The 57,671-nt window shown below is 61.6% G+C and carries 42 protein-coding genes and 1 pseudogene (1 of these 43 running past the window's edge); 18 read left to right on the top strand and 25 right to left on the bottom strand.

Going from position 1 to position 57,671, the window contains the following annotated elements; genetic code table 11:
• Positions 1-482 precede the first annotated feature (482 nt).
• Positions 483-1,058, top strand: a complete 576-nt coding sequence (locus ACO1XS_RS23535) for a hypothetical protein (RefSeq protein WP_486391831.1) — start codon at positions 483-485, stop codon at positions 1,056-1,058.
• Positions 1,059-1,636: 578 nt separating this feature from the next.
• Here ACO1XS_RS23535 and ACO1XS_RS23540 read toward each other — a convergent pair.
• Entirely contained in the window at positions 1,637-2,050 is a 414-nt protein-coding gene (locus ACO1XS_RS23540; protein WP_486391832.1) for a hypothetical protein, read from the bottom strand.
• 990 nt (positions 2,051-3,040) lie between these two features.
• Here ACO1XS_RS23540 and ACO1XS_RS23545 point away from each other — a divergent pair.
• On the top strand, positions 3,041-4,222 hold the full coding sequence (locus ACO1XS_RS23545) for a PDDEXK nuclease domain-containing protein (RefSeq protein ID WP_486391833.1): 1,182 nt from the start codon (positions 3,041-3,043) through the stop codon (positions 4,220-4,222).
• Between the two features lie 264 nt (positions 4,223-4,486).
• Here the strand turns inward: ACO1XS_RS23545 and ACO1XS_RS23550 are convergent, their stop codons facing one another.
• Both ACO1XS_RS23550 and ACO1XS_RS23555 read right to left on the bottom strand, forming a co-directional pair.
• Entirely contained in the window at positions 4,487-5,134 is a 648-nt protein-coding gene (locus ACO1XS_RS23550) for a Rossmann-fold NAD(P)-binding domain-containing protein (RefSeq protein ID WP_486391834.1), read from the bottom strand.
• 187 nt (positions 5,135-5,321) lie between these two features.
• Entirely contained in the window at positions 5,322-6,767 is a 1,446-nt protein-coding gene (locus ACO1XS_RS23555; protein WP_486391835.1) for a DEAD/DEAH box helicase, read from the bottom strand.
• 145 nt (positions 6,768-6,912) lie between these two features.
• On the opposite strand from ACO1XS_RS23555, the gene ACO1XS_RS23560 reads away from it, so the two are divergent.
• Positions 6,913-7,425, top strand: a complete 513-nt coding sequence (locus ACO1XS_RS23560; RefSeq protein WP_486391873.1) for a lipocalin-like domain-containing protein — start codon at positions 6,913-6,915, stop codon at positions 7,423-7,425.
• A gap of 48 nt (positions 7,426-7,473) precedes the next feature.
• Here the strand turns inward: ACO1XS_RS23560 and ACO1XS_RS23565 are convergent, their stop codons facing one another.
• On the bottom strand, positions 7,474-9,009 hold the full coding sequence (locus ACO1XS_RS23565) for an ATP-binding protein (RefSeq protein WP_486391836.1): 1,536 nt from the start codon (positions 9,007-9,009) through the stop codon (positions 7,474-7,476).
• 147 nt (positions 9,010-9,156) lie between these two features.
• Here ACO1XS_RS23565 and ACO1XS_RS23570 point away from each other — a divergent pair, with 147 nt between their 5' ends.
• On the top strand, positions 9,157-9,861 hold the full coding sequence (locus ACO1XS_RS23570) for a YceH family protein (protein WP_486391874.1): 705 nt from the start codon (positions 9,157-9,159) through the stop codon (positions 9,859-9,861).
• Positions 9,862-9,882: 21 nt separating this feature from the next.
• Here ACO1XS_RS23570 and ACO1XS_RS23575 read toward each other — a convergent pair whose 3' ends face one another.
• Entirely contained in the window at positions 9,883-11,142 is a 1,260-nt protein-coding gene (locus tag ACO1XS_RS23575; protein WP_331571170.1) for an MFS transporter, read from the bottom strand.
• A gap of 187 nt (positions 11,143-11,329) precedes the next feature.
• Here ACO1XS_RS23575 and ACO1XS_RS23580 point away from each other — a divergent pair, with 187 nt between their 5' ends.
• The gene (locus ACO1XS_RS23580; protein WP_486391837.1) at positions 11,330-12,265 is read left to right on the top strand and encodes a CHAD domain-containing protein; all 936 of its coding nucleotides are present in this window, start codon (positions 11,330-11,332) and stop codon (positions 12,263-12,265) included.
• 40 nt (positions 12,266-12,305) lie between these two features.
• Here ACO1XS_RS23580 and ACO1XS_RS23585 read toward each other — a convergent pair whose 3' ends face one another.
• Positions 12,306-14,855 (bottom strand): penicillin acylase family protein, encoded by a 2,550-nt coding sequence (locus tag ACO1XS_RS23585; protein ID WP_486391838.1) that lies wholly within the window; start codon positions 14,853-14,855, stop codon positions 12,306-12,308.
• 254 nt (positions 14,856-15,109) lie between these two features.
• Here ACO1XS_RS23585 and ACO1XS_RS23590 point away from each other — a divergent pair, with 254 nt between their 5' ends.
• The 4 genes from ACO1XS_RS23590 to ACO1XS_RS23605 all read left to right on the top strand — a co-directional run bounded on the left by ACO1XS_RS23590 (position 15,110) and on the right by ACO1XS_RS23605 (position 20,886).
• Positions 15,110-16,405, top strand: a complete 1,296-nt coding sequence (locus ACO1XS_RS23590) for an ABC transporter substrate-binding protein (protein ID WP_486391839.1) — start codon at positions 15,110-15,112, stop codon at positions 16,403-16,405.
• Complete coding sequence (locus ACO1XS_RS23595; protein WP_486391840.1) at positions 16,402-19,359, top strand: bifunctional diguanylate cyclase/phosphodiesterase; 2,958 nt, start codon at positions 16,402-16,404, stop codon at positions 19,357-19,359. The genes ACO1XS_RS23590 and ACO1XS_RS23595 overlap by 4 nt, the downstream gene beginning before the upstream one ends.
• A gap of 94 nt (positions 19,360-19,453) precedes the next feature.
• Complete coding sequence (locus ACO1XS_RS23600; RefSeq protein WP_331571161.1) at positions 19,454-20,098, top strand: DUF1326 domain-containing protein; 645 nt, start codon at positions 19,454-19,456, stop codon at positions 20,096-20,098.
• A complete protein-coding gene (locus ACO1XS_RS23605) occupies positions 20,095-20,886 on the top strand; it encodes a DUF2182 domain-containing protein (protein WP_486391841.1) in 792 nt (263 codons plus the stop codon). The genes ACO1XS_RS23600 and ACO1XS_RS23605 overlap by 4 nt, the downstream gene beginning before the upstream one ends.
• 32 nt (positions 20,887-20,918) lie before the next feature.
• On the opposite strand, the gene ACO1XS_RS23610 is transcribed toward ACO1XS_RS23605, so the two are convergent.
• The 14 genes and pseudogenes from ACO1XS_RS23610 to ACO1XS_RS23675 form a co-directional block, all read right to left on the bottom strand.
• On the bottom strand, positions 20,919-22,271 hold the full coding sequence (locus ACO1XS_RS23610) for a leucine-rich repeat-containing protein kinase family protein (protein ID WP_486391842.1): 1,353 nt from the start codon (positions 22,269-22,271) through the stop codon (positions 20,919-20,921).
• Positions 22,272-22,373: 102 nt separating this feature from the next.
• Positions 22,374-23,831 (bottom strand): cysteate racemase, encoded by a 1,458-nt coding sequence (gene cuyB, locus ACO1XS_RS23615; RefSeq protein ID WP_486391843.1) that lies wholly within the window; start codon positions 23,829-23,831, stop codon positions 22,374-22,376.
• Positions 23,828-25,105, bottom strand: coding sequence for a dicarboxylate/amino acid:cation symporter (locus ACO1XS_RS23620; RefSeq protein ID WP_486391844.1), 1,278 nt, complete (start codon positions 25,103-25,105; stop codon positions 23,828-23,830). Before ACO1XS_RS23620 ends, cuyB begins: the two co-directional genes overlap by 4 nt.
• 180 nt (positions 25,106-25,285) lie before the next feature.
• A complete protein-coding gene (locus tag ACO1XS_RS23625; RefSeq protein ID WP_331570629.1) occupies positions 25,286-26,200 on the bottom strand; it encodes a LysR substrate-binding domain-containing protein in 915 nt (304 codons plus the stop codon).
• A 112-nt stretch (positions 26,201-26,312) separates the two neighbouring features.
• Positions 26,313-27,323 (bottom strand): prenyltransferase/squalene oxidase repeat-containing protein, encoded by a 1,011-nt coding sequence (locus ACO1XS_RS23630; RefSeq protein ID WP_486391845.1) that lies wholly within the window; start codon positions 27,321-27,323, stop codon positions 26,313-26,315.
• 58 nt (positions 27,324-27,381) lie between these two features.
• Entirely contained in the window at positions 27,382-28,614 is a 1,233-nt protein-coding gene (locus ACO1XS_RS23635; RefSeq protein WP_486391846.1) for a S53 family peptidase, read from the bottom strand.
• A gap of 87 nt (positions 28,615-28,701) precedes the next feature.
• On the bottom strand, positions 28,702-30,846 hold the full coding sequence (locus tag ACO1XS_RS23640) for a polysaccharide deacetylase family protein (protein ID WP_486391875.1): 2,145 nt from the start codon (positions 30,844-30,846) through the stop codon (positions 28,702-28,704).
• 74 nt (positions 30,847-30,920) lie between these two features.
• Entirely contained in the window at positions 30,921-31,700 is a 780-nt protein-coding gene (locus tag ACO1XS_RS23645; RefSeq protein ID WP_486391847.1) for a hypothetical protein, read from the bottom strand.
• 8 nt (positions 31,701-31,708) lie between these two features.
• Positions 31,709-32,515: pseudogene (locus ACO1XS_RS23650) on the bottom strand (YaiO family outer membrane beta-barrel protein); the annotation flags it as partial.
• A gap of 161 nt (positions 32,516-32,676) precedes the next feature.
• On the bottom strand, positions 32,677-33,486 hold the full coding sequence (locus ACO1XS_RS23655) for a polymer-forming cytoskeletal protein (protein ID WP_486391848.1): 810 nt from the start codon (positions 33,484-33,486) through the stop codon (positions 32,677-32,679).
• Between the two features lie 3 nt (positions 33,487-33,489).
• Entirely contained in the window at positions 33,490-34,881 is a 1,392-nt protein-coding gene (locus ACO1XS_RS23660) for a glycosyltransferase family 2 protein (protein WP_486391849.1), read from the bottom strand.
• Positions 34,882-35,171: 290 nt separating this feature from the next.
• Complete coding sequence (gene wecB, locus ACO1XS_RS23665) at positions 35,172-36,386, bottom strand: non-hydrolyzing UDP-N-acetylglucosamine 2-epimerase (RefSeq protein WP_440559639.1); 1,215 nt, start codon at positions 36,384-36,386, stop codon at positions 35,172-35,174.
• Between the two features lie 581 nt (positions 36,387-36,967).
• Complete coding sequence (locus ACO1XS_RS23670) at positions 36,968-38,779, bottom strand: chloride channel protein (protein WP_486391850.1); 1,812 nt, start codon at positions 38,777-38,779, stop codon at positions 36,968-36,970.
• A gap of 96 nt (positions 38,780-38,875) precedes the next feature.
• Entirely contained in the window at positions 38,876-39,772 is an 897-nt protein-coding gene (locus ACO1XS_RS23675) for a LysR family transcriptional regulator (protein ID WP_331566774.1), read from the bottom strand.
• A gap of 140 nt (positions 39,773-39,912) precedes the next feature.
• On the opposite strand from ACO1XS_RS23675, the gene ACO1XS_RS23680 reads away from it, so the two are divergent.
• Positions 39,913-41,364, top strand: a complete 1,452-nt coding sequence (locus ACO1XS_RS23680; protein WP_486391851.1) for a M20 family metallopeptidase — start codon at positions 39,913-39,915, stop codon at positions 41,362-41,364.
• Complete coding sequence (locus tag ACO1XS_RS23685) at positions 41,361-42,659, top strand: MFS transporter (protein ID WP_486391852.1); 1,299 nt, start codon at positions 41,361-41,363, stop codon at positions 42,657-42,659. The genes ACO1XS_RS23680 and ACO1XS_RS23685 overlap by 4 nt, the downstream gene beginning before the upstream one ends.
• Before the next feature lie 54 nt (positions 42,660-42,713).
• Here the strand turns inward: ACO1XS_RS23685 and ACO1XS_RS23690 are convergent, their stop codons facing one another.
• Positions 42,714-43,439, bottom strand: coding sequence for an ABC transporter substrate-binding protein (locus tag ACO1XS_RS23690; RefSeq protein WP_486391853.1), 726 nt, complete (start codon positions 43,437-43,439; stop codon positions 42,714-42,716).
• A 137-nt stretch (positions 43,440-43,576) separates the two neighbouring features.
• Between ACO1XS_RS23690 and ACO1XS_RS23695 the strand changes: the two genes are divergently transcribed.
• Positions 43,577-45,382 carry a methyl-accepting chemotaxis protein gene (locus ACO1XS_RS23695; protein WP_486391854.1) on the top strand — a complete coding sequence of 602 codons (1,806 nt, stop codon included), beginning with the start codon at positions 43,577-43,579 and terminating at the stop codon, positions 45,380-45,382.
• 249 nt (positions 45,383-45,631) lie between these two features.
• On the opposite strand, the gene ACO1XS_RS23700 is transcribed toward ACO1XS_RS23695, so the two are convergent.
• From ACO1XS_RS23700 to ACO1XS_RS23710, 3 genes are all read right to left on the bottom strand, one after another.
• On the bottom strand, positions 45,632-47,740 hold the full coding sequence (locus ACO1XS_RS23700; protein ID WP_486391855.1) for a tetratricopeptide repeat-containing sulfotransferase family protein: 2,109 nt from the start codon (positions 47,738-47,740) through the stop codon (positions 45,632-45,634).
• Positions 47,741-47,788: 48 nt separating this feature from the next.
• Positions 47,789-50,290, bottom strand: a complete 2,502-nt coding sequence (locus ACO1XS_RS23705) for an autotransporter outer membrane beta-barrel domain-containing protein (protein ID WP_486391856.1) — start codon at positions 50,288-50,290, stop codon at positions 47,789-47,791.
• 451 nt (positions 50,291-50,741) lie between these two features.
• Complete coding sequence (locus ACO1XS_RS23710; RefSeq protein ID WP_486391857.1) at positions 50,742-51,029, bottom strand: HigA family addiction module antitoxin; 288 nt, start codon at positions 51,027-51,029, stop codon at positions 50,742-50,744.
• 186 nt (positions 51,030-51,215) lie between these two features.
• On the opposite strand from ACO1XS_RS23710, the gene ACO1XS_RS23715 reads away from it, so the two are divergent.
• Entirely contained in the window at positions 51,216-51,620 is a 405-nt protein-coding gene (locus ACO1XS_RS23715; protein ID WP_486391858.1) for a lipocalin family protein, read from the top strand.
• Between the two features lie 75 nt (positions 51,621-51,695).
• Complete coding sequence (locus ACO1XS_RS23720; protein ID WP_486391859.1) at positions 51,696-52,250, top strand: hypothetical protein; 555 nt, start codon at positions 51,696-51,698, stop codon at positions 52,248-52,250.
• 284 nt (positions 52,251-52,534) lie between these two features.
• Here the strand turns inward: ACO1XS_RS23720 and ACO1XS_RS23725 are convergent, their stop codons facing one another.
• Entirely contained in the window at positions 52,535-52,885 is a 351-nt protein-coding gene (locus ACO1XS_RS23725) for a hypothetical protein (RefSeq protein ID WP_486391860.1), read from the bottom strand.
• Positions 52,886-52,922: 37 nt separating this feature from the next.
• On the opposite strand from ACO1XS_RS23725, the gene ACO1XS_RS23730 reads away from it, so the two are divergent.
• The 4 genes from ACO1XS_RS23730 to ACO1XS_RS23745 all read left to right on the top strand — a co-directional run.
• The gene (locus tag ACO1XS_RS23730; protein WP_486391861.1) at positions 52,923-53,798 is read left to right on the top strand and encodes an AraC family transcriptional regulator; all 876 of its coding nucleotides are present in this window, start codon (positions 52,923-52,925) and stop codon (positions 53,796-53,798) included.
• Positions 53,799-53,800: 2 nt separating this feature from the next.
• The gene (locus ACO1XS_RS23735) at positions 53,801-54,904 is read left to right on the top strand and encodes an alpha/beta hydrolase family protein (protein WP_486391862.1); all 1,104 of its coding nucleotides are present in this window, start codon (positions 53,801-53,803) and stop codon (positions 54,902-54,904) included.
• Positions 54,905-55,879: 975 nt separating this feature from the next.
• On the top strand, positions 55,880-56,434 hold the full coding sequence (locus tag ACO1XS_RS23740; protein WP_486391863.1) for a YrhB domain-containing protein: 555 nt from the start codon (positions 55,880-55,882) through the stop codon (positions 56,432-56,434).
• A gap of 937 nt (positions 56,435-57,371) precedes the next feature.
• Positions 57,372-57,671: the 5' end (the start) of an alpha/beta fold hydrolase gene (locus ACO1XS_RS23745; RefSeq protein WP_486391864.1), read on the top strand. 429 nt of this gene lie beyond the right edge of the window; the window shows 300 of its 729 coding nt (coding positions 1-300); the start codon lies at positions 57,372-57,374; its stop codon lies off the right edge, out of view.

Consider the following 57,671-nt stretch of genomic DNA (forward strand, 5'->3'; position numbering starts at 1 on the left):
CTGCCCCTGGCGAAGACCGTTGACGATTACGACGCGCTGCTGCCCTGGAAGATGCCTGCCGAGCTCCGCTGACCCGCAGCGTTACCCACCTCACACACTCCGACACCTTCTCTGAAGGGCGTCGTTCGTGGACCGCATACGGTTCACCTTCATATCGCAGTGTGACCTCATAGCTGCGATCAGGCGGGGTCAGCACATAGTCGCCCATGCCTGCCCAATGGCAAAGGTTATCCACGGTAAATTGGATCTGGCAAGGTTCCATCCGCCTGACTTCCGTCGCAAATGAAGGTGTTTCAGCCGATTGTCGGCGATTCACGCCGTTATGTCGAACGACCGGTTGTGGCCGACTGCTGCCCGATACGGCCGGCGGCAGTCGACCCATAAGGGACCTTCGCGCTTGCCCAAAGCGGACATTCGCGTGCTAGACCGACATACGATTCCGTATGACACAATTGCAGTAACTTGGCTGATGGCAACAGCGTATGGCTCACATCCAGGCGGCGTCCAGCGCCATCCAAACCAGTCCCTTGGCAGCGGCTTTCCCGGCGAAGCTTCGATCCGAAGTATGCGCAGTCGCGAACTCGATTCAAACCAGTATCGCGACTCATCCCGGGTTTTCTGTCGTGGTGCAAGGGGAATCGCTCAACATCCCGTATCGAATTCACCACGACGGCGATGACACGCTCTTCTCGCAGTTCACCGAGATTCAAGGGGCTATCTACGCGTGTGTGCTGACGAGGCACCATGACGGATATGTGCGCCAGCGCTATGTCGGGAGCCTAGTCGCCTTATCCGATCCTTGGATTGCTCCATTCGTCGCGCAACTTTGCGGCGAATATGTGGTTGAGATTCTCACCCAGATCGAAGCGAGCTTGTCGTCAATGGACTCACACGTTTACGGGGCGTTCTTCCGGGACAACCCGGTATTCCTGGAACGGACACATGACCGCATGATCAGTTATTGGGATTGCTACTACCGCTGGCTATACAAGCGAAAGCGCGACTACGTTGGATTTCGGGTGTTTGAGCGGTTCCGCGAGTGGGAGGCTTCCATCTAACGGCGGGCCGTTGGGTAGCGCGCGGCAATTGAGCGAGCGCGTTCCACCTCAGATGGCCGAACTGCCTTGACCGCCCTGCCAAGCGGCGTACCCAGTGGCACCCATCGCGTCGACGTTTGGCATTTCACCAACCCGAATGTGTTGAAAGAAGCCCAAACAATGGCCCCAAGGCGATCTTTCGGGATTTGGCTCAATCCAACACGCATATCCCAAGCGCTTCCAATCCAACGAACTGTCGCCGTTGCAGCGCCGGAGAACATGTTGTGCGATTACCTCGCACCAAGTCAAAGCGGCTTCTGCCGACTCTGCTTTGATGAAAACTCCAGTCGTCGACTCGTAGTCTTCGGTCACTCCGCGCTTGAACAGCTCTAGCGGATCAGGCTCGTGGTACTGAAAAATGACGAGGTACTCGTGTGACATTTTATGGTCGAGTGGTTGGTGACTTCACGTACATTCGTTGTTAGGGATTGTCGCCGATCTCGGCGCAACTCTCGACTCTTCGCTCGTGGCCGCACTGCGCCCTGCAATGCCGCCAACCCGCTACGAACGCGGCGACAGTCGGGCAGCAGGCGTCGAGATCACTCTTTCTCGTCACGGGACACCTTTTGTGCCTCCTTCAGGCATGCGACGTACGCGGTTCTGGTGGCGAGTTGGTCCGCCACTCGTGAATTCGGACCGAACAGTGTTTGCAAAAATGGAGCGTAGGTGCGCGCATAGCATGCGTCGACACCCGCCGGAAGGGCTGTGAGAATCTTTGCGACGCAGGCAACGTGCGTTTTTCGAATCTCGTCGGGAATCTCGTCTTCTCTAAGGTTATAAAAGTTGGTGACGAATCGATCGAAATCACGATTGCTTGCTACCTGACCGGCCAATTGCTCACGCACTTGGTTCAGGGTCACGCCATTCGCCCGCTGCATCGCCAGGCTCTGCTCAATCGTTGACCTCGCCAGACACGGGGTGATGCGCACCCAGAGCGGATCGACGCCGGTCATTCGGCTCAATTCTTCTTCCGTCGTATCGGCGTTTTGCGCGAATGCCTGAACAGTGGCCACGCAACTGAGACAAGTGGACAAAGCGAAGAGCGCAAAAAAGTGACGCATGTATGTAACAGAGAATGATATTCGGCGGTGGCGAGGGAGCGTTTCGCCAATAGAGGAATCGCTATCGACGCATGGGACATTGGCTGCCGCGGCTTTGTTAATCGACGTCTGATGCGCGGCTCGTTCTACGACGCAGAAGCGACCTCGACGCAAAGCGTTATCTGGGACTAACGGCCGTTGCTGCGGAAACTTGAGCCAAGGGTGCGCCGCGCGGCGGGTAATCCGATTGCCGGTTTTGGGGCATCTCCAATGCCGGACGGACTTTATTTCGCGGCAGGATCGCCGAACCGCGGTTCCCGCGCGTCATGGCGAACTGTTCCACATGCTGAGGGACGGTTATCTGGCGGCTAGCCTTTAGATGATTTTCACGAAGGAGCCAAACCGGGATGGACGTATTGGCGCCATCTCGGGACCGGCGTAAAAGCGCTACCAGCGCCGCAGTCGTGACGCCTTCAAACTTCCATCAACCGTTACGTTTCGAGCTTTTTGCTTGGCGGGCGCCGTGGATAGCAGAGGGTTCGCCATCTTTACGTATCGCCAACACCTCCCGCGCATGCGCACTTCGTCGGTCTGACGCCACATTCGATCTTCAGCTGCAGCAGCAAGCGTCACATCGCCGATAGACGCTCGAAATCGAGGTCAGCGAACCCTATGTCGCAAGTAGGCGTGCGAGTCCCCACGGCTGAATCGCTCGCGCTGATTTGTAAAGGCGGCGCCATCGCGGGTAATTGCGTCTGAAAAAGGAATCATGGGCGGAAATTGTCGTCGGTCTGCGGAGACAATTTGCGGCGACTACGCTGACCGGTGAGAGAAGTTTCCCGGTGGATCCTTTTCGAGCAAAGCGTCTGTCTGCCCAATCACCAGAACCAGGACGCTAACCACGTGACCAAAAGCGACATTGCGCCGGCTGCTTATGGGCGCCTGCATCGTGAAATTGCCGGGGTCGTTGCCTCGACCCGCGCAACCGTCGCCCGAAGTGTCAACGCGTTCATGACCGTAAGCTACTGGGAGATCGGCCGGCGGATCGTGGAGTTCGAGCAGGGCGGCGAGGGGCGCGCTGCTTATGGTGAAACGCTGATCCGGCGGCTAGGCGCCGACTTGTCACAGCGTTTCGGGCGCGGCTTCGGCTGGCGCAATCTTGCTCAGATGCGAGCGTTCTACCTTGCGTGGCCCTCTGCGCAGATTTTGCAGACGGTGTCTGCAAAATCAATGTCGCCCCCGATTGGGCAGCCCTTGGCTGCAATTTCGAGTAGACGATCGGGTATGGGTGGCGATGACAACTGGCTACTCGAACCTGACGTCGTCGCGCAGGCGTTTCCCTTGCCGTGGTCCGCGTATGTGCGGCTGCTTTCAGTTAGATCGGCGGCGGCTCGTGCATTCTACGAAGCCGAGGCTCTTCGCGAAGGCTGGTCGGTTCGCCAACTCGACCGCCAAATCAGCAGCCAACTCTATGAGCGGCTGGCGCTCTCGCGCAATAAGGCAGCGCTGCTCGACAAGGCCGTCGATGCTCAGTCGGTTGATGCTGTGACGCCGGAGGAAGCGATTCGTGATCCCTTCGTCCTCGAATTTCTCGACATCCGCGATGAATACTCGGAGTCCGACCTCGAGGCGGCGTTGATCCGACACCTTGCGGACTTCCTCTTGGAACTGGGCGATGACTTCGCCTTTGTCGGACGGCAACGGCGTCTGAGGATTGACGACTCCTGGTTTCGCGTCGATCTAGTGTTTTTTCACCGGCGATTGAAGTGCCTCGTCATCATCGATCTAAAGGTCGGTCGCTTTAGCTACGCAGACGCGGGGCAGATGCATCTTTATGTGAACTACGCACGCGAGCACTGGATGAAGCCGGGCGAAAATCCGCCGGTGGGGCTGATTCTGTGTGCGGAGAAAGGTGCCGCCGAGGCTCACTACGCACTCGATAATCTGCCTAATAAGATCGTTGCGGCTGAGTATAGGACTGTGTTGCCGGACGAGGCCCTGATCGCGGAGGAACTCGAACGAACCCGTGTTGTCCTGGAATCGCGCGCACAGTCCAGCGATCCTGGCGAAGCCACATCGAAATAACAATTCAGACACCGGAGGGCTGCATCCGGCGCGCTCTGGACATGCGAATGCCGCAAGACGAACTCTATTCCCTTATAGGTTCGGTGACCGCGATTCCTGAACGTCGTGACGGACTTTCCGCCGGAGCACGCCCGCAAGCCGAGAGCCCTCCGATTCAAGGGCTAGCGAACGGTCGCGTTGACGGACTTTATTGTCACGGACCACGCCGTTGATCCGAAGGATCATCATGCGGGCGAGGGTGATGCCGGGGCTTGGCGTGGCGGCCTACCGCTGCTGCATCGAGCCGGAGAGCAAGACCTTGCGGCCCTTAGCCGACGGGACTGCAGAAAGCAGCGCCCTAGCGACGGCCGCCGCTTCGATGGGCCTGAAATTCGCGGGAATCAGGAAGCCGAGCACCTTTCCGAACGCAGACGCCCACTCTTCCCCACGCCGGGTGCGTTGCCCGATGGCTGCCCGGTTCCCCACCAACATCGACGGGCGCGCGATGACCAACCCCTCGAACTGCAACTGTAACAACGCGTCCTCCAGTTCCCCCTTTACGCGGCTATAGAAGATCGTCGAGTTGGTGTCGGCGCCCATGGCGCTCACCAAGCCCGCCTTCTTGGCGCCGGCAGCTACTGCCGCCTTGGCGACAGCAAGGTTGGCGTCGTAGTCGACGGCACGGAATGCAGCCTGGCTGCCGGCGACCTTGATCGTGGTCCCCAGCGCCAGGTACACCTCGTCGGCGGGCGGCAACTCAGGCAATGCGGCGAAGTCGACGACGTGGGCCGTTATCTTGGGATGCTCGATAGCCGGCGGCCTGCGTCCAAAGCTGTGCACCATCACCACGGTTCGGTCGCCCAGCAGACCCTCGAGAATTTCTCTGCCCACCAGGCCAGTAGCGCCTGCGATGATGACGGTACGGCCAGTCATGAGCGGTCTTTTGTTGATATGCCTTCAGGTCCGGTGGCAGCGAGACCGATACCGGACGAGGCGCCGGTGATGAGGACAACTGGCGCGGCGGATTCAATGGAAGTCATGGCCCAGGTGCCTTTCAAATGTTGAGGCGAACACAACGAGCTCAGCTGCGGATGCCGTCTCAGCAGAGCTGGGACGCTGATCAGGGTTGGCGTTTGCCTCGGCCACCAGCGGGTTTGCCAGCCGTCAAACGCGAACTCGCAGATGGCTTGCTGGCCGGCTTGCTGCGTGCCTTTTGCACGCTGAATGGATTACCGCTGGACGAGTTTGCACCTTTACCCGCGGTCAGAGCACGCGGCGTCGCGGGCTTGCGTTTGTTTTCGCCACTTTGCGGATGCGGTTTCTTGCTGAGTACCGGCACGGCGCCGGGCGCAGCGTGCGACGCCTTAGGCTTCTTAGGCTTTTTGGGTTTTTTGACGATCTGGCCCGTCGTGCTCGTTTGCGGCACGCGGTGGTCGGCCTCGAAACCCGGCTCTTCTTTGCGGGGCAGCGTTTGCCGGATCAGCGCTTCGATCGCAGCGAGTTGCGGTGCTTCATCGGCACACACGAGGGACACCGCCACGCCGCTGGCGCCCGCGCGGGCAGTACGGCCAATACGGTGCACATAGTCTTGCGCCACGATCGGCAGGTCAACGTTGATCACCAGCGGCAGGTCGTCGATATCCAGCCCGCGCGCGGCAACATCGGTGGCTACCAGCATATTGACTTCGCCGCTCTTGAAGCGCTCCAGCGCGCGCAGGCGCGCGGGTTGCGGCTTGTCACCGTGAATGGTGTCGACCGAATAGCCGGCCTCATCCAGCAAGGCTGCCAGATAATCCACGCCATTGCGGGTTTTGACGAACACGAGAGCGTGCTCCCAGTGGTTCTCGGCGACAAGGTGCATGAAGAGGTCAGGCTTGTTCTTTTTGTCCACCGGCACCACCCACTGCTTGATGTTGCTGGCGGTGGCATTGGGCGGGCTGACGCTGATGTTGACCGGGCCGCGAAGAATGCTCGCCGCCATGGCTCGGATGTCATCGGTAAATGTGGCGGAAAACAGCAGGGTCTGGCGCCGAGCGGGCAAGCCAGCAAAGACGGCGTTGAGTTCGCGCGCAAAGCCTAGATCCAGCATGCGGTCGGCTTCGTCCAGCACCAGCGTTTGTATTTGATCAAACTGCACCGCGTTCTGGCGATTGAGATCCAACAAACGGCCCGGCGTGGCAACGAGCACATCGACGCCTTTGCGCAACTTCATCATCTGCGGGTTGATGCTGACACCGCCGTAGGCGGCCAGAAATCGTAAGTCGAGGCCTTTGCCGTAATCGATAAAGCTTTGCAGCACTTGTTCAGCCAGTTCACGCGTGGGCACCAGCACCAGAACACGCACGCGGTTGCTGGAGACCGCCGGGCCGTGTTGCACTAGCCGCTGTAACAGCGGGAGCGCAAAACCCGCCGTTTTGCCGGTGCCGGTCTGCGCCGCAGCCATGACGTCCTTGCCAGTCAGCACGGCGGGAATCGCCTTGGCCTGCACCGGCGTAGGGGTCCGGTAGTTGAGGTCCTGCACATTACGCAGCAGGGGATCGATCAGGCCAAGCGAAGCAAAAGACATTGGCGTATTCCGGCTAAAGCTGCAATTCTAGCGGTTACCGCCTGTGTTGAAAGCCCGACGGTCAAGACTCCGTCCCTGGCTCCCCTCGCAAGCGGTCATTCGAAGCAGCCGAGACAAGACGAACATACTCTCGAGGAGAAGCGTGATGAGTCATAAGACCCCTTTCGCCCGTCATACTTTGGCGCTGTTGATGGGTATGACGATTTCATGCGCAGGCATCGCCGCCCGAGCTGAGACGCTGAGTGAACAGGTCGTCGGAACGTGGGCCTACGTATCGGTCGATACCGTGCGCCCGGACGGCAGCCGGCAACCCATGTTCGGCACCAATCCGCAAGGACTCGCGATCTTCGACGGGAGTGGGCACTATGTTCTGATGACATCTCGCGCCGACATCGCAAAGTTCGAGTCCCCCAACCGGATGAAGGGCACGCCGGAGGAAAACAGATCCGTCGTGCAAGGATCGATCGCTCACTTCGGTACATACACCGTGGACGAAGCTGACCAGACAATCACTTTCCATGTCGTCGCCAGCACCTTTCCGAACTGGAATGGAGTCGAGCAAAAGCGGCCATTCGTCATCAGTGGAGACAAGCTCAAGTGGACGACGTCGGCTTCCAGCGGGGGCACGGCCGAGGTGGTCCTGCGGCGCCTCAAATGATGCTTCGCGTTCGAGCCTCGCTCCTCGCGCGAACCCCGTTGTCCGACCTCACTGCCTGGCCCGCAGCGCTTTCGCGAGATCCGCCAGTCGATAGGGCTTCGGCACAAACGCCACATCGCTCAGTTGGCCACCATCGTCGTGAAGCGGAGCGGGCAAGTACCCCGATGTCAGCACCATCCTGATCATCGGATACTGCGAGCGGACCAGACGTGCAAGGTCGAGCCCGCTAATGCCGTGGGGCATCGAAATATCGCTGACGACAACGCCGATGTCTATCCGATCCCTGAGGATTTCCACTGCCTCCGATGCGCTGCTCGCCGGCACCACCTCGTACCCGATGCTCACCAGCAGTTCCGACGCCAAGCCCAACACGTCGGGCTCATCCTCGACCAGCAGAACGGTCTCGGCCTTCGGTGCGGAAGGCACCTTCACCGGTGCCGCCGGCTCCGCGGCCGGAAGATACAGTTCAACTCGCGTGCCTTTGTCCAATTCGCTCGACAGTTGGACGTCGCCACCCGATTGCGCGATGAATCCGTACACCTGGCTGAGCCCGAGCCCCGTCCCCTTGCCGGCCTGCTTCGTCGTAAAAAACGGCTCGAACGCTTGTGCCAGCACATCGCTGTCCATGCCTGTCCCCGTATCGGTGACCGAGACGCGGATGTAACGACCGGCAGGCAATGCCGGGGTGACCGCCGTGCCCGAGTCGACTATCTGCGTGCGAATCGTGATGGTGCCGCCGTCAGGCATGGCGTCGACCGCGTTGACAACGAGATTGAGCAACGCCGCCTCGAAACGCGCGGCATCGACAATTGCCAGGGCTGACTGGGCGTCAAGAGAATATTCCAGACGAATGCTGCGATTGCCAGCGCGTGAAAGCATCGGCGCGAAGTCGCGAATCAGTGCGTTCAGCTCGTGTAACTGGGCCTGCAGCGGCTGTTGCCGCGCGAACGAAAGCAACTGTTGGGTGAGCGATGCGCCGCGGTCGATCGCCCGTCGCATCCCCTCGATCATTTTTCTGTCGATCGACGTGCGCGACTGGATCGCCAGTACTTCGAGACCGTTGGAAAGCACCGCCAGAAGGTTGTTGAAATCGTGCGCGACGCCGCCCGTCAAGCGCCCGATCGCCTCCATCTTCTGCGACTGGAACAGCGCCGCGTTCGCTTTCTCGAGCGCCAGCGCCGCTTCCTTGCGCTCGGTGATGTCGCGCGTCACTTTTGCGAATCCGACGAGAGAACCGTCATCGTCCCGGATGGCATCTACCACGACGTGCGCCCAAAAGCGGCTGCCGTCTTTGCGAATCCGCCATCCTTCGCGTTCGGCACGGCCGTCGCGCGCCGCGGTGGCCAGAATCTGCGCGGGCACGCCGGCCGCCTTGTCCTCGTCGGTGTAGAAACGCGAGAAATGCTCGCCGAGGATCTCCGACTGCTTGTACCCTTTGATCCGCTCCGCGCCGACATTCCAACTTGTCACGACGCCCGCGGGCGAAAGCATGAAGATCGCGTAGTCCGTGACGCCTTGCACCAGAATCCGGAACTGCTCCTCCGTTTCCCGCGTCGCGTCCTGCCTGCTGTCTGTCTGGCTCATGGTGGCAAATCCAGTCTGGGTGAAGGCATCGCTCTCGAGCAGATTCTACCGCTCGCATCCGCAAAGCTGCCCTCGGCAAACAATCTACAATTGGGTCCCTCGGGCCGCTCGCGAAGCGTGCGCGCGCAGAGCGTCCCGGCTCTATCCATGTTTACTACCCCCACTTGTCCTATGACACAAACCCTGCGCGACCTCACTACCCTCGAAGCCCGTGTTCTCGGCGTCCTGGTCGAAAAGCAGCACACCGTCCCGGACACCTACCCACTGTCGCTGAATGCCTTGACGGCAGGATGCAACCAAAAGACTGCGCGTTTGCCCGTCATGAACGTCACCGAATCCGAAGTCCAGACCGCGATCGATGGTCTGAAGCGTCTGAGCCTCGTCATGGAAGCGAGCAGTAGCCGGGTCACGCGTTACGAACACAATATGAATCGCGTCCTCGGGATACCGAGCCAAGCTGCGGCGCTGCTGACCATTCTGCTACTGCGCGGCCCGCAGACGGCTGCCGAATTGCGACTGAACGCGGCACGTCTGCACGGTTTCGCGGACAACTCGTCGGTCGAGGCGTTCCTCGACGAACTCGCCGCACGCACGCCAGCGCTCGCCATCAAGCTGCCCTGTGCCCCCGGCGAACGTGGAAACCGCTGGATGCATCTGCTGTGCGGCGAGGTGAACATCGATGAAATGGTGGGCGCGCGCGAATTCACCGAAGCCTCGATCCCCTCCTCCGAGTTCGAGGCGTTGAGAGCCGAACAAAAGCGCCTGGCCAACGAAGTCAGCCAACTGCGGGCACTCGTACAGCGCATGGCAGCCGAGTTGGGCATGCCGATCGACGACCCGGCACACGATTGAACTTCCATCGCCGAGGCTTGCTCATCGCTGAAACAACGCAGATACGTCGATGTCCGGGATTCGCTCGAGTTCGTCGCGGCGGCTGTCGCACGCTCGACGGATCGTCGCGCCGGGTAAGACCCACACCATCACGGAAACGGCGGCGAGGCTTCCCAGTATCACGAACGCCGTCGGAAACCCGAGGCGGCTGGCAAGCCATCCGCCCAGCAACGGACTCAGGCAGCCGCCGATGGCCTCGACGGTGAACAGCGCACCCTGGCCCAGATTGACTCGACCGCTGCCGTGCAACAAATGGACGACCAGCGCCGGTATCGCGACGCTTTGCAGCCCGGAGCCCACGCCATCCAGAATCTGGACCGGCGCAATGCCCCAGGGTGTCGTCAGCCATGCGGCGATCAATCCTCTGACCGGCAGCGTGACGAGTGTGGCGAGAATGACCCACCAGAATCCCCAGCGTCGGATGGCGCGATACGCATAGGCAGCGGCGATCAACATCACGACTTGTGAAATGACGAGGTTGGCCGCGGTGAGCTGGCTTGCGAGGCTGTGGTGATCGGCCGCAACCGCAAGGCTGTATAGCGGCAGCATCGCGGAGTTGCCGAGGCTGAACGCGGCCAGCGCGATGGCAAGTAGCCGCAGCGGCCGGTTCTGCAACAGCACGCGCACGCTCTGCGCACGCGCTTGCGAGCGATCTTTATCGTCGTCGTGCGCAAGGCCGCGTGCGTAGTGCCGATGGACCGCGCGCGAGGGAATGAGCAGCACCGATGCAATGCAAGCAACGCCGAAGACGGCGCTGAGCACGAACACATACGAGATGCCGAACCGCCATCCGGCCGCCCCGGAGAACAGGGCTGCCGCGATGTTGCCGGCATGATTCGCTACTTGATTGCGGCTGTATTGCAGGTCGAAGTTCTTTCGGCCGACCATCCCGAGTGTCAAGCCGGTCAACGTTGGACCCATGAGCGAACCCGCAACGGCGGTCGCGATCTGCGCCGACGCAATCGGCCAGTACCCGCGTGAAAGCCAGATCACGATCGCGGCGACAATCGTCAGTGCGCTGGCACCCACGACGAGGGAACGCCGATGGGAGATGGCATCGACAAGTGCACCCGCGGGTGTCGTGACGAGCATCGCGACGATCGCGCCCATCGTCAAGACGGAGCCGATCGTATCGGTGCGCCACCCGTGTTCCTGCAGATAAATGCCGAGGAAGGGGCCGGCACCCGCCTGGACATCGGCTGCAAAGAAACTGACCGCGAGTAGTGGGATGGTCGGCTTCACTCAAACGATTGGGTTGTGGCGTTACCCCGGTAGAGCATCTATCGTGCCCGCTCGATGACGCGCCGGCCGGTACGTGGCGGTTGCCCCACTGGCCGCGTGCTGGCTCAATTGCTTCCGGACTAAACTACCGGCAAGCAACGGCAAGAATCGCTACCCGACGCCGGTGCGCGCGGTGCGAGGGAAAGTCATGGAACGGGAGCTTCGCGTGAAGGAACAGAGCCAAGCCGTACATGCGCTTCCTGTCAAGCTCAAGAAAAACGATACGATCGAGAGTGCGTTTCGGCGCATTGCCCGGAACTGCCTCGCACAGGTGCACGGTAACGAACGCGGCGTCGGGTCGGGTCACGATGCTTCGTGCGTTCATCAAATGCGCGTGGGCCTGCGACGTTTGCGTTCCGCATTCGATCTTTTCGAGGGTGTCGTTTCGACGCCAACTTTCTTGCAGGAAGAACTGCGATGGATCGCGGGCGAACTCGGTGCCGCTCGCGACTGGGATGTCATGCTCAATTCGACGCTGCGCACGGCGTTCGATGGTGCCCCTGGCGATACCGACACAGGTGCGGTGACGCAAGCGGCCGCGGACATCGGTAAGCGCAATCGCGCGGCCGCCGCAGCGGCGGTCGGCTCTGCGCGCTATACGCGGCTCGCCATGGAGTTGACGCGTTGGGTCGATGAGGCGGGGTGGCGCGAGGAGATGAACGGCGACCAGCTCGCCGCACTCGATCGATCGATCGAGGCATTCGCCGGCGAGACGCTGCGCAAGCGGCACCGAAAGCTGATCAAGCGTGGCCGGCACCTGCCGGACCTCGATGCGCAGCGGCGTCACCGCGCGCGCATTGCCGCGAAGAAACTGCGCTATGCCACGGAGTTCTTCGGTTCGCTCTATCCGAACGAGGTCGTGCGCCATTACCTGCAGGCGCTCGGCAAGCTTCAGGACGACCTCGGCTGGCGCAACGATGTGGCGGTGGGAGAGGGCCTCCTCAAAGGATTGGCCTCGGACCACGAGCAGACCGCGGCCGGTGTGGCGTATGCGAGAGGCTATCTCGCGTCGCGCGTTGCGGCGGATCACGATTCGCTGAAGAAGTTGTGGAAGCGCTTTCGTCGCTTGTCGCCCCCGCACTGAAGTCTGCCGGGCGCTTCGGTTGCGTCTCCGAATCGAATGGTTATCGAGTCTGTGCAGTCGTCAGCAGGAGCCGATGCTCGGCCGGACCGGGCAGCAATGCCGCCGATTCGCCGCGGACCCATGCGCGGTGGCCGGCAAGAAAGTACGGCGACATCGGGCTGCCCGATTGGCCGCCGGGCATCTCGAAGAGCGCATCGCGCTCATGTCCGGGCGATATCACGAACCGTTCCGACGCGCCGAACGACGGCGCCTGTACACGCGGCATGTTCGCGTCGCCGGGCAGCGGCTCGCGCGGAGCCATCAGCAGGCCGCGCAGCATCGGCAGCCACGTGGGTATCATCCGCGCGAACGGATGCGCAATCGCCGCGCGGTTGCGCTCGCCCCAGCGCGCATCGGCAAGGCGTGTGCCGTCGCGCGTGACGACCTCGATACTCCGATCGATCCGGTCGAGCACGAATGCGTGCCAGTCGGCAACGCCCGGCGGAAGCCACGCATGATGCTGCGCGAGCGCTTCCATCACCGCGAGCGAGCGCGAGGTCGCGAGCCGATAGCGAAAATTCGGATCGCGTTTGGCGAGCGTCTCGTCGAGGCGGCCGAACCATGCGTCGTACATCGCCGCATGGAGCGTGCGAAGCAGCGTGTAGCCCACCGCGTCGGCATCGGCACGGCCATTCCATTGCTCGAGCAGGCGTCGATACTCGGCGCGCTGCGGGTGGCCGGCGAGCGCGTTCCCATCGAGTGCGTCGAGTGCGATGCGTCGCCATCGCTCGATCCAGAGCGCGCGATCGTCGATCTGCAGAGCGAGCATATCGCGCTCGGCGAAGTGCTCGTGCGCAAAAAGCGCGTCGCGGATTTGCGTTGCACGAGCGCCGACGTCGCTGCCTGCGTCGCCGATCGGTGATTGCGCGGCGCCGCTCAACTGTCGGCTGTTCGCGGTCCATAGGCGCGCTGCAGGCGGGTCGATGCGGCGCGGATAGTCGGTCGGATCGAGGTAGCCGTCCCACCCGCGGTACACGTTCGCGCGCACCGGTAAATCCGTCAGAGCGGGCGCCGCGGATGGCGCGGATGCCGGTGATGCAACGGCCCGGCGCGGCAACGGCCCGGCGAGCGTCCAGCCGATATGCCCGGCAGCGTCCGCAACGACGATGTTCTGCGTAGGGATTCCGCACGCCGCCGCGGCAGCCAGCGCCGACGGCACGTCGTCCGCATCGGCGAGCCGGCCGAGCCCGAGATTCACCGCGCGCGCGTCGTGCGCGGCCCAGCGGATCGCATAGCTGTGCCCGCCTGCCTGCAACATCGGTCCCCAGCGCGTATCGGCGACATCGAGTTCGGCGGCCGGCGCGCCGCGCACGTCGATCCGTTCGCGATGTACCCGCGCGCGCTCCCAATCGCCGTTCGGTGTGCGGTAGCGCAACGGGTCGTGCGGATCGACATCGAGTTCGACGACGTCGATGAAGTTGCCGTAGCTGTTCGTGAAGCCCCATGCGATACGGCCGTTGCTGCCGGCAACGATGCCGGGCGTGCCGGGCAGGCTGACGCCGGTCAATTGACGAACTACGCCGTTTCGATCGGGCGCGCGCAGCACGACGCGGTACCAGATATTCGGCAGCGACAGGCCGAGATGCATATCGTTGGCGACGATCGCGCGGCCGTCGACGCTTGCATTCCGATTGATCGCCCAGCTGTTGCTGCCGATCATGGAGGTGTCCAAGCCCGACGCACCGGGATCGAGCTCAGCAGTGCGCAGTGGCGCCGCAGGCAGCCAGTCAGGTGCGGGCGGTGGTGTCGGCGCGGCGGTACTCGTCGACGCGGCATCGGGCGCCGGCATCGAGTCGAGCGGCGCGTCCCAGTGGCTCGAGGTTGGCAGCAGAAATCGCAGCAGATCGGGCGACACGCGCTCGCTCAGTGCCGCGCGGGCCAGCGTGCGACGCAGTTCGCCGTACTGCAGATCGAAGTACATCGCGTAGACGACCAGCAGCGTGTCTTCGGCACGCCAGGATTGCGGCTGGCTTCTGAGCATCCAGTACTCGAATGGCCGGCTGCGCAGCGATGCGAGCCCGTCGTTGACGCCTGCCGCGTAGCGTTCGAGCAGCGCGCGCGAGTTGGAGTCGAGCGCTGCGGCAATCTGATGCGCACGGGCGCGGAACCGGTGCAACCGGTGAGTGCGGTCGAGTTCCACCGCGGCCGGCCCGATCAGAGCGGCGAGTTCGCCGGCCGCAACGCGGCGCAGCAGGTCCATTTGAAAGAAGCGATCTTGCGCATGGGCGAAGCCGGTGGCGTACGCGAGATCGGCGGAGCTGCCCGCGCTGATGGTCGGCACGCCGAGCGCGTCGCGCTCGATCGTGGCCTCGTGACTGAGCGCGGGCGCCGGGTACGTGCCGTCGAGCGAGGGCAGGCCCGCGCGCAAGAGCGCGCGTCCGCCGACGCCGGCCAGCGCGAGCAGCGCCGAACCCAACAACACAGCGACGATAGCGGCGCGAAGTATTCGGGAGGGCCTGCGCGGCCGTGCGACGCCAGGTGGCATGCCTTCAAGGCCCGGCTCGCTGACGCGCTTCACGACGTCGTCCGTCGTATAGCCCCTCTCTTTCATGAAGATGTTTCCTCTTTACGCACTCACGGCGCGGCGACCCGCATGAACGTATCATGATTCGTCGAAAGCGCGTGAGGAAGGGAAGCAACCGGAATGCTGCGCAGCGATCGTCGAGCAGACCCATACCTAAAGGTTCACCGATTGTTGCCGATATGCGGTTAACGCCTCGTTTGGCTCGTCGGCCGCCATGAACTTACTCACGCAGTCCAACCGTTGCCAGCACTCAGCGCTTGCAGACCGAAAGGCGATCTGAAGTGCGACGAATCGGTATCGCCCTCGGCGTGGCCGCCATGGCCGCACTGCTTCTGGTAGCGCTGTGCGGCTACCGGCAGCGGACGTCTGTGCCGGCGAGCGCGCCGAGACCGGCCGCCACGACCCTCACCGCATTGATCTGGGCTCCTGACTGGCCCCAGCAGATGCTTCAGATCGCGGCCGAGTTCATGCGGCTGAACCCGGATATCCGCGTGAACGTACAGTTCATGATTGGCGACACGGTCGAGGACAATATCAAGCCGCGAATCGCATCGGGCAATCTGCCCGATCTCGTTAGTGTCAACCCTAATGCCTATGCAGCCGAGCTGGCCGACGAGGGGGTGCTTGCCGATGTCGGCTCGACAGCGGCGTGGGCCAACATGCTCGGTCCGTTGAAGGAGGACTGGACCAGTCGCCACGGCAAGGATTTCGGCATATCCGGCGGCGTGGCGACGACGCCGATCTATTACAACAAGGCCATATTCGCAAAAGCCGGCATCAAGAATCTGCCGACGGATTTCCGAGCGTTCCTGCTGGTCTGCGAGCAGCTCAAGCGCGCGGGGTTCGTACCGATCATGCTCAACGGCGGGTTTCCGAACATGCTCGGGAACGGCCCGTTCGCTTCGGGCTTCGCCAACGATGTCGCGGCACGCGAGATCGGCTGGAAGCGGAAGATGGGCGACGGCTCGCTCGATCTGAATACTCCAGAGGTGGCCGACATCTTTGCCAAGATGCTGCTGTTGGTCGACCGCGGATACGTGCAGAAAGGTTTCATGGCCACCGATTACGATGGCGGCATCCAGCTTTTCAAGCAGGGCAAGGTCGCGATGGTCTTGCATGGCAGCTGGGCAGCCGGTCTGCTCCTGCACGGGAACCCATTCCAAGTCGGTGTTTTCATCCCGCCCTGGAACGCGCCCGGCAAGCTCGTCGTGCCCGTAATGGGCAGCGAAACCGGGTTTGCGGTCTGCGAGACGCCGCGCAAGGCGGCCGCCATGCGTTTTCTCGAATTCATCGCCGGAAAAGGTTTTTCCATTCTCCAACGAAAGCGCCACAACATTCCGCCGTTCGAGCATGTGACGGGACCGATCGTGACCGACCAGATCATGATCGACTACACCAACAGGGTCGGCCGCTTTCCCGTCACTTCGAGCCCGTACTATTCGGTGCTCCCTTCGAACTCGATCGAGGAGTTGCATCGGCTGATGCAGGATGTGCTACTCGGAAAGACGACGGCCACGGAAGCGGCGACGCTCCTCGACCAGTCGGTCAAGAATCAGGCAACGATGCACTATAAATGAACCCAATCATCGTTCCGCTGCGACGCATGTTCGCCTACCTTTCGCTGGATGTACTGCGCCGCGTCGAGATCCGCTACCGGCTGATGACGGCATTCGTCCTGCTTTCACTGCTGCCTTTGCTGATTTCGGGCTACATCTCCTATGCCGAATCCACGGCCGCAATCAAGGAGAAGGCGGAGATCTTTTCGAAGGAGGCGGTCAGGCAGGTATCGAAGAATATCGAATTGGAGATGGCGCAGATCGAGACCGAAAGCACTCATCTCATGCTGTCGGACAAGGTCCAGGATAGCCTCGTAAAAGCCGTCAGCGGTTCGGCGAAAGAACAAAGCGAGGCGCGGGAGCGGGTCACGAAGCTGTTGCTGGAACGCTATGGCTCGATGGATTTCATCAACCAGAAGTATCTGCTCGACAATCGCGATCGCATCATGGACACGCAGGCATTCGCGCTGCTGACCCACGACGTGATGCACTTGGTGGAGCGCGCCCGCAGCCTCAACGGGCGTCCCTACTGGGGCAGCTACGACATCGGCAGCGGGCGGCGGGATCTCGCCATGGCGCGAGCCATTATCGGTAAAAGCGGCAATCACCAGATCGGCAGCCTGGTTCTCATCATTCGTCCCGAACACTTCTCGGCGATCTTCAACGAATTCGCCGTAGGCAGCGGAACCCAGATTTGCGTTTTCGATGCCGGCGACAATCGCATCGTTCTGCGCGCGGGCGGAGGTTCGAGCGACCTCGGTGGCCTGGCTCCGCCCGAGCTGGTCAAGAAGATAGCCAACCGGCAACCTAATCGCAGCTCGAACGGTTTCATCGATTTCACAGGCAACGGTGGCGGCCACTACCTTGCCACGTACACGGGAATTCCCGGTACTTCGTGGTTCGTCATCAGTGCGATTGCGGAACAGAAGCTGACTGGGGAGGCGCAGTCGGCCCGCAACGAAATCATCCTGGTCGGCATATCGGGTCTTTTGCTTTCGATTTTTCTCGCCTACTTCATTTCGCACAGCATTACAGGGCCGCTGAACGAGCTCGTACGCAAGATGGACGATACGGGCAACGAGGCAGGGGCGGGCGCCGACGCGTTGGCGCAGGCAAGCGGCGATGCGCGTCGCGTCGACGAGTTGGGAAGATTGGCGCAACGGTTCGAACGGATGAGCGCCGCGATCGGCCAGAAAATCCAGAAGATCAATGAAATCAACGCATCTCTCGAGGAGACCGTCGCTGATAGAACGGTAGCGCTAACGAGGCGGGAGCGGGCTTTTCGGACCCTCATCGAAAACTCGCCTGACACGATCACTCGCTACGACCGGGATTTCCGCCGCACTTACGCCAATCCGGCCTTTTGCGCGATGGCTGGATGCACGCTCGAAGAAGCGCTCGGCAAGCGGCCCTCCGAATTTCCGGGCGGCGCGGACACGCTGCGCTACGAATACAAGATAGGCGAAGCGATTTCGTCCGGGAAAAGGACGCAATTCGAATTGAAATGGACGGGCGAGAATGGGCGGGAGCAATGCTCGCACATTTCTCTGACGCCGGAAATCGACTCCTCGGGCAACGTCAGTTCCGTGCTTGCCATCGGCCGCGATCTGTCGGACCGCTTGGTGTTCGAGGAAACCATCTGGAAGCAAGCCAATTTCGATGCCCTGACCAGATTGCCCAATCGTCAGATGTTTCATAACCGCTTGGAGCACGAGGCGCGGTTATCCGAAAGTTGCGGCAAGCAAATGGCGTTGATGTTGATCGACCTCGATCGCTTCAAGGAGGTCAACGACTCTCTCGGGCACGACAAGGGGGATGTTTTGCTGATCGAGGCCGCCCGGCGAATCAGCTCGTGTGTCCGGGACTCGGATACGGTCGCCCGTCTTGGCGGCGACGAATTCACGATCATTTTGCCTAGGCTTGACGACACGGCAAGTGTCGGAGCGATTGCCGGCGCGATCATCGAGAAGCTGGTCGAGCCATTCGATCTAGGTTCGGACGAGGCTTTCATTTCGGCGAGCATCGGCGTGACGATCTATCCGGACGATGCGGCCGAGCTCGACGTGCTGTTCAAGAATGTCGATCAGGCCATGTACTCGGCTAAAAATGCCGGGCGCAACCGCGTGGGCTACTTCACGCCCGATCTGCGCGTCGCCGCGCAAAAGCGCCTTCGCTTGACGAGCGATCTACGGGCCGCGATCCAGGGCAATCAGTTCCAGGTCTACTATCAGCCGATCGTCGATCTCGCGACGGGGGAGATCCGCAAGGCGGAGGCGCTGATCCGCTGGCTGCATCCCGAGCGCGGGATGGTGAGCCCTCACGACTTCATTCCGTTGGCCGAAGAAACGGGCCTCATCGTCGCGATCGGCGATTGGGTCTTCAAACAGGCGGTGCAGTGCGCGCGGCAATGGCGCGACCGCTTCGACCCGGCCTTTCAGATCAGCGTCAACATGTCGCCCGTGCAGATTCGACAAGACAGCCAGGTTTGCGCTCACTGGTCGGATTATCTCGCGCAGGAAGGCATGCCCGGTCAAAGCATCGCCGTTGAAATCACCGAGGGTCTCTTGCTCGATGCCGAGCTCAACGAAAAGCTTTTGACGTTCCGCGACGCCGGAATCCGCGTGTCGATCGACGACTTCGGCACCGGCTATTCGTCATTGGCTTATTTGAAGCGATTCGATATCGATTACCTGAAGATCGATCGGTCGTTCGTTCACAACGTTGGATTCGACGGCAACAATCAGGCGCTTTGCGAGGCCATGGTGGTCCTGGCGCACAAGCTGGGATTGCAAGTCATTGCGGAGGGCGTGGAGACGACGGAGCAACGCGATTTTCTGCGTGCCATCGGGTGCGACTTTGCCCAGGGTTTCCTATATTCGCAGCCCGTTGCGCCCGGGCAGTTCGAAGTGCTCGTATGGCCGAGCTTCGGCGAGCAGGCGGGCGCCGGACGGCTGCTCACGGAGTGGCCGATGTAATCGGTGTTGTGACCTTGACTTCGTCCCGGGGGGAACTAGATTCCAACCAGCTACTCGAGCTACGCGTCGCTCGAGACAAGAAAGGGGGGCGATCATGATCCCGTGGGAAATCGAAGGCACCGAATTAATCAGCTGCAATTGTTCATACGGTTGCCCTTGCCAGTTCAGCGCAACGCCTACCCATGGCTTTTGCGAAGCGATGGGGGCCATTTCCATCAGCAGCGGTTATTACGGCGACGTGCACCTTGACGGCGTCAAGATCGCGGTCGTTTTTCAGTGGCCGGGGCCCATTCACGAGGGTAAGGGGAAATGCCAGCCGGTCGTCGACGAGCGGACAAGTCCCGAGCAACGCGAAGCGATCCTGAAAATCATGACGGGGCAGGACACCGAGCCGTTCGCAACGATGTTCTCGGTCTACGCTTCGACGCTCGAGCAGGCATTCGATCCGATCTTCACGAAGATCGAGTTCGACGTGGACGTCGATGCCAGGCGTGGGCGCGTTCATGTCGACGGGGTATTCGATCTCGCTGGGGAGCCGATTCGCAATATCGTGACCGGCGCCGAGCATCGCGCCCGGATCGATCTACCGCAAGGTTTCGAGTATGAGCTGGCCGAGATCGGCTCGGGCGCGGGCCGCTCCGAGGGCAATATCACGCTCGATTTCAAGGGCACTTACGCGCAGTTCGCGCGGCTGCACATGAACAACAAGGGCTTGATCCGGCATCGCGCTGCCGCATGAGCCGTATCGACGATCTGCTTCGGCGCGAGCGCGCCATCACCGCGTTCGGCTTGATTGCGGTTGTCGCGTTGTCGTGGTCCTATCTCTGGTCTGGCGCGGGCATGGGCATGTCCGCGCTGCGCATGACTTCGATCGCACTGTTTCCCCATCTCTTGACCGATCGCGCGGGCAGCATGGATCCCTCCTTGCCGACCGCGATTCTCATGTGGTGGACGATGATGATCGCGATGATGACGCCCAGTGCCGCGCCGCTCGTCCTGTTGTATCGACGCGTATTACGGCACTACGGCGCTGCCGGGACGGGTACGGCGGTGCCTTCGCTCATGCTGTTGGCCGGCTATCTGGCGACGTGGCTCGCATTCTCGATCGGCATGGCGTTGTTGCAGAACATTTTGCAGCCGACAGGGCTCATGTCCGACATGATGCTTTGGTCGCGGAGTGCGTTGTTTTCGGCGATCGTGCTGGTCGCTGCCGGGCTTTATCAATTCTCGCCATTCAAACGTGCATGCCTCGCGCAATGCCGGTCGCCGGTGAATTTCCTCATGACGCATTGGCGCCCCGGTGTCTTCGGCAGTTTGATGCTCGGGATGCGCCACGGCGCTTATTGCGTGGGGTGCTGCTGGATGCTGATGGCGCTGCTGTTCGTTGGCGGAATCATGAATCTCGTCTGGATTGCGGCGCTGTCGTTTTTTGTGTTCGTGGAAAAGCTTTTGCCTGGCGGCGAGTACGTGGGACGCGCGCTGGGTGCGGTGTTGATCGTTTGGGCGGGGGTGACGTTGATGGTATGACCGGCGAACGCATTAATCCGAGCCCAGCAGCGTTACGCCGTAGTCCGGGGCGTCGCACGCGTGCAGCGCTGCAATTCGGAAACGACCGCCTCGAACGAAGGCCGGCTCGCGGCGTCTTCGCTCAGACACGCCGCCGCGAGCGCTTCGAGTCCGCTCGCCAGAGGCGCCGTTCGCTCGGTGCAGCATGCGATCAGCTCTTCGAGCAAATAGCCGAATGCCCGTACCTCCAGCCGTTGCAACGCCGACCCAAGTCTTCGATCCGCGGTGTCGTACAAAGACGCCGCCCCGAAATCTCCCAACAACGCCCGTCCGCCACCGCGGTGCAAGATGTTGTGCGCGTAGAGATCGCCATGCATGATGCCGCGCTCATGCAGATGTCGAGCAGCCGACGCAATGCCATAGGCGATATCGCATGCCGCCGCTGCATCGAACCGCACATCGGCCGGATATATGTCGCGTGTGCAGGAATCAAGGCTCGGCGGCCCCGCCAGATTGGCGAACGCAGGGTCGATCAGCTCCATGACCAGGCCGTGCTGGCCCATGGGGTGGCCCGTTACCCTACCGAGCACAGGAATCAGATTCGCGTGGCGTCCCGCATGAATGCACGCGGCCATCTCACGGTCCGGCAAACCGTCGCTCGTGACCGCGCCTTTGAAAAGCTTCACCGCGACCGATCGCGCATCGCGCTCCTCACCTTGAACACGCAGCTTGGCGCGATAAATGATGCCCGACGCGCCTTCGCCGAGCTTTTCATCGAGGACGAGCGATTCCCAGTGAATATCGGCGATCGTCGTTTCGGCCGAGGCCGCTGCTTCGAGCGATGCGCCGAACGGGTTGCCGGCGTAGGCCAGCCACGACAGGCGCGGCAAGTCGGCGAGCCATTCGGGTAGCGCTGCCAGCCGATTCGCCGAAAGACGCAGAAGTTCGAGCCGGGTGCAGGCAGCCATTTCGTCTGGCAGCGCGCTGAGCCGGTTACCCGCAAGCATCAACTTTTGCAGCAGCGAACACTGTCCAAGTTCGGCTGGCAGCACCTCGACCTCGTTGTCCGTCAGAATCAGCCAGCGCAGCTCACGCGGCAGCGATTTGGCCGACACGCGGCGTATCCGGTTCGCCTTGAAGCCGACCATGCCGAGTTTCCGGCATTCGCCAAGGACATCGGGCAATTCGGTGAAGCGGTTATTCGAGGCGAAAAGGATGCGCAGTTTCGTTAGCCGGGGCAAATCGTCGGGCAGCGTCGACAGTGCATTTCCCGAAAGGTCGAGGACTTCGAGCGTCTCGGCAAGCGAGAAAATTTCGCGCGGGAACTCGGTCAGCCCGCAACCAAGCTTCAGTTCACGGGCTCCGATGAGTTGTCCGGCCTGCAGTTGTTCAAGGGAGGCGTTCACTATGGCAAGCGGTATCCGAAAAGCGGGGGATGGGTCGGCGCAACGCCGCCCATTCTACTATCGGACGATCGGCCTTCGCCTCCGGCGGCGCGGTTGCCCGCCTCAATCGGCAACCCTTCCCGCATAGGCGATGCAGCGCCGGGCGAGCACCTCTGTGGGATCCACGAGTTGCGCACGCCGCCCCGCTCGGCCGATGAATACGCCGCTGGGCACCAGCAACGGAAGCTCGGTGCATCCGAGAATCATGACTTCGATGCCTGCGTCGAGCAGCCCCTCGATGGCCGCGCGAATGTCGTCCTGACATTGGCCGGTCGTAAAGCCCGCTTTCACCCCTTTCTCGCCGTAGATGGCGGCCATCACGCGCGCCTGGAGTGCCGGCTCGGGCGCAACCAGATTCAACCCGGACGCCGCGAGCGCTGTCCGATAGACACCGCTTTCGATTGTGCCCGAGGTGGCCAGCACGCCGATATTGCGCACAGAGGGAAACGTCTCGCGCAGATAGTCGACCGTGACACTCAGCATGTTCACGATCGGTATCCCGAGATACGGCTCGATCCGATCGACGAACGCGTGGGCGGTGTTGCAAGGAATCGCGATGATGTCCGCTCCCCCATCCTCTAGCTTTTTGCATGTCGCATAGAGAGACACGGTCGGGTCGGCGCCGTCGCCGATCAGGTTCGCCGTCCGGTCCGGAATCTGCGGGTTGTGCTCGACCAGCAGCTTGATATGGTCTTGATCGCGCGAGGCCGGCGTATGGCGGACGATCTTGTTCAGGAAATCGACGGTGGCGGCCGGCCCGACCCCACCGACTACCCCGACCTTGAACACCGGCGACGGTGAATCGAGGCACCCCGACACGATGTATTGCGCATACGCCATGTTGGAATCGATGACCGGGACGCCGCCGGCCGCGATCGAATCCGGGAGAAGCGGAATCTCCGTCATGCCGGGCACGATGACCTCCGCACCCTGGTCCGCGAGGTCCAGGCATGCGCGGCGCAGCAGTTCGACCGGACGTCCGTGCAGATTGCCGCGTTTGATGCCGTCGCGTCCGTAGACGGCTTGCGTCACGAGATCGATCCCCTCGTGCAACCGCGGGTGCAGCACTTCGAACCGCGGCGCGCCAAAGTATCGTTCGAACAATCGATGTTCGCGCGTGTAATCGGATGCCAAAACCCCGATACGCCGGGCATGGGGGTGCTCGTTCCGTACATGGCTGCGGACCGCCTCGACGATGTTGGCAATCCGCAGATTCGTGTTCTCGTTCAGTTCGTCGATGAACGTATGACTGAGAAAGCATGGCAGTACGATCGTCGTCACACCGCGTTTTTCGAAATCGCGAATCATGTCGAAGATATAGAGCTTGCGTGCGGTTGTCGCGGCACTGCCTGTGCCGGAACACCGGAACGGATACTGCTCGAATATCGCGTCGGCATGATCGGCGTCGGACGCGGCGGGCGTTGCCTGGGCAAGCTTGAAGAAAACGTCGGCGCCGGCCAACGGGCCCAGGCCCCCGATGACCCCATATTTGCGTCGCTTTTCCGGCATTCGCGTGATCATCGTATTTCTGCCGCGTGCCGATCGAATTGTGCTTCGTCCGATGTGCCGGGACGCGCCTTTTCCCATTTGGCGATGACGGCCGTCGCAACGCTATTGCCAATGACGTTGGTCATGGTACGGCCCATGTCGAGCACCTGGTCGATGGCGAGAACCATCGCCACGCCGGCGGCAGGCAGATGGAAAAGCGGCGCAACGGCAGCCACGACGACCACCGATCCGCGCGGCACGCTCGCCATGCCTTTACTGCTCAGCATGAGAATCAGCAACATGAAGATCTGCTGCGAGAGCGGCATCTGAATGCCGAACGCCTGAGCAATGAAAATGGCCGCGAACGCTTGATACATCATCGAGCCATCGAGATTGAACGCGTAGCCCAGCGGGAGCGTGAAGCCGACCACCTTTTTATCGACGCCGAATTTCTCGAGTTGCTCGGTCAGGGCCGGATACGCTGCTTCGCTGCTGGCCGTCGAGAACGCGAGCATCGCCGGCTGGCGTACCGCTTTGAGCAAAGCTCCGATACGCCGCCCGAGAAAGAGATAACCGAGGCCGATCAGAATGGCCCACAGCGCGAACAGCCCCAGATAGAACGAGCCGATGAGTTTCCCGTAGGTATAGAGCACGTCGAGACCGCGTAGCGTGACTGCCGAAGCGATGGCCCCGAAGACGCCGAACGGCGCGGCGCGCATGACGTAATCGGTCAGTCGCAACATGACGGGGACCATTCCATCGATCGCCTGGATGACGATGGCGACGCGGGCATCACGCTTGAGCGCGCCCAGCGCGAGACCGAGAAAAATAGCGAATACGAGGATCTGCAAGATATCGTTGCGCGCCATCGCGTCGACAAGGCTCGTCGGAAATGCATGCGTGATCACGTCTTTGGCATTCAGTGCCGATGTGTTGAGCCCGGTGCTGATTTCGCCGGCGCCCGCGATCAGGTGAAGACCGGCACCCGGCTGCAATGCGTTGGCCATCAGGAGTCCGAGACTCAGCGAGACCAGGGAGGCGCAGACGAACCAACCGATCGAGCGCAGGCCGATGCGGCCGACATCCTGACCGCCGTCCATACCGGCGAGCCCCGATACGAGCGTGGCAAAGACGAGCGGCGCGATGATCATCTTGATCAGCCGAAGAAAAATGTCGGTGACGATCGAGAAGTATCCGGCGACGGTCTTCAGCGTGGCCGCATCCGAAAAGCCCGTATGACAAAGATAGCCGGCGATGACGCCGAGGAGCATGCCGGCTGCGATGCTGAGGGTAAGTCGATTTTTCATGGGTCCGTCCGTGGTTGGCGCGGCAGCGTCGCAGGACGACCGGCTCGCGCGGAGAAGGCTGAGCGGACGCTGGGCCAAGGCGTCGCGTTCAGCACACGAACGGATGGTAGGCGGGTCAAAAAAGCCGGCGATGCGGCTCCGACATGTGCCTATGCGAGATTCGCATAAGCCGGGAAAGCCCTATCCGAGGGCGGCGGCTCCCGCGCGCAGATGGTGCCAAAGCGTATCGAGAAACTCGCTACGGTTCGACGAATCCCGGTAGACGCGCAATTCGATCTGCAGATGCCAGGCGGTGCCTCCGGCCGGCACGAGGTCCCCGGCCGCAAGTTCGGCGGTAATGGCGCTCTTGGGCAGCCAGGCCACGCCTTCGCCTTCGACGACGAGTTTCTTGAGCACTTCGGCCATGTCGGACTCGTAATGCAGTTGCAGCGCCGGGGCGTCCGACGCCCTCGCGAGAAGCAGCGCCAGACAGCGCCCGAAGTAGCTCGTATTCGTGTACGAAATGAGGGGAAGCGGCTGCTTTTTCGTGCCGGGCAGGCGAAAGAGCGGTGCAAGGCGCGCGTTCGGTCGGCTGATGGGCATCAGCGTATCGATCCCGACGGTCACGTGCTCGTACCGTGCGGGATCGAGGTGCAGCGGCAGCTCGGGATGATGATAGGCGAACATGAGCTCGCAATTGCCATTGACGAGCATCAGTATCGAATCATGGACGTTCGTGGGAATGACGCGTGCGCGCACATCGCCGAGGCGGGCGGACAGCGCCTTGAGCCAGGCCGGCAAAAAATTGAGCGCGATCGTGTGACCCGCGGCGATTTGCAGACTTTTGCCCGCGATGCGCTGTTCGGTGCGGATGATCGCCCGCGTATCGAACAGCTTGGCGAGAATATCGTCGGCCACTTCGCGAAATAGCTGCCCCGCCGGTGTCAGGACAGGCGGAAAGCTGCTGCGATCGATCAGCTCCGCGCCGATCCATTGTTCGAGAGACTGGATGCGGCGGCTGAAACCCGACTGCGTCACGTTGCGAAACTCGGCCGCTCGCGAAAAGCTTTGATATTGCGCGAGGGCGATGAAATCCTCGATCCACTTGATTTCCATGGCTGACCGTCGGGGCGGGAGGGGCGGAAGGGGCGCAAGGGCCGCTTGGTGTGAAGGTTCTCATTATGCACACGTTCCCCCCGAGTCAACGGTGGCCATGGGCCGTGGCGCATCACGTGCTGAACGGCATGCAGCACTGAGCCGGGGCGAGCGGGTCGCTCAACTGGGCTTCGAACGAAGTGAAAAGCGCCTCTTCGAGCACGTTCCAGTGCGCACCGTGCCGAAATGGCGCGGAGTGCGCATGCCAGCAGGAAACGGCGGCCTTGTCGCCGAATTTCTGTGAAGCCAGCGCGACCAAGCCCCACGGATAGTCATGTGCCGGCAAGTCGAGCCATGCCTGGCAATTTTGCTTCATCCAGGTCCCATAGAACGCGGCGCTGGTGTGTCCCGGGACGCCGATATCGGAGAGGATCGGAAATATCTGCGCGACAGCCGTCGGGTAAAAAGACTGGTCGGCCAGATGCTGCGTGCTGGGCTCGTACTTCCCCGAAGACCAGAACACCTTGACGATGGCGCTCGATAGCCGGTCCGCCTGGCTTCGCCACTTTCCCGCGCCGCGGGCGTCGCCGATGCGCGCGCGATAGGCGCTCAATGTCCGCATCGCGTCATGGACTTCGACGTTATCCATCAGCAACGCGACGTGTAGGGTCGACGATATTTGATAAACACCTGTCTTTGGATCGTAAAGGCGTGCCAGGTAAGTGGTTGACTTGTCCAGGCTCGACTGCCAGTTGGGCGGCATCTTTGGAGAGGGCGAATAGCGGGCCAGCAGCTCGATCCATAGCGCGAGTGCCGAATCGTCCGCATCGGCGTGCGCGCACGACGCGATGTTCCCGTTGCGCTCGCAAAAGCGGTCGAACGTTCCATCGGCGTTTTGCCGTGGCATCAGCCATTCGATCCATTTGAGCGCGGCGCTTCGCACATCGGCGTGCGCGGCGTCGGCACTGATCAGTGCCTTGGCTGCGAAATACGGATCGACGACATCGCCGTGCAGCAGCACGGTGATGGCACCGTCGGGCCGCTGGTAGCCGAGCAGGAGGGGCTCGGCTGCGGGCGTTGGTGCGGTGAGCAGGCACGAGGACACGATCGACGCTATGCCAGTGCGCAACAGTCGGAGCCCCATCCGCCCATTCGAGCGGTATGAGGCGCTTGCCGCCAGCGGCGGCGGAACTGCAAAGTATTTATGGCGCATTGATCAAGGTCCCGACGAGGTTGTTGGCAAGGGGGCTGCCAAGTCCGGTGACATAGTCGTATCCGGGCACGGCCGTGCATAACGTTCCGCACGAACCGTTGGTACCCGAGAGAATGTCGTGGTAATTCGTTGCCGCTGCAGTAGCCCCAGCGCCGTACACCATTCCATTGATGGTGCTCACGGCGTTCAGGGTCGTTTTTCCATTGGCGACGCGTACCCCGTTCGCGATCGCGAGCAGGCCTGACCATTGCGGCGCTCCGGCGCTCGTGCCGCCAACGACGAACCAACCGGTTTGCCCTTGATAGCCGTAGGCGTCGTACACCGCGAAGCCCGATGCCGGGTCCGCACTGTATGCGACATCCGGCACGCCTCGCGCACCGATCGAATCGCCTGGAATGGCGAAGCTCGACTGATAAGCGGGTTCTGCCTCATAGGCGCTTTGTCCTCCGCCGCTTCCGGACCACGCTTTTTCTCCGAGGTAGTTTCCGCTGGCGTCGACGCTGATCGAGGTTCCCCCTACGGCGAGCACGTACGGCGATGCCGCGGGGTAATCGACCGTGGCGCCTCCGTCGCCCGATGCGGCGACGAACGAGACGCCGTTGGCACTGATGAACTGCCCGTCATACTGCGTTTCGGACAAAAACTCCGGCCCGCCCCAACTCATCGCCACGACGTTGGCGCCCGCACCGCGCGGCTTCGGCGCTACCGCCATCGCGACGGCACTCATGAGGTCCTGGAAGCTGTTGGATGCGGCTTCGACCAGCACGATCTTCGCCTGTGGGGCGATTGCGTGCGCCCATTCGACATCGAGGGAGCTTTCGAGCGCCCAGCCAGGATCCGCCCGCAGGCGGTGTTTGCTGACGCCGCTGTATAGCTTGGAGAAGCAGCCGTTCCCGGTCGTGCACGCGGGCAGACCGAACGTGTTGTCGAACACCTTCAGGCTCGACTCGGCATCGGGATTGTCATATGCGTCGACGATCGCGATCACCTGGCCGCTGCCTTGGCCGCCTTGGGGGAGTTGGTCGATGCCGTAGAAGCGGCGAATCTGCTGCGGCGATAGACCGTTCGGCCCCAGGGCCGTATTTCCATGCACATGAAACGGCGGCCGGGTGTAGCCGACAGGCGGACGAGCGGATTGTTGCGCGAGCACCGGTTGAGCGCCGAAGAAGGCGGCCGCACAACCGATCAAAATCGACGCAACGGGGCGGAACGAGCTCTGCATGAGGCAGCCTCCGAAGATTCCCAATACCAGGTGGCGTGCTCCCGTCGCATAACGGCGGGGAGCACGCCAGTGAGTGAACGCACGCGCTCAGGGAGCCTTGGCGCTCGTGAAGGTCAATGACGTTCCGGCTCCCGCGATTACGAGCCAGTTCGTCGCATCGGTGGCCACGACCGTTGCCGAGCCGCTCGTCACGACGGGCAGCAGGTAGGCGGACTTCGGCAGAAGCCACGTCATGTCCTGCAGTCCAGCCGGGTTGGAAGCGTTGAACGACCAGCCGGCTCCGTTGTCGGTTGCTGCCCAGGTCGTCTGCAGACGGCGCTTGCCGAACTTCGCGAGATCGTCGAACTTGTACCACTTGAACTGGCCTGCGGCGGCAAGCTGATTGGCGTACGTGAATATGCTCGCAAGCGTGTTCGTATAGAAGATTGCGCCCTGCGGATGCATGTACACCATTCTCGTCGTGCGGTTCGCCACATTGAAATTCATCAGCGAGAGGTACCAGTTGGTGACATCGGCGGTCGGTACGTTGTACTGCTGGAACTCGTCGAACGTCGCGTACACGCCGAACGGCGAGACGGGAATCGCCCAGATATTGGGCGTCAGCAACGCACCGTTACGATAGGCGCGCGTCGGTCCCATCCCCGTGTGCCCGGTAAAGTAGTAGCTGGAGTAGCCGTTGTTCTGCAGCCAGGCGATGGCCCACGTCGGTGCATTGCCCTCCGGCGCGGCCCACTCGATGTCGGGCGTACCGTCCACCTTTTGCATGGCGGAGTGATTGAGTACCAGGTATTGCTCGAACGTGCTCTCGTTGGTCTCGCTCGCGTTGAAGCCCCAGTAATCGTGCATCCAGCCGCCTTGGCTGCCGACGTTGTGCCCCAGCTTGATCAGGTAATGCATCAGGTTTTGCGCTGACGAATTATTGAGAATATTGATTCCCAATCCATCGCCGACGGTCACGCTATCCGGGCCGGCTGTGACCGAAATGGTAAATGGACCGTTCTTCCATACGTTGTAGTTCTTCAGTTGCTGCGCGGGCTGAATGGCATCCTTCTCGCAGAAGTGCCAGTCGATGATCATGCCGCCCAGGGCTTTCGGCTGCAGCGAGAGCATTGGCATATGCAGGAGGTCGACCGCGAAGTAATTCAACATGCCGTGCAGCGGCATCCCGTCCGTCTGTCCCTCCAGATAGGAGAGCGGCATGTTGACGAAAAGCACACCTCCGTTGCCATATTGTTGGTAACCCGCCACGAGTCCGAAATTCGGCGAAGTCAACAGCGTCGTGCCGTTGTAGGTCCCTTGCGTGACGAAGCTCGGATAGGTCAGGAACCCATAGACGTAGCCGGAGATGCCTTCGAGCACGTCTGCCGTCGCGGCTGTACTCGCCAAGGGCGCCGCGATCTTGAGCGTCGTCGAAGTCGTCGTCGTGGTCGATGTAGGCGAGTAGGTGCCGTGCTTGACCGACGGACCGGTTTTCACCGCGCCGAGATTCAAGCTGGTCGCGCTCACCGTTCCGGTCGAAGTCGTCCGATAGTTGAAATAGGCTTGATGGTTATACCCTGTCAGCCCGCCGGGGTTCGATAGGCTCGGCTGGAGAAACAACGATTGTGTGGATGTCTGCAAAGACGGTGTACTGGTCGTGGAGGTCGACGTCGCAGTCATCGTCGTCGCGGCTGCTGTGGTGCCGCTGCCGTTCCAGGTCATGGATTTCCCCGGCGGGACCAGCAGCGTACGCAACGTGCTGCCCATCCCCGTCACGGGGCCGAGGCCGATCATGTTGCCGAGAAGCGAGTCATAGAGCACGTAATTGACGCCTGCCATGTCGCTGAATCTCGACTGCGGTATCGGGTAAAAGCCGGCCGCGTTCAGGGCGCCGAAGTCATAGACCAGCATGACGCGGCCGCCGTTGAGCGCATAGTTGTGAATCGCGCTCACGAGCGTGTCGTCGGCGGTGGTATGGATCTGATCGGGCAAGATCAGTCCTCTGTACTGCTGAGGCAACGATGCGACCGTCTGCTCGAATGCAGTGTCGTTGATCAGCGTGATTTGCACGCCGTCTTCGGATGCCGCATCGAGCCATGCGGACACTCGAGGATCGGGCAGCGCAAAGTTGTCGGGCAATAGCAGCAGCAATTGATTCGTTGCTGCATTGGCGAAGCCGGCTGGAACCAGCAAGCAGAGCGCGAGTGCGTACAGCACGCGCCGGATGAAGACCGATATGCTGAACATGAACATCTCCTTGACTAGTTCGACCAATTGCCATCCCGCCTGACGTGCTGAGTGTGCGGCCGGGGAATACTTGCGGTGATTCACCTTCGAAACCCTGCGCGGCCATCAACGTACCGATTCACGCCGGGCCAGCTCGCGCAGTAGCTGTACAAGCCCAGCAGGAGGCCGAGCAGAAGCGGGGCCCCCAGGACAAAAAAGCAGAGCGGAACAAAAAGCAAAGACCCGTAAAAGACGATGCTGGCGTGAAGCGCAAGAAAAAAAGGCGCGATCGCAAGGAAGTAGCCGACGATCAAGAGCGTCGCGAGCGTCTTTTGCGTCAGCGTGAAATTCAGCGTGTAATACGTCAGCGACATCGTGATGGGAATGATCTTTATTCCGATCATTTGCGTCAGGACCATCTCGCGCATATGTTCTTGCGCGGAGTACGGAAAGCTGTTCGAAGACGGCAGGAAGTACATGCAAACGGCGAACTGGACAGCCGCGAGCGCACGTACGAGGTAAGCGACGGGAAGCCATCGTTCCTTGTGCACGAAGGTCGCCCCAAACGCGCCCATGCAGGCGAGCGCCGTGAGCACCAAGAGCACTTTCCCGGGGGATCGACCGACCCATTGCAGCACGACCGCGGGCGAGGCGAGCCAAGCACCGTCGTCGCGAATGTCGGCGATCCTCATCGGTACGTCGACCCAGCGGCTTGCATACGCGAAGGCGGCGGACCAATACTGCAGGACCGACCGCCACGTGTAAGCCAGCACGACATACGACGCGGGCAGCAGCAACAGCGACGACATCAACCAATGCCACGGCGACGCGAGGGCGCTCACGGAACGATCGTATTCGCTGCTGCCTTCGAATGACTTCATGGCTGCGCTCACCAGGAATGGAACAGGCTGATTTCAAAACCGCGCCGGCTGTAGAACGGGTTGTGATAAGCGTTGAACTCGAGCTGCGCGCCCCACGTCTTGGTGAGCCAGTAGCGCCATTGCACGTCGATTTCGTTACTGCGGAAGTCCACGATCTGGCTGCCCGCGCCAATGGCTTGATACGCCTCGCGCCCGAACGAGCCGCGGATACCGAGAACGCTTTTGCCGATCGTGCCGTACGAAACGGCGGCGTAGTAGGCGGGTGCCTTGACGGAGCCAGGCGCATCGACGTTGTAGTTCATGCCGATCTCGCCGATCAGCTTCGGCGTTGCGTACCAGATGACGCCGGCGTGATAGAGCTGATCTCGATGCCCGCTGCGATTCCAGGCGTAGCCCGCACCCAGCGACAGCACCAGGTTGCGTTGCGGCAGCACTTTCCTGTTGAGCGACAGGTCCACACGCTCGCTCGGCAAGATCGTGCCCGACGTCGTGCCGGAAAAGCCGATTGCGCCAAACCAGTCCGCATCGAAATCGCGCACGTAATTGACGGCGCCGAATGTCGTGCTTTGACCGAAGCGGCGCAACTGGGACAGCTCGCCGGTGACTGTCTGAGTGCCGAATTGATGCAGGCCCCGCAAGCGGACGCCATACCAATCCCCGTAGTTGTTGGTGACGTACGCCCTCGAGTAGCCGAGGTCCAATTCGGAACGGCTCGCGCTCGGCGGCGCGACGTGCTCGGCGACGGCATTGGATAGTTCTCCCTCGCTCGGCCGGTTCGGCACATCTGCGAGCAATGGCGGAGATGCGCCATTGGGAGATGCGCCATTGCTCGCAGCGGCAGCGGCCTTGTCTTTGGCCAACGCATCCGCGGCCTGCTGCTCGAGAGACTGCGCACATGTCATCGATGACGCCGTGAGAAAAAAAACAGCGGCGACTGCGTCCCGCGCGCGCCCCGATCCGGTCGATTTCGTTTTTCTTAGTTGCATTCCCGCCCCCCGCCGCCTGAAACATCGAACGCCGTGCTCGCCATACTCGCTTCGTCGAACCGGCCGGTCCGTTCTGCAATCAATTGGCCGAAAACACAGACGCCGCCTTGAATGCCGATCTCCGAGGCGCATACGCTGACGGCGTTGTCGGCGCGACCGATCCAGGCGCGATCGATCCATAGCGGCCCGTCGACACTGAGCACACCGTCCACTACGCAGTCGCGGCGCAGCCGTGCTTCGCGCCGGGCAAACACGGCGCCGCGCACCATGGCGCCGGCACCTACTTCGATGCTGCCTGCCTTGATGCTGCCTCGAACGAGGCTCGACTCGCCGATATGGAGCGATCCGTTGACGACCAGATCGGCCTCCACGAGCGCGTGGGCGGGCAATCGCAGATTGCCGAAAACCAAATAGCGTGACGTGCCGGCGCGGTGCTGAATCCCAGCCAGCAGGCGGGTCATCGAGACGGCATCGAGTTGGTCCGCGCGATGCTCGGCTGGCGGATCGCGCGGCGCACCGAAAACGATCGGCATCCCGTGCAGATGCCGAAAACGGCAGGCGCTGCGCACTCGCATCGTCGATGCCGCGACGACGCCTATGAAATCCTCGCGATCGGAATCGATGTGCGGTAGGTACATCCTGCCTTCGGTGCACGATGTCAACCGCGATGCATCGATCGGCACGTCTTCGTCGATCGCCAACGGTGCGACATCGCGCGACGCGCACAGCTCCGCGATGAGCGGAACGAACGGCAAAACGAACAAGCCGGCGAGAAGCAGTACAAACAGAATCGCGCTCACCGCTCACCTCGCTTTGGAAGGTTTGCGGAAGCGCTCGGTCTTATCCCATCGCAGTTCGCGCTTGAACAGCGCGTCGAGCACGAGCCCCGACAGCGCCGAGAGCACGCATGCAATGGTCACGCCGAATCCGATCACGTTGAGCGGCATCAACCTGAGTCGTGTCGAATGACCGTCGAGACGCGTCGCCACGACAATTTCAAAAAAAACGCCGAAGTTGCCGAACGTATTGAACGTGAACAGCGCGAGCAGCCACGCCAGCGACGACGCGAACGACATTTGTTCGGCGCCGAGCAGATAGATGAAGATTGCATCGACCCAGCCGACGAGCAGCATGGCGGGCATCGCGTACACGCCCAGCAGTAGCGCACCGTCGATTCGGCGCAGGAGAGGCACGGCGGGATTGAGAAGCAAAGGAGCGAGGCAGCGAAACATCGTCTGGTTGTGCCCCTTCGCCCAACGCTTCAGTTGGCGGGCGCGCACGTCCCATCGTTCCGGCACTTCCTCGTAGCATTCGGCGTGGTTCAAATAGACCGTCTGCCATCCGGCCAGCAACAGCCGGTACGTCATGTCGGTGTCTTCCGCCAGTGTGTCGTCGCGCCATCCCCCGACCTCTTCGAGGGCGCTTTTGCGCAATCCGCCGACCGTCCCGCCATATTGCGGGACCAGCTCGAGATTCATTCTCGCTTGCTGATTGACCTGATAGCCTCCGGCCCGCTCGAGATCGAGCAGCCGCGTCAGCAGATTGCGGTTCGCGTTGTGGGGGACGACACGGCCCATGACCGCGCCCACCTCCGGATCGAAAAACGGAGCGACCAGTTCCTTCAAAAGCCCCGGTCTTGGCAGATAGTCGGCATCGAAGACGATCAGGATGTCGCCGTTCATGAAGCGGAGCGCGTCCTTCAGTGCGGCGGCTTTGCCCCCCTTCCCGTCGACGCGGTGAAACGGGCTAATCAAGTCCGGAGCCCGCGCCTGTACTTCGTCTATCAACGCGCGCGTGTTGTCGGTGGAGCGGTCGTTGACCGGAACGATCGTCAACCGGTCGCGCGGATAGGTCGTCTTGAGCAGCGCTTCGAGGCAATCGACAATGACCGATTCCTCGTTGTGCGCGGCCACGAAGACGGTCAGCGCCGGCCAGGGCCCATTGACGATCGAACGGTAAATGGCGCTTTGCCGCGTGAACAGCCGGTTCAGGCTGAATACGTAGTGACGCACGGTATAGACGATCAACAACAGCACCACCAGCACCAGAATGGCGTCCGCCGATACGACCCATACCCCGCGGACGCCATTTCCGGATTCAGGCGGCGAGGGAGGCTTGAATGATGGCGTGTCCGGAGGCAATTGCAGCTGCCCTTCGTCCACAGTCGATATATCGTTCGCCGCGATCTCGACCATGGCACCGCGATGGGGGCTGGCCGATGAGTGCGGGCGCTCGCCGGTTTGCGCTGTGACCAATTGAAGGCGATGCTGTACGAGAGCGGGAGCGACAGGCGCCGAATGCGCGTGCAGATGAACCGGGAGCGATAAGGCAGACGCCAGCGCCACGTTCATCGACAGGCGACACACGGCCTCGAGACCCCGGATGCGGTTCCCCCGGCGCCGGCTGTACCAGCAGGCGCCCCGGTGAAACTTCGGCGACCCATCGCTCTCGATCATGACAGTTTCGCTCGCTTTGAGCGCCGCGATTAGGCGGAGCGCAGAGCATGCAGTCCCAAGGCAATAGGGTTCGAGGGCGGACTCAGCGAGCTCATGACGCTCTGTACCGCCGAGGGCCTGGCCGGCAGGGTCAGCAAGGCATCGACGATTCTTTCGCTCGCGTGGCCGTCTCCATAGGGGTTCGTCGCATGCGCCATCGCGTCGTACTGGGTGCGATCGTCGAGCAGGCTGCTGACCTCGGCGACGACGCGCTCCGTCTGCGTGCCGACGAGCCGCGCCGTGCCCGCCTCGACGGCTTCGGGGCGCTCGGTCGTTTCGCGCGTGACGAGTACCGGCTTGCCGAGCGCCGGGGCTTCTTCCTGGATGCCGCCGGAATCCGTGATGATCAGGTGGGCGCGCGACATCAGAAAGACGAATGGCAGGTAGTCCTGCGGCTCGATCAGGAACACGTTCGAGACGCCGTGCAGTATGGCGTGCACGGGTTCCTGTACCTTGGGATTCAAATGGACGGGATAGACGAGTTGAACGTCGTCGTACTTGAGCGCGATCTGACGCAGCGCCTCGCAAAAATGCTTGAACGGTTCGCCGAAGCTTTCGCGTCGATGTCCTGTCACGAGAATCAGGCGGCGGCCGGGATCGAGAAACGGATAGCGCGACGCCACCCGTTCGACGAGTTTCCTGTCATGCTCGAGCTTGTCCGTGATCTGCAGCAGCGCGTCGATCACGGTATTGCCCGTCATCACGACATGCGATGCTGGCGCGCCTTCGCTGAACAGGTTGTGTTTCGCGTGCTCCGTCGGGGCGAACAGCCATGACGCCACGGCATCGGTCACGCGCCGATTCAGTTCCTCGGGCCACGGCGACCAGATGTTGCCCGTGCGCAAGCCCGCCTCCACGTGACCGACGGGAATGTAGCGATAGAAGGCGGCCAGGCTTGCAGCGAGGGTCGTCGTCGTATCGCCGTGAACGAGCACGACATCCGGCTTCCATTGGTCATAAATGGCGCCGATCGACTGCAGGATATCGGAGGTGAGGGCGCCAAGGGTTTGACCGTCGCGCATCAGATTCAGATCGAAGTCCGGCACGATCTCGAACAGCTGGAGCACCTGATCCAACATTTGCCGGTGCTGAGCCGTTACGCACACTTTTGCTTCGACATCGCACTGCTCCGCCAAAACTCGCACGAGCGGCGCCATCTTGATTGCTTCCGGGCGCGTGCCGAATACCGTCAATACCTTGTCCATTTCCGTCCTCGTTTGGCGTATTGCGGCTGATAAAAGCGGACGGTTGGCGTGCCGAAGCAGTTTATGCATGCCGGCATATATCGACCGCCGCAAACTGGGTATTGCGCCTCTCGACTCAGGCCGAAACAGCGAAAGACGGGAAATGCCGAGAAAAAGAAAGGCCCCGAATTCGAGTAGGACATCGATGCTCGCGCGACCGACGGTATCGATAACGCATATCTCTCTCCTTCCCCGTGAGACGTAGGTCAGAACGGTGGCGGGATTGGGTTGGCCGGTAATTCAAACGCGGCGGCATCGAGGTGCAATCGCCGATTCACAGGTTTAACTGAAATTAGTTATTTCCTCTGAATCCAGCCGAGGGCGCATCGTTGTTAGGCAGGAGTCTACTTAGCCGGAATCGAACCTTGTGTAAGATACCCAACACTTAGAGGAGGAAAACGCTGCATCGCAGCGTTTACTTAAAGCAGATCAATAATGCGGCTCACCATTTATAGTAATCCGACGAATCCGATATTTATCGGACTTTTAATTTTAGGATCGCCGTTTAAACTGATCTTTGGTGGCCGCACCGAGAGAGATATTCAGCGACTCGTATTGGCGGGTTCGCGGTGGGGTTCCTGCCGCTTGTTGGTCGGCGCGAAGAGGGTGCTGCGCTGAATCCAGACGCGGCGGAATTGCTCGACTTCGCGTTCCTCGGAGAACACGGTCGATGAAGGCTTGACCAGGTCGTGCCGCGATACGATGCCGACGAGACGAAGCGATTTTTCGTCTTCGACCACCGGCACGCGTACAAGGCCGGTAATCGCGAGGCGAGCGGCCACGTTCCTGCAGGTCTCGCCCGGCAGCGCGATCTCGGGCCGTTCACGCGCGAAGAAGCTGCCGATCGGCTTCTCGGCTTGACCCGGTGCGATTCGATCGATCAGCACGCGATCGACCATGCCAAGGAGCGTCCCCGAGGCGACCACGGGGTACGCGCGATACTTCTGAGTCGGCCCGAAGTAGCGGTGCAGGACATCGGCCAATGTTGTGCTCGCATCGATCGTTTCGACGGCGCGGGTCATGACTTCCTCGACGTAATGTCGTTCGAGCGGATCGATGCTGTATTCGCGATAGATGTGATACCCGCGGCGGGCGATCTTTTCCGTCAAGATCGAGCGGCGCATGAGCAGGACGGTAAAGCCGTAGGCCACCGCGGCGGCGGCGAGCAGCGGCAGCAGCGCGTTCGCATCGCCCGTGAGCTCGAACGCGAAGATGGCTGCCATCACGGGCGCGCGCATCATGCCACCGAGCGCCGCGGCCATGAAGATGAGCGGCCAGACAGCGGGGTCGCCGCCGGGCATGTACGGACCGACTATCGCGCCGACGCCCGCGCCCATCATCAGCAACGGTGCGAGGACGCCGCCCGAGGTGCCCGAAGCGAGCGCAATGACCCAGATGATGGCTTTGACGAGGACGATGGCGATCACGGCGTGGATGGCCAGATGATTTTGCAGCAGGTCGCCGATGACGTCGTATCCGACACCGAGCGTGCGCGGCTGGAAATAGCCGCCGATACCGACCGCGATCGCACCCAGTGCGGGCCACCACATCCAATGGATCGGAAGTTTGCCGAACAGATCTTCGACTTTATAGAGCCAGGTCGACAAACCCCACGACAACGCGCCGGCGATGAGTCCCGCGGCGGCCGACGAGAGCAGGCCGATCGGGCCGAGCGGTAACGTCTGGAGCGGAAACAACGGGCCAGTGCCAAGCAGAAGCGGCCGCGTGAAGCCGGCCACGGCACATGCGATGGCGACCGGCAAGAGGCTGCGAGGGCGCAGCTCGAACAGCAGCAGTTCGATGGCGAGCAGTACCGCGGCGACGGGGGTGCCGAATACGGCTGTCATGCCGGCCACCGCGCCCGCGACGAGCAGTGCCTTGCGTTCGGCGCTCGACAGATGGAAGTATTGGGCCACCAGCGAACCGATCGCGCCGCCGGTCATGATGATCGGGCCTTCGGCGCCGAATGGGCCGCCGCTGCCGATTGCGATAGCCGACGCAAGCGGCTTCAGCACGGCCACTTTCGGGGACATCTTGCTCTTGCCGAACAGGATGGCTTCGATGGCTTCGGGGATGCCGTGCCCACGAATCTGCTCGGAGCCGAACCGCGCGATGAGGCCGACCAGCAGCCCGCCGACGACCGGTGCCGCAATGACGAACAGACCGAGCGTGTTGCCGGCAGGAGACAGATTCGCCGTCGAAGTCGTCTGGAAAAAGAAGAGATTCGAAAAGAAGCGGATCAAATGCAGCAAAAAGTCGGCGGCGACGGTGCTCAGCGCGCCGCCAACGGCGGCAATCGCGCTGATGCGCAGCAGTCTTACATCGGTTGCGAAATCGCCTTTGTGCTCGCTCATGGTTCCTTTGCCTGTACCGCGAATCGGTAGCGTAAAGGGCGTATTTATATCATAACGTGATGCAATATGCCGCACATGGAGACGGCCGGTCGCCAATCAGCCCTCCGCGACCATCTCCACGATCGTTGCCAGCAGCCCCTTCACGACGGCGGGTAAGCGCCTTTCCCGCATCGTCGTTACTTGCAGCATGCGCTGGTTCAATACCGGCTCGTCGATCGGCCGGGAAACGAGCGAAGCTCTGCTCCTCACGCCTTTGAGCGCTATGGCGCTCCCCAGCGTGACCGCACCGGCAAGGACCGCGAACATGTGCAAAGCCGCCGAGTTGTTGCTGCTCAGCACCGGTTCGATCCGAATGCCACGCATGGAACACGCCAGGTCGAACAGCTGCCGCACCGTGGTTCCGCGTTCGAGCAGTGCGACGGGGTATCCCTGAAGTTCGGCGAGCGTCAGCGATGAATGCGCCGCAAGCGGATGGCCAGGCTCGAGCAGCGCGCACACGGGCACCTGCGCCGAATAGACGATGTTCAGCGCCGACGTGCTACCGCTCGAAAATGCAATGCCGATATCGGCCTCGCCGACCCCGACCCAATGCTCCACTTGTGCGGGTGTTCCCGAGCGTAGCGCGTAGCGCGCGTTCGGCGCCGCCTCGCGATGACGCGCGAGTGCGGCGGGCAGCAGCGAACGCGTGAAGCCTTCCGTGCAAGCAATTCGCACGAGTTTGCCGCCGCGCGCCTCGCCCGCCGAAATCTCGCCGAGCACCGCATCGGCCTCCAGTAGCGTTCTGCGCGCGTGCTCGGCCAGCAACTCGCCGGCTTCCGTCAGCACCATGCCGCGCGGCATGCGTTCGAAGAGCGGGGCACCGACATCATGTTCGAGCTTGCTGATCTGCCGGCTGATCGCGGACACCGCCACATGCAGATTGTCCGACGCGGCCGCGAGCGAGCCCGTACGGGCGACCTCGACGAAGTAGCGAAGCGCGATTCCGTGCAGCATGGCTTGAATCCCCGTTGCGTTGCCTTTTCGGCAACTGTAGTCGACAAATTTGAGATTGTTGCGAATTTTTGGCGTTTTTAACCTTGCGCTATCAACTCGGAATCCCTTTTCCCATCGCGCTGATTGGCCACGGAGGTCATTTGACTACAAGCCACACCCCACGGAACGTCCGTCAGGAGGCGATCGACGACGCGTTCGCGGTCTACGATTCGGGTCAACTGCTCGACGAGCTTACGCGCCGTGTCGGATTTCGGACCGAGAGCCAGAACTCGGCGAGAGCGGATGAATTGCGCGCCTATCTGACCGACGAGATGACGCCAACGCTCGAGCGTCTCGGCTTTAGCTGCCGAGTGGCCGAAAACCCTGTGGCCGCGAGCGCGCCGTTTCTGATCGCCGAACGAATCGAGGATGCGGAGCTGCCGACTGTGCTGCTATACGGCCACGGCGATGTCGTGCGCGGTTACGACGAGCAATGGCGCGCGGGCCTGGCCCCATGGCAAGTGACCGTGGAAGGCGACCGCTGGTACGGCCGTGGCACGGCGGACAACAAGGGCCAGCACACGATCAACTTTGCGGCGCTTGCCGTGGTGCTCGCTGCGCGCGACGGCAAGCTCGGCTACAACGTGAAGATCATCTTCGAAACAGGCGAGGAGATTGGCTCGCCGGGGCTCGGGGAATTCTGCGCGCAAGAGCGTGCCGCACTCGCGGCCGACGTCTTCATCGCATCCGATGGCCCGCGCGTGAGCGCCGAGCGCCCGACCGTGTTTCTCGGTTCGCGCGGCGGCATCAACTTCGATCTGACGGTCGACTTGCGCGAAGGCGCACATCACTCGGGCAACTGGGGCGGTGTACTGCGCAATCCTGCCATTGTGCTCGCGCATGCCATCGCGAGCCTCGTCGACAAGCGTGGCGCGATCGTCGTCGAGGGGCTCCGCCCGCCGCCCGTACCCGATGCCGTGCATCGCGCGCTCGCCGACATCGAGCTCGGCGGCGATGACGATGGACCGCGGATCGATCCGGACTGGGGCGAACCGGGGCTGACGCCGACCGAGCGCGTCATCGCGTGGAACGCGCTCGAGGTCCTGGCCTTCAAGGCCGGCAATCCGGATGCGCCCGTCAATGCAATCCCGCCCGTTGCTCGCGCGACCTGTCAATTGCGCTATGTGGTCGGCACCGACAGTGCCAACGCGGCCCGCTCTCTCGAGGCGCATTTCGCACGACATGGTTTTCCGGAGGTACAGGTATCGGTCGAGCGGATTGCGGCCGCGACACGGCTCGATCCGGACGATCCGTGGGTCGATTGGGTGCTTTCGTCGATGCGGGTCACGGCCGGCAAGAAACCCGCGCTGCTGCCGAACCTTGGCGGCACCGTGCCGAACGACGTTTTCGCCGACACGCTCGGCTTGCCGACGCTCTGGATACCGCATTCGTATCCCGCGTGCGCACAGCATGCGCCGAACGAGCATCTGCTCGGCTCGGTCGCGCGCGAGGCGCTGGGCGTGATGGCCGGCGTCTGGTGGGACCTCGGCGACGATGCGAAGCGCATCGTCGAGCTGCGTGCATCGTCGGTCAACCATCGAGTGTCGGCATGAGTCGCCATCCCGTTTCTTCTCCGGTCTTGCGCAAGCCATTGACCCTGACGCAAATCGTCGTTGCGACGTCGGCCGGCAATGCGCTCGAATGGTTCGATATCGCAATCTATGCGTTCTTTGCGATCTATATCGGCAAGAACTTTTTCCCGACGACGAATGAAACGGCCTCGATGTTGTTGACGTTCGGTTCCTTCGGCGCGTCTTATCTCGTGCGCCCGATCGGTGGCATCGTGTTGGGCGCTTATGCCGACAAGCGTGGCCGCAAAGCGGCACTGATGGCCTCGGTGGGCCTGATGATGGTGGGGACCGCAATCGTCGCGCTGATTCCCGGTTACGATCGGATCGGTCTGGCCGCGCCTCTCGGTGTATTCGCGGCGAGACTCATCCAGGGGTTTTCGGCCGGCGGCGAGTTCGGTGCATCGACGGCGATGCTCGTCGAGCATGCGCCGCACCGGCGTGGCTTTCTTGCAAGCTGGCAATTCGCCACGCAGGGTCTCGCGACGCTGCTCGCCGCCACGTTCGGTTTTGCGCTCGCCCGGCTGCTGCCGCATGCCGAGCTCGAATCATGGGGTTGGCGGGTTCCGTTTTTCTTCGGGCTTCTCATTGGGCCGCTCGGGCTTTATCTGCGTCGCTTCCTCGAAGACGCACCCGCTTTTACCGAGGCCGCACGCACGCAGACACCAGTGCGCGACGTGATCATGCGGCAAAAGGGGATGGTGCTCGTCGCGGCCGGCGCACTGGCCGTCTCGACTTCGGTCAACTATCTGCTGCAATACCTGCCGACGTTCGCGATCCGCCAACTGCACATGCCCGCGTCGACGGGTTTCGCCGCGACGATGATGGGCGGCATCATTCTGACCTGCGTTACGCCGCTGGCAGGGCATGTGTCGGACCGGATCGGCAGGCTCAAGCAGATGGTGACGGTCGGGATCGTGCTCGTCGTGACCGTTTATCCCGCGTTCTCGTATGCGGTCGAGCATGGATCCGCGGTCGCGCTGTTTGGGCTCGTCATCTGGCTCGCACTGTTGAAGGCGATCTATTTCGGCGCGCTGCCGGCGTTGATGTCGGAGATTTTTCCGGCAGCGACGCGCTCGACGGGCATGTCGATCGGCTACAACATCGGGGTGACCGTGTTCGGCGGCTTCACGCCTGCGATCGTCACGTGGCTCGTCAGTGTGACGGCGAACCGCAGTGCGCCGGGCTTCTATCTGATGGCGACCGCGATGATCAGTCTTGCTGCGCTCGCATCGGTGAGCCGGTCCAAGGCGGGCTCGCCGTACCCTTCGACCGTTTGATCGTTACAGAAGCGTTACAGAAGGGTTGCGAAAAGGGAGGCGCCCGGTGTCGGCTCAGGCAGCGGGGGCCACTGACGCGCCGACAATACCGTGTTTTCGAAGCGCATCGGCCACGAACCCCGACGCCTTCATTTCCTCGACGAATTCGCCGAGCGCGAGAGCCGCGGCTTGGCCACGGCTCTTCGGCACGCCCATTGCCTGCTGAATGACCATGAACCGTTCGCCGAGCAGCCGAAGTCCCGCGATTTGCCTGGCGTCGGCTTCCAACTGCTGCTTGACGCCCGCGGCGACTTCGAGGCCTTGCTCGAGGAACGTTTGCACGACGGCGGGTGAGGTCGGCGCGCGAACGATCGGCGCCTTTTTCAGCTCGCGCGTCAAAAACAAGTCATAAGCGCTCCCCTTGCCGACGACCACGCGATTGTGCGGCTGGTCCACTTCGTCATTGGTTTGAATAGGCGAATCTTGGTGCACGAGATAAAAGCCTTCGATCAATACATAAGGCGCCGTGAACGCAATTTTTTCGCCGCGCAATGGATCGACCGCAAAAAAACCGAAATCCGCGCGCTCCTCACCGACTGCCTGAACCGATTTGCCTGCCGAGTCGAAAACGACGAGCTCCAGTTCGACACCGAGTCTTTCGGCAAATGCTCGAGCGAGATCGATCGATACGCCGAATGGCTCGCCCGTTTTCGGGTCGACATTGGCCAGGATCGGATTGCCGAGATTGATCGATGCGCGCAGCTTGCCGGTGGGTGCGAAAGCGTCGACGTCGATTTTCATGAATGCTCCTGCTTCGAATGGGTGCGTTAAGCCGCGCGACACTCAAGTCTAGCGCGTTGCGGCCGTTAAACGGAGAGGCAACGAGAGCCACAACTTTCGTCCTTCCCTCAAAGCGACGCCAGGAGAAACAACCAGATATGCTCGCATCGATTCGTGCCCGAATTCTGGCGGCTTGCGTCGCCATTGTCGTCGTAGCGCTGGCCGTGACGGGCGGCGTAGCCTATGTCGTCGTCAGGCAGCACAACGACGAGGCGATTGACCAGAACCTCAAATCCATCCTGTCCGGACATGCGCTTGCGATCGACGAATGGATTGCCGGCCGGGCCAAGCAGACGCAGGCGCTTGCCGACACGATGACGATCGGCGAAGGCGACCCGCTGCCGGCGCTGAAGCTGCTGGCCAAATCGGGCGGCTTCGAGGTCATGACGCTCGGCCTGCCGGACAAGACGGCGTTCTCGAACGTACCGCTGAAGCCCGACTACGACCCGACGGCGCGCCCTTGGTACAAGCAGGCGGTGGCCGAGGGGCACCTGGTTGTGACGGCGCTCTACAAAGACGCGTCGAACGGCAAACCCGCGTTTGCGTTTGCGGTACCTATCGTTCGTGACGGAAATGTGAAAGGCGTGATGGCGGCCAGCCTCTATATGGAAAGCGTGAGCAGCATCGTGACGTCGGTCCATCCGACGCCGTCGAGCTTCGCCTTTCTCGTCGACAAGAGCGGCCAACTGATCGCATCGGCCACGACCGATCTCATCATGAAACCGGCCACCGGTCTTTCGCCGAGCTTGACGCCGGATGCGCTCAAAGCGCTCGAATCGGCTTCGGCACCGGTTGCGGTGGATATCGGCGGCGCGGCGAAGCTGCTGCGGGCGCAGCCTATCACCGGTACGGATTGGTCCCTCGTGCTCGCGCTCGACAAGTCCGATGTCACGGCTGGCATGCATGCCGTGGCGACGACCACCCTTATCGCGATCATCGTCGTGGCCCTGATCGCCGCTGCGTTGGTGGGCATGCTGACGAACGCCGCATTCAAGCGCGTGCTGCTCGTGCGCGATGCGCTGACCGATGTGGCGAGCGGCAGCGGCGATCTGACGATGCGATTGCCGACGGACGGCAAGGACGAGGCGGCGCAGATCGCGCATGCGTTCAATCTGTTTGCGGAAAAGATCAGCACGATCTTGCTGCAGATTCGCGAGAGCAGCGAATCGGTCAACGTCGCTAGCGCAGAAATCGCGCAGGGCAATCAGGATTTGTCGAGCCGTACGGAGCTTGCCGCCTCGAGCCTGCAGGAGACTGCGGCCGCGCTCGAAGAGATTGCCGGTACCGCGCGTAATTCGGCCGATGCGGTTACGCAAGTGAGTCAGCTCGCGGTTTCAGCTTCGGGTGTGGCCACGCGCGGAGGCGAGGTCGTGGGCGAGGTGGTTTCGACGATGGATGAAATCACCAAAGCCTCGGACAAGATGGCCGATATCATCGGCGTGATCGACGGCATTGCATTCCAGACCAACATTCTTGCGCTCAACGCGGCGGTCGAGGCGGCGCGGGCCAGCGAGCACGGGCGAGGGTTCGCCGTCGTGGCGGCCGAGGTCAGGGCGCTCGCGCAGCGTAGCGCGCAGGCCGCCAAGGAGATCAAGGAGCTCATTCACTCGTCCGTCGAGAAGATCGGGACCGGGTCGCAGCTGGTTCAGACGGCCGGTGCGACCATGAATGAGATCGTCGAAAGCGTACGCGGTATCACGGGTGTCATCGACGAGATTACCGTTGCTACGTCTGAGCAGAGCACCGGGCTCAGTCAGGTCAATCAGGCGCTTTCGCAGCTCGATCATTCGACGCAGCAAAATGCCGCGCTTGTCGAACAGTCGGCCGCCGCTGCGGAGCAGTTGCGCGAGCAGGCGGCGAAGCTCGCGCAGGCGGTGGGGGAGTTCAAGTTGGCGCGGGGGTGAACGAGGGCACTGCCGCGTTCGGCAGTGCATGCGGGTGCAATCGCCAGCAGCCCCGGCCAGCGCATCGGCACGCGCGTTCGGGTCCAGCGCAACGCAACCCGCCAGTGTGCCGATGAGCCAGCACGCCGACAGTGCGGCTGCCATGCATTGACGGAGCCGCGTCGAGGAACGGTACGATGGCTGCATCAAACGCCTCCGTTGCCGTCCGGCCGCAATCAGCGGGCGGACCTCGCGCTCGATGTGGTGACGTCAGGCACGATGCTGGACATCATGGGCATCGATCCCGAGTGCCGCGAGCAGCGGACCGAGATAGCCGGCGTAAGCCTGCCAGCGACCTTTCGATGTTTTATAGATCGGCTGGCGCACCTGGTTGACGCTGGCCGTGCGCACCACCCGGCGGTTGTCATGGAAATTCAGGCAGGCGTCGTCCCACGGCAAACCCATGAAATCGACCAGACGCCGCGCCTCATCCTCCAGGTTGTCCACCACGGCCTCGTAGTCGACCTCGATGAGGCATTCGGGGGGCAACACCTCGCGCCAATGCGCCATCAGGCGTTCGTAGTGGCGGTAGAACGTGCCCAGTTCGGTCTGGTCGTAGGTAAACCGCTGCTCACCACTGAAGAGCTTCGTATAGCAGGACAGGCACGTATCCACCGGGTCGCGCCGCGCATGGATGATACGTGCGCCGGGCAGCATCAGCGGGATCAGCCCGGCGTACAGGAAATTGCCCGGCATCTTGTCAACGAGGCGTGCACGCCCCCCGGCAAGCGGCGTGACGCGTGACAGATACTCGCGCCCAAGGTGGGCAGCCTCGTCGCCCGTCATTCCCGGTACCCTGGCCGGGAACAGACCGCTGCCTTCGACCACGAGACGCAGAGCCGACAGCTCACCGGCGCCGGTGACCTGCGGGTGCGACGACACGATCTGTTCGATCAGCGTGGTGCCCGAGCGCGGCATGCCGAGGATAAACACCGGCAATGCCGACGGCTCGCCTGCGGCAGGCAGCCGGGGATACAGTTCCGGTGTGAAGGCTTCTGCGACACGCTCCATCCACTGGCATGTCGCAGCGGCATCGTAGGTAAAGGTCGAGCGTTTCTGGCGGTTGCCCGTGTCGAGGTGATGGAAGGCCCGCTCCGGGTCCTGGATGTCGAGGTACGCTTTGCCAAGCGCGAAATGAGCCGAAATCCGGTCGGTCAGCGAACGTCTTTCGCCTTTGGCGACGCACGCTTCGAGCGCCGCGATGTCGGCGTCGCCGGCCCTGAAGGTCCGCGCATCGGCACGGCCGGCAAGCGCCTGTACCGAGCCCGGAAAAGCCCCCAGCACCCGGTCGAAGGCAGCCAGCGCGTCGTCCCGGCGGCCCGCCTCCATGAGCAGCGTGGCGCGTCCGACCAGCGCCTCCTCGGCCACCGCGCCAGGCAGCAGCGCGGCCTGCTCGAAGTGCGCGAGTGCCTCGTCGGTCTGCCCGAGGGACTGGAGCACCGTGGCGAGCGTGTTGTGTGCCTCGGCGCTCTTCGGAGCGAGCGTCACGGCCTGGCGGACAAAGGCGAGTGCCTCGTCAAGTCGCTCGAGCTGTCTGAGCGCCTTCGCGCGCGCCACGAGCGCGGCCGGATGCTGCGGGGCAAAGGCTGCGAGCATGTCGAGTACGCGCAGGGCGGCGTCATGGCGATGACGGGAACTCTCCACCTCCGCCAGGTTCAGATACGCGTCGACGAGGCGCGGGCTAAGTTCAATGGCCCGCTGCGCACTGGCGGCCGCTTCGTCGTAGCGACCCTGGGTGGAGCGCAGGAAGGCCAGGTTGCTGTGCGCCTCGGCGTAGGCAGGATTGAGCGCCAGCGCCTGGTGGTAATGCTGTTCGGCGCGATCCATACGGCCCAGGCGTCTGGATGTGTTGGCCAGGTTGTTGTGCGCCTGCGGCGAGTCGGGCTGCAGCGCAATCGCGCGCTCCAGGCACTCGAGACTTTCTGCGAACTTGCCCACCTCCTGCAGTACGATGCCCAAGTTGTTCCAGCCGGACGCGAGCGCCGGGTCCATCGCCACCGCCCGCCGCGCGGCTTCCTCGCCCTCCGCGAGCAGGCCCTTCTGGCGATACATCTCGGCGAGGTTGCTGGAATAAACGGCCGGCGCGCGCGGCGCCCTGCACGCCTCGCGCAGGTGCGAAATCGCAAGGTCCAGATTGCCGTACGCATGCGCCATCAGGCCCAGCAGGTGTAGCGCCTCAGCCTGGCTGGGCCAGGCGGCCAGCACACGCTGGCACAATTGCTCAGCCTGGTCGGCCTGGCCGGCGTTCCAGTGAGCATGAGCGCGGCCAAGCGCTTCCGGAATACTCATGGCGTCGGAAGAACCCGGCACACTCGACATGCTTGACTCCATCAGGGTGAACGACCTGAATGCGCGGGCATCGCACTATCAGAAAAACTGTCGCAACCGCACAATCCCAGTCTGCGAAACAAACCGCGGCGCTGCCTGCACCTCATACCGTGCCGACACTGTCAGGTTGTTCGCGCGCAGCAGCGTTACCCCCAGCGACACGTCGGCCAGATCCGCCACTGGCGTCGGCCCCACCGTCGTGAATGCCGTCTCTCCCGTCGGGTCTGCCGCGAAGCGCGCCCCGGTCGCCTGTCGCGTGTGGTCGTACTCGTGAAGCCATTGCGCCTGGATATCCGGCACGATCTCGCCGTACGAGGTCGCGAAGCCACGCTCAAGCTTGACGCCCAGACCGCTCCTGACCGACGACGTATTCGTCGTCCCCACCGACAGCGCCGCTCCATTGCCGCCGCTTTCCGTATAGCTCGCCTGATGAAGGAAGCTATACGTCAAACTGGCCAGCGGCGTGAGCGTCACACCTCGCAACGCGAGCGGGTAACCCGCCTCCGCGCGCGCCACGTACTGCTGGCCGCTGAAGCGGCCACTGGCCACGCCCGAGAAGCCCGTGAAGTCGACCACGCGCGTCGTGTCGTAGCGCTGCAGCACCGCGCCTGCCGATAAGTTCAGGTACCACGGTTCATGCGTGTAGCTCGCATAGCCGATCAGGCCGTACGCGTTCACGCGCGTGGAGTCGCCTGCCGTATCGCCCGCCTCATCGATCAGCGTGTTGCTGTAGGTGAACACGCCCCCCGCACGCCAACGCTCGCTCACCGCCTTGTCCACGCCGAGCAGCAGGCCGCCATAGTTGGCGCTGTAGCCGTCAATACCATCTCGTTCGCCCTGGCTCGCGTGACCACCGAACGCCTGGCCCCACGCGCTCCATTGCGGTGCGGCCTCGCCGGTGGCGACGCCCGTTTCGTTGCCGGCCGCTTGCGCTAGCCGCAGGCTGTTCGTATGCGCGGCCACGATACGCAGCACGTCGAAGGTGGAGACTGATGCCGCCTGGCTGGTCGAGGCGGGTTTGAGCGGGCCGAGCTGCTGGCCGATGCGGTTGGCGCTCGCGCCCGACTCCTGGCTGAGCGCGGCGAGCGTGGCGTTGTACAGGTTCAGCAACTGCGGTTGCGTGACGCCCGTGTAGCTGAACAGGCCGTGCAGGGATGCGGCCGCGTTCGGTACGGTGGCAAGAGACGCCTGCGCTAGCGGCGACGGGGCCGGCGAACTCGGGGTTATCGTGCCGGTACCCGACGAGCTTGACGACGAATTCTGCTGCACGCTATCGATACTCACCACCAGGTCGGTGTGCCCGCTCGTGGCCACCGTGCTGCCCGTCAGCGTGGCGGTGTAGCCCGCAATTGAATACTTGAGCGCGCCGGTGTTATAGGTGCCCGTGCCTGTGGCATCCACCACGACAAAGCGCTGGCCTGCCGCGAAGCCATACCCTGCGCCAGTGCCACGGAGCGTCACGGACGAACCCGCGGCAATCGTCGCGTTGCCTTGAACCACCAGCCGCCCATAGCCCGTGTCGGTCGGATTGCCTGTGGCGCTCGCCCCGGAGGACACCCCGATCAGGAGCGTGGCTGCCTGCCCCTGGCTGTAGTTGCCCGTGATCGTCATCGGCGCGTTCACCGCCAGCGTCGCGCCCGTGTTGCGGACCGTGTTCGAGCCGACGTTGATCGCATCGTTGAGAAGCAGGTTGCCCGAGCCGAGCACCACGTTCGAGGCTGTGTTGGTAATCGTGCCGGTCGTCCCGCCAGAACCGGTCAGCGTGCCGAATACTGCCCCCGAACCGCCGTTGATCGTCAAATCCTGGCTGGTGTCGTTCTCGATATTGCCCGCGATTGTTCCAGAGTTCGCGATCGGGCCGAGGGTGCTGGACGCGTCATTGAAAAGAGCAAACGTGCTGCCGGTGATCAGGCCGCTGTTGGTCAACGCGCTGATCGTGCCGCCGCTGTTGAGGATGCCTGTGGTCCCGCTGATGGTGCCACCGGTATTGTTTGTCAGCGCCGTGATGGTGCCGAAGTTTCCGATACCTTTGCCGGCGCCGCTGTCGATCATGCCGCTGTTGGCCAGCGAACCGATCGTGCCGAAGTTGTCGACACCGGAGGCACCCCCGCTGATGGTGCCGCCCGCATTGTTTGTGAACGTGGTAACAGGGTCGCCGTTGAGGACGCCTATCCCGGTACTGCTGATGATGGTGCCGCTGTTAGTCAGCGAACCAATGGTGCCGAAGCTGAGGAAAATCGCGGTGGTGCCCCCGCTGAAAGTGCCGCTGCCGTTGTTGGTTATCGCGGCGATACTGCCGCCGTTCATCATGAGGCCGATTCCTCCCGGGGCGCTGACGGTGCCGCTGTTGGTCAGCGTGCCAAGCGTGCCGCCTGCCGATATCGATATGTCATTCGTGGTGCTGACGCTACCGGTGGTCGTCACCGTGAAGTTGCCCGAGGTCCATCCCGTGCGCCCGACGACCGGCGTGGTGATGGTGGTATCGACCGCTGCCGCTGCCGGCGCCACTGCAGCCAGGGCCGCAGCCACGGCGATCGTCAAGGCTTTCTGTCTGGGCCCAGGATTTGCACACTTCGTCATGCTTGAAATTCCCCGTTCTTGATCGGTCTTTTTTCGCGGCGCATCCGTGTTGGCGCTTCTGGACGCTGCTCGACTTTCTATAGGTGCGCGTGACCATGCGCAACAGTTTTTTGTCGAAAGCGGACCATATTTTGAAAAAGTTGTGTGCCACGCTGATTTCTGCTTACCTCTGTGCCCGGTTGCAATCGGCCTGTCACGCGGTTTCGTGACTAATCGCAGTCGTAAATCGCACACGCCAATCCGTCGCTTCCGATAACCCAAATTCAGCCTGCGCAACTCCTTCGGGCGGGCGCTGAACCCTGGCTATTGCAAGGGGAGCGGCCCACCAGCTGCGCGAGCAGGCGGCGAAGCTCGCGCAGGCTGTGGGTGAGTTCAAGTTGGCGCGGGGGTGAACGAGGGCTGGCGCAAATTGTTAAGCGGCATGCCGAGGAAGTGGTTTGATCTTCGGGATAGGCTGCTGCTGCGCCTGCCACAAATCCCATTGCGCCTGCATGCCGACCCACATCTCGGGCGACGTGCCTAGCCATGCAGCAAGCCTGAGCGCAAAACTGGCCGTCACGCGAGCCTTACCGTTCAGCACGTTGGACAGCGTGACGCGGTTGATCTTCAACGCCTCCGCCGCCTGCCCCACGGTCATGTCTTCGGGGATCCATTCCCGCAGCACCTCGCCCGGGTGCGCGGGGTTGTGCATCATCGTCATAGCAATCACCTTAATGGACGGACGTCGCGACGACCACGGCAATCCGAAAATAGCTCCCAGTCGGTTTCTCAAGTTTCACGCCAAGTTGCCGTAGAGCCGGTGCGAGCGCTCTATGTGCAGATACAGACGGGCTGTCCAACGTGTCTGGTTGAGCGTTATAACTCTTATCGATTACCGAAATTCGCTATGAAAATCATAACTCGAAATCTATTACTTGTTGCAGTTCTTCTCTCCGTATCTAATCTCGCCTCGGCTCTCGATGATCGTTTGGTTGGCACCTGGCAGGGGCAGAGGGACAAGGATGGCAAATGTTCCTATATGGCGTGGACTATGAAAAGATCGTCGGACGGAAAGTTCGAAGTTGCGTTCTACAAAAATCCAGAAAGGACTCAATTTTTGAATGAGGAGCGAGGCCGGTGGGAAACAAAGGACGACAAAATTGCACTCACCACGGAGGGCGTCCCTACACCCGATGTCTACGCCTACACTTTTACAGACAGCGATACTGTTCATGTTTCGGCTATTGAGCGAGACCCTTCGGTCGATTGCATGGCCGACTATGAATTCACGGATCATCGGGTTGGACCGTAAAGGTCGCTCTGTTGATGTACGATCTAATAACTCGCTGTGCGAGGGCGTTATTGTGCGGTCGCATTGAGGTGGCATATGCCAAAAATAATCAGCAAAAAACGATTGGGGAAGACTTTTTTCACTGCTTTGCTACTAGGCCTTTACTTAAATACGGGGGTAGCCCAGGTATTGAAGTATGATAACGACGAGCAGTTAATGGGAGCTGCTGCCGCCTCGCCATCGTCCACTTATCTGGTTCTTAAGCGCGTTGTCGACAAATGTGGGGGCTACGACGATTCTCTGCGTGCTTCTGGTGATCAAGCATTGCGCTCGTGGGAAGAGCGTCATCATGCCTATCTTGAGGAGAATCTGAGGGTGCGGGAGCAGTTTGACGCAATGCTCCGCACCGCGCCTGCGCTTCACGATGAATTCAGAAAGATGGTAGAAAAAGACCTTCCTTCATTCGTGGATAAGCAGTTTCAGGTGTATGCGTTGGCTATCGACGCGCAGCCAACGCAGTCCGGAAAAATAGATGTGTGTCGCTCATTCATTCAAGCCGTTTTGGCGCAGAAGTTTGACCTGAAAGCTAACGACCCTACGCTTTCAGCCTATCTCGACAAGCGCATTCGTTCGCACCAGACCTCGAAGTAGAGTTGTAGAGACATCTCTACACGTAGCCTTTCAGCGAGTGGCGCTGACTGCCGGGAATGGTCACAATGAACGCTGGCTGCAAGAGCGGATTCTTGAACTACCTGCGCTGCTGCCTATGGCCGAGATGTTCGGCCACGGCGAGAGCTTCGTGCCGCTGTGTCGCGAGGTCCCGCTGCGTTATGGCTCCTCGAGCGTCTTCCTCGATATCCTGGGCGTTTCCGTGACTGGCCGACTCGTACTTGTCGAGTGCAAGTTGTGGCGCAACCCCGAAGCTCGCCGCGAGGTCATTGCGCAGCTGTTCGAATATGCATGGGCGGGAAGCGTTGCAAGTGCTCATTGAGGACCAGGCTGCGCTTGAACAGGAAGTCGGGCAGCCAATTCGATTCAAAATCAACGAAGGACAGGATGGCGAGCGCGCAGCGGGACGCCTCGGCATTCAGTTCGAAGCGCAAGTAGATGGGGCGGCGCGAGATGCAGAGCAACTCGCATGGCTTCTGCGACTTCCCCGCGGCGCCGAGCGTCGAGGCGGCGATGTCGGTCAGGGTGCGGCCAGGAGCGGCCGGTCCTGGGGCAGTGTCGAAGGTCGCTCGAATGTCGGCTTCTAGACAAATTCGCCAATTCAGCAATCCCTGCACCACCTTTTCGGCGTATGCAGGCTAAGCTTGCTCCACCATGAAATCCGGCACCGAACGAGAATACCGGCGGCGAATCGCTCGTGTGGTTGCGGCCATTGTGGCCGAACCGAGCGCGCCCCATACCGTCGAGAGTCTGTCGGCGATTGCGCATGTATCGCCTTATCACTTCCACCGCATCTACAAGAGTCTTACGGGCGAAACGGTAGCCGAAACGGTCCAACGGCTGAGACTGGCAGAAGCCGCCAGTCGCTTAACCAACAACGTCGACTCGATCACCGATGTGGCCGCGAACGTGGGCTACGATAGCGCGCAGGCGTTCGCCCGAGCCTTCCGGAAATTCGCCGGCGTAAGCCCGGGCGAGTTTCGCGCTCGACAGATCGATATCATGGAATCGCGACAAATCCCAACCGTAGAGGGAGAGGCCGACCAGCGTCGTACCGGTGATTGCACGCAAACGATAGCGATTGTCGAATTGCCGCCGCTGACGGTACTGGGTTTGCGTCATGACGGGCCTACATCGACAATTGGCCACACGTACCGAGCGCTATTGCGTTCGCTTGGCATCAACCCCGCGTCCGCGAGGAACCATCAGGTAATCGGCCTTTGTTCCGGCAATCCAAAGGACGGCGCGAGCTTTCAATATATTGCTGGCGTCGTGCAGACCGCAGGCTTAGACCCTTCCGGTTCAGTGCAGCCTATCCGACTCGAAGGCGGTCTTTATGCTTCACGGCGGCTGATCGGGCCGTATGCGTTGATCGGTCCGACGTTCCGAGCCCTTTTTGACGGCTGGCTGCCGCTGAGCGCTTACATGGCGGACGAGCGACCGGCGTTGGAACTCTATCGAGATCCACCCTTGTCTGGGCTGAAGCGCCAATCTGTCACGGATCTTGCGATTCCAATTAGGATGAGGTGACTATGCTGCGTGGCCTGATCGCACTTGCCGCCCTGATCGCGACTGTCATTTCGGCGGTTGCCCAGGAACACGATGGCGTTCGATACAGCGTTGGAGAGACGCAACTCGCGTTTAATCCTGGCGTCGAGCGCAACTGGCGAGGCGCCAAAACGGAACGTTTGGTTACGACGCTGTGGTATCCGGTTGATGCCGCACACGAAGAACAGGCACGCGACATTGGCCCGCAAGGTCATCCAATTTTTCGCGTGCACCCGGCTGCAGTGGACGCACCTCTTTCCGGGGAGCTGAGTAAATATCCGCTCATCCTGCTGTCACATGGAACGGGTGGAAGCGCGATCAGCCTCGACTGGCTCGCCGCAAGGCTTGCCGCTGAAGGCTACATCGTGGCCGGGGTGAACCATCCAGGCAATAACGCCCTGGAGCCGCTCACCCCTGAAGGTTTTACGCTGTGGTGGGAACGCACAATGGACGTCAGCGAGGTACTGGATGCAATGCTGGCCGATCCGGTTTTCGGTCCTCGAATTGACGCGCACCGAGTCGGGGCCGCGGGCTTTTCACTTGGTGGGTACACGGTCCTCGAGTTGGCCGGCGCGCGCACCGATCGCACTGCGTTCGAGCAGTTCTGTCGCTCGCCCGCGGCGGACGCCGTTTGCCGTCCGGCTGAGATGAACCGGCTCGACAAGGGCGCCGCGAACCCTGCAGACATGCTCACTTTGCCTGGGGATCGCGAATCAATTGCGAGAGCCGGTGCGTCATATAGGGATAAACGAATCAACGCGGTGTTCGCGATCGCCCCAGCGTTGGGCGAGGCATTCGACAGCCGCTCACTTGCCGACATCGAGGTTCCTGTGTCACTTGTCGCAGGGACTGCGGACGTCACGGTGCCACCGGATACCAATATCCATCGAATCGCCGGGTTGATGCGCGTCGCCGGTGTCGCGATGGTCCAGGGCGCATCGCACAATACCTTTCTCGACACCTGCGTTCCGGAGGCTGTCGATAAACTCGCCACGCTGTGCAAAGATGGGCCGGGCGTCGATCGGGACGCAGTTCACGAGCAAACCGCGCAATTTGCCCTGCGGTTCTTCGATGGGGCACTCCGTTGATGAAAGTTCCAATGGCAGACTTTGTATCCGAAACGGTCATTTCGAACGTATTTAACTGAATGGCAGAAACGGGTCGACTACGGCCCTCCGCGTCCGTCGGTAGTCGGCCATCATGGGACGGTCGCGGGAAACCTCTCTCGGTCGTTCTGGCGACTACGGCGATCGCGAGCGCGTCGCAAAACCCGAAGGAGAATTGACCTTTGTGAAAGCCGATCGCGAGATGCCGAGCTAGCACGTCATATGCGTCGCGCCTTGTCGCTCCGACGACCTCGGTCCAGCGCTCCATGTCAGCTTCCGAAACCAGTCGACCCGGGCCGGTCTCAGCATAGCGAGATTGCAGCTCCGCGATAAACGTGGCTTGTGATTCCAGCGGAGCGGGGCGACGGTCGCCGCTCATTGCCGAAGGAAGGCCGCGATGGCGCGAATCAGGTCTTCAACGTGGACCAGTTCGGCTTCCGAGATATCCCCTCGACAGTTTGCTCGGAGTCCGCGTAAGGCTTCGTACAGGTGACCCCAGTCGTCCGTCAACCCGTTGGTTAGCGGCCATGCGCTCAGTAGATGCCGTAAAGGGCGTGCAGAGCGGCGTTCGCACCAAATATCGAATAGTTGCGCGCATGCAGCGTTGATGTCGTCAGCGGTCATCGGTTAGTCTGCGGCCGGTATAGTCGATGAAGCATCAATGATGCCCCATTTCGAATGCCCGTTTGCAGGTATGCAGAATCGCGGGCGGTCCGTGATGTTAGCCAGTCGCCAGGATTAGCCAACGGATGACCGGTCAGAGGGCGATAGCCGCCGTCCGGTCCGCCATGCTGCGGAGGACCGGTTTGGGTCGCGTTATACCTATTGCATGAAAGGCCGCTCCCGCGGCGATCGCTACGCTTGGTCGTCGGGCGCTAGCTGGCCACAATCGGCCACTCGACTTCAATGTCTGAATTGGTGACAATCGGGTCGTACATACAACCACACTAACGTCTGATGGAACTAACAGCCGAGCAAGCAAAGGAAGTTGCACAACGCGCCATCACCAAGGCAGGTTGGGAAGGCTGCGACGCGGTTGTTGTCGACGAATACACCCAAGAGTTCGATGTCGGCTGGGTTTTCTACTACCAGTCAGCTCGTTTTCTCGAAACGGGAGAATTCGGCTTCTCGCTGGTCGGAAACGCTCCGATCTTTGTTAGTCGCGTGGATGGGTATTCCGCCTTCATCAGCTACCTCAGACCCGTAGTCGAATCCATTGATGCCTACCGCGCATGTGGAGATGCGAACGCATGCAAAGAACAGCGAATCAGGCTTAAAGGGTGGCGGGACGGTGCCAACAAGGTCGAGGCAGTATCGTTGATTCGCCAATATTCGCATCTAAGACTCGCCGAAGCCAAACATGCCGTCGACCGCTGTCTTTCGTCGTCGAGTGAGGTGCTAGTCGACACGAAGGACGTGGCATCAGCGAACCAACTCGTGCTGGCGCTAGCGAAGATTGGCTTCATTGGCACCGTTACGTACAGAGGATTCGACCCGACGAATGACCGTTAAAGGGAAGTCTGGAAGACCGCTTCGGGTCGGGCTGCGACCTCCCCGCGGCGCGGAGCGTAGAGACGGCATCGTCGTCGGGGCACGGCCACTTTCTGCCATTCGTGGCGTAGCCGAAGGCGGCCGCTCCGAGCAGGAAATGTCCGACCCGGTCAGTCCATGCTTACCGCATCCCCAGCTTAAACCACCACTCGGCAGGACGAAGTGTTGACTGGGGCGCTACCTGTTGATGCGTCGTGACACCCACCGTTAGGTGTCAACGCCAGTGCGCCTTCACAACGAGGCGCCATTGAATTGGCCCTTGGCCATACTGATGTTGATGATGGCTCTGAGGCGGAAGTGTATTCCCTAGCGTCGATACTGCGCTCCCCCCGCAGCCCTCGCATCGATAAATGCCGGAGTGTGGTGTCAGTCCGCCTGGCGCGTGCAAAACATCGAACTCAGCTCCCTGCTGTTGCACGAGATAGTTCCCATTTTTGTAGAATGCCATTCTTGGTCTCCATTATTTGATCTTGCCAACTGGAACACTATGATAATTTCGAGCATGACTCAGCGCTCGTCCAGGCAGCGATTTCCTATCGTAGTAGGCGAGAGTCGTGTTTTCAACCAAGACGTTCATGGAGGTGGTCAATCGCTGAAACGCCTTGCCTTAGCAATCGAAGACGGTTTGAAGTAGATGGATAATTCGGTGTAGCAGCGTCTCCTCCCGTTCGAAAGCAGCCATTCGCACTCGGGAAGCTCAAATGTCCGCTCAGGGTCGGCATCTGTCGTCCGCCTCGCGTTTGCCAGCGGTGCGGTGCACGCCTCGTCGTCGCCCGGATTCGGCCAGATGCGGACAGTCGACACGGTGGTCGAAACCGTTGACAATTTCAGCAACGGCACGCCACTGGTCGTGTTGAGCGGCGGCTCATTGACTTGAATCCGTTCACACCTAACAAGCATGCACAACGATTTTCCCGTCGTTTTCGTTCATGGTTTCATCGGTACGCTCGATGTCACCGGGTATGAGTTGCCGCATGCCGCGCCCGATCTGCTCGGGTACGGCGAGCACCAAGGCGTTCCGTTCGAGGCCATATCCATCCCGGGCCAAGTTGAGCACCTTCGAGCTTTCGTGGATGCCCGTTTTGGAGACACACCAGTTGACGTGGTTGGTCATTCCGTTGGCGGTGCGGTCGCCATGTTGTTCGCGCGGACGTACCCTGAGTACGTCCGCAGGATCGTCAACGTCGAAGGGAATTTC

The sequence above is a fragment of the Trinickia sp. genome (assembly GCF_057351765.1).

Coding starts and splice junctions, on each gene's coding strand:
- ACO1XS_RS23690 (WP_486391853.1), bottom strand. CDS start 43,439: ATGAAAATCGACGTCGACGCTTTCGCACCCACCGGCAAGCTGCGCGCA.
- ACO1XS_RS23645 (WP_486391847.1), bottom strand. CDS start 31,700: ATGAAGTCATTCGAAGGCAGCAGCGAATACGATCGTTCCGTGAGCGCC.
- ACO1XS_RS23550 (WP_486391834.1), bottom strand. CDS start 5,134: ATGACTGGCCGTACCGTCATCATCGCAGGCGCTACTGGCCTGGTGGGC.
- ACO1XS_RS23720 (WP_486391859.1), top strand. CDS start 51,696: ATGCCAAAAATAATCAGCAAAAAACGATTGGGGAAGACTTTTTTCACT.
- ACO1XS_RS23555 (WP_486391835.1), bottom strand. CDS start 6,767: ATGTCTTTTGCTTCGCTTGGCCTGATCGATCCCCTGCTGCGTAATGTG.
- ACO1XS_RS23710 (WP_486391857.1), bottom strand. CDS start 51,029: ATGACGATGATGCACAACCCCGCGCACCCGGGCGAGGTGCTGCGGGAA.
- ACO1XS_RS23695 (WP_486391854.1), top strand. CDS start 43,577: ATGCTCGCATCGATTCGTGCCCGAATTCTGGCGGCTTGCGTCGCCATT.
- ACO1XS_RS23715 (WP_486391858.1), top strand. CDS start 51,216: ATGAAAATCATAACTCGAAATCTATTACTTGTTGCAGTTCTTCTCTCC.
- cuyB (WP_486391843.1), bottom strand. CDS start 23,831: ATGATCACGCGAATGCCGGAAAAGCGACGCAAATATGGGGTCATCGGG.
- ACO1XS_RS23585 (WP_486391838.1), bottom strand. CDS start 14,855: ATGAAAGAGAGGGGCTATACGACGGACGACGTCGTGAAGCGCGTCAGC.
- ACO1XS_RS23595 (WP_486391840.1), top strand. CDS start 16,402: ATGAACCCAATCATCGTTCCGCTGCGACGCATGTTCGCCTACCTTTCG.
- ACO1XS_RS23540 (WP_486391832.1), bottom strand. CDS start 2,050: ATGACCGGCGTCGATCCGCTCTGGGTGCGCATCACCCCGTGTCTGGCG.
- ACO1XS_RS23735 (WP_486391862.1), top strand. CDS start 53,801: ATGCTGCGTGGCCTGATCGCACTTGCCGCCCTGATCGCGACTGTCATT.
- ACO1XS_RS23625 (WP_331570629.1), bottom strand. CDS start 26,200: ATGGAAATCAAGTGGATCGAGGATTTCATCGCCCTCGCGCAATATCAA.
- ACO1XS_RS23565 (WP_486391836.1), bottom strand. CDS start 9,009: ATGAGCCAGACAGACAGCAGGCAGGACGCGACGCGGGAAACGGAGGAG.
- ACO1XS_RS23700 (WP_486391855.1), bottom strand. CDS start 47,740: ATGTCGAGTGTGCCGGGTTCTTCCGACGCCATGAGTATTCCGGAAGCG.
- ACO1XS_RS23605 (WP_486391841.1), top strand. CDS start 20,095: ATGAGCCGTATCGACGATCTGCTTCGGCGCGAGCGCGCCATCACCGCG.
- ACO1XS_RS23620 (WP_486391844.1), bottom strand. CDS start 25,105: ATGAAAAATCGACTTACCCTCAGCATCGCAGCCGGCATGCTCCTCGGC.
- ACO1XS_RS23675 (WP_331566774.1), bottom strand. CDS start 39,772: ATGCTGCACGGAATCGCGCTTCGCTACTTCGTCGAGGTCGCCCGTACG.
- ACO1XS_RS23635 (WP_486391846.1), bottom strand. CDS start 28,614: ATGCAGAGCTCGTTCCGCCCCGTTGCGTCGATTTTGATCGGTTGTGCG.
- ACO1XS_RS23600 (WP_331571161.1), top strand. CDS start 19,454: ATGATCCCGTGGGAAATCGAAGGCACCGAATTAATCAGCTGCAATTGT.
- ACO1XS_RS23640 (WP_486391875.1), bottom strand. CDS start 30,846: ATGTTCATGTTCAGCATATCGGTCTTCATCCGGCGCGTGCTGTACGCA.
- ACO1XS_RS23560 (WP_486391873.1), top strand. CDS start 6,913: ATGAGTCATAAGACCCCTTTCGCCCGTCATACTTTGGCGCTGTTGATG.
- ACO1XS_RS23580 (WP_486391837.1), top strand. CDS start 11,330: ATGGAACGGGAGCTTCGCGTGAAGGAACAGAGCCAAGCCGTACATGCG.
- ACO1XS_RS23630 (WP_486391845.1), bottom strand. CDS start 27,323: ATGGGGCTCCGACTGTTGCGCACTGGCATAGCGTCGATCGTGTCCTCG.
- ACO1XS_RS23570 (WP_486391874.1), top strand. CDS start 9,157: ATGTTTACTACCCCCACTTGTCCTATGACACAAACCCTGCGCGACCTC.
- ACO1XS_RS23740 (WP_486391863.1), top strand. CDS start 55,880: ATGGAACTAACAGCCGAGCAAGCAAAGGAAGTTGCACAACGCGCCATC.
- ACO1XS_RS23730 (WP_486391861.1), top strand. CDS start 52,923: ATGAAATCCGGCACCGAACGAGAATACCGGCGGCGAATCGCTCGTGTG.
- wecB (WP_440559639.1), bottom strand. CDS start 36,386: ATGGACAAGGTATTGACGGTATTCGGCACGCGCCCGGAAGCAATCAAG.
- ACO1XS_RS23685 (WP_486391852.1), top strand. CDS start 41,361: ATGAGTCGCCATCCCGTTTCTTCTCCGGTCTTGCGCAAGCCATTGACC.
- ACO1XS_RS23535 (WP_486391831.1), top strand. CDS start 483: ATGGCTCACATCCAGGCGGCGTCCAGCGCCATCCAAACCAGTCCCTTG.
- ACO1XS_RS23660 (WP_486391849.1), bottom strand. CDS start 34,881: ATGGTCGAGATCGCGGCGAACGATATATCGACTGTGGACGAAGGGCAG.
- ACO1XS_RS23670 (WP_486391850.1), bottom strand. CDS start 38,779: ATGAGCGAGCACAAAGGCGATTTCGCAACCGATGTAAGACTGCTGCGC.